Genomic DNA, 55213 nt, shown 5'->3' on the forward strand with positions numbered 1-55213 from the left:
CCACGCCGTAGAGGGTATCGTTGGGCCGCAGCACGTAGACGCCGCCCGAAGGTTCGGGCCTGTTGCGCTCCTGCCTGTCCCGACCGGACGAGCGTTCTTTCCGCGAGGGCTTGTCGTCCGCCGCGGCCACGGCCGAAGGCGACATGGGCACACCACGCGGCAACAGCAGGGTATCCCCGGCGTAGATCTTCTTCTTTTCGGGGTTGGCGGCCTGGATGCGTTCCAGGGGCACGCCGCTGCGCTTGCTGATCCGGGCCAGAGAGTCGGACGAGGTCTGCACCTTGGTGGGACGCCAGTTGGCAAAGGCCGAAGCCGACGACGAACGCAGGAAGGCCTGGGCCTGGGCCTCGTTCTGGACCGGCACATAGACGAAGGTGGAGCGCTCGGTGGACGAGATGGTCCGCTTGTGGTGCAGGTTGTAGTTCTGGAAACTTTCCCAGCTCAAACCACAGGCACGACTCAGGGCGATGAGGTCGGTACCGGGGCGAGCCGTCAGACGACGGACCGGGGCGGGCTTGTCCTGATCCACGGGCGTGAAGCCCAGCTGGGGCAGGTTGCGCATGATCTTGCTCATGGCCAGGAAGCGCGGCACATACTGCACGGTCTCGGGCCGCAGGCGGGCTTTTTCGTCCAGCTTGTGGTTGCGTTCCACCACTTCGTAGAAATTCCGGGCGCCCGTCCCTTCCTTGGCCCGGCTCATCTTGCCCTCACCGGCATTGTAGGCGGCGATGGCCGTGGGCCAGTCGCGGAAGTCCCCGTACAGTTTCTGGAGATAGTCGGCGGCGGCTTCGGTGGCGCGGTAGGGGTCCAGGCGCTCGTCCAGCCACCAGTCCTGGGTCAGGCCGTATTTCATACCGGTATAGGGCATGAACTGCCAGGCGCCCAGCGCCCCCACGCGGGATTCCGCATCGGGACGGTAGCCGCTCTCCACCAGGGCCAGATAGGCCAGTTCCTCAGGCATGCCGCGCGAACGGAAGACCTTGCGGGCATAGCCCAGATAGGGCTCGGCATTGCGGGAAAAGACACTCATGGTCCCGCGCCCCTTGCGCAGGAAGTGCTTGTATTGCAGGACGACGTCCGGCATGGAGGCCTTGTGGATGTCGCGGTCGATGCGGGCCGTGTTCTGGAAGGCGGCCAGTTCCGTGGGGGTCAAAGGCTCGCCGCCCTCGTCGCCGGGGATGATGAGGGACGGCATGGAAAGGGGCTGTCCTTTTTTCTGTTTGCTGCCGCAGCCGCCTGCCAGCAACAGACAGAAGGCCAGAATACAAAGCACCCCCAGACGTGCGCGGCCCCTGCCGGACCAATCAGGAAAGAACATGCTTACTCCCGTGCCCCCGGCTTGCCATGTGCCGGGAAGCTGCGTACACAAAAACGGATCGGGACCTCTTCCCGGTCCCTCCCAGTAACAACGCCCCCAATCATGGAGACGCCATGAATCAAACTTCCGAGACCCCGCTCCTGCCGGGCATGAAGCCCGTGCTGGAACTTTTGCGGACCGACCCGCAACGCATCGACCTCGTCTTTTGCAAAAAAGGCCTGCGTACCCGGGATGCCCAGGACGTGCAGCAGCTGTGCCGCCAGAGCGGCGTGCGCTTCAGTCTGGTGGATCAGGCGGCCCTGGACAGGCTCTGCCGCGAGGCCGCCCAGCAGAACGGCAACGATGCCGCGCCGCTCAACCATCAGGGCGTGGTGGCGCGCCTGACGGCCACGGATTTCCGTGATCTGGCGGACGTGCTGCAGGCCGCGGCCGAAGCGCCCCTGCCGCTGGTGGTGGCCCTGGACCAGGTCCAGGATCCGGGCAATGTAGGCACCCTGTGCCGCACCCTGTATGCCCTGGGCGGCGCGGGCGTGATCCTGCCCCGCCACAACAGCGCCTATCTGGGCCCTGCGGCCCATCGTGCGGCTGCCGGGGCCCTGGAACGCCTGCCCGTGGCCCGGGTGACCAACCTGGCCCATGCGCTGGACGAAGCCGAAGAGGCGGGGTTCAGCATCTACGGCGCGGGCTGCGGCCCTGACGCCGCCGACGCGTTCGAACACGCCATGCAGCTGCCCGCCGTGCTGGTGCTGGGCAATGAAGACAAGGGCCTGCGCCCCGGTGTGGCCAAACGCTGCGGCCGGATGCTGCGCATCCCGCTGGCGCGCAAATTCGATTCGCTCAACGTGGCCCAGGCAGGCGCCATCCTGCTGGGTCTGGCCGCCATGCGCCGCCAGGGATAACAAAAACAAGCCCCTGCGCCGCATGCTGGGGGAAAAATAGCTTGGCCGCCAACATGCGTCAACAGGAAAGGCCGTCGGCAGCGCGGCCGGCAAGGGAGTTCCCCCGGGAGCTCCCTTGTTTTTTGGGCTGCCGCCGGAAGAGCCCCTCTGTCCGCGTATGCCTTGACTTCCCTGCCGACGGCGATATTTTGAAATATATTTCAAATCAAGGATGTCCCATGCGACCGCAAAAATTGCGCCTCATCGCTGCCAAGCCCGCGTGCCGACGCTTCTCCCCTGACACAGGGAACGACGCGCCCGCCATGACGCTGGGCCTGGACATGCTGGAGGCACTGCGCCTGGCTGATGCCGAAGGGCTGTCGCAAGAAGAGGCCGCCCGGCAGATGGAGATCTCTCCGCCCACGTTCTGCCGCCTGCTGGCCGAAGCCCGCCGGCGTGTGGCCCAGGCCCTGACCCGGGGGCTGCCCCTGGTCATGGAGGGCGGTCCCGTACGGCTGCGTTGCCAGCACCACAGCGGAGGAGAGGGCCCTCACGGCGGACACGGACAGCAGCCGGATGGGGCGACGCGGACGCCCGGGACAGCAGATCAGACAGAGGAGCCGTGTCCTCCTGCCCGTCCGCGTGGCGGGCATGGCTTCGGGCATGGCAGGAGAAGCCGGACATCACGCTGATTTCCGGTCCGACGACGCACACCGGCGCAGGCGGCATGATGCCGTACAGGGGCGGCGCAAAGGAGCGACAGACATGCTCTGGACGAAACTCGGCATGGGCCTGCTGGGCATGGCAGGCAAGGGACTGGCCGGCAGCGGCCTTTTGCAGACCCTCAGCCAGGGACTGGGCAGCGGTAAAGGCGGCGGCTCCGGCAAAGGCATGGGATGCGGCAGAGGCGGCTCCCTGCACGGCAGCGGCATGAAGGGGAGCCGCAGCGGCAAAGACGGCAAGGGCTGCCGCCAAACGGACGCCCCGGCCCTTGATGAGCTGCTGACCGGCCTCCTGCAACGCCAGACCACCGTGGGCGAGACCGTACGTACCTTCCTGCCTGCCGCGTCTCCGCACGAGGCCGGAGCGGAGACCATCGACGTGCAGGCCCTGCCCGCAGGCGCCGCAGCATCGACGGCCGTGGACAACACGGATATGGAAGCCGCCATGCGTGCCCTGCTGGGGAGTATCCACCATTTCAGCGACGGGCGTGTCCGCCTGCGTCATCCCCTGTTCCGGGAAAGCAGCACGTTCGGGGCCTTGCACACGCTGCTGTGCGAGGGGACCGGCATCCGGGACGCCACATTCAACACCGTCACCGGCTCCGCGCTGCTGACCTATGACCCCGGCCAGACGAGCCGCAAGGAGTTCCTGCAGCAGGCCCTGCCCCTGGGGGCCTGCCTGCTGGAATGGGAGGCCCGGCACTCCTGATCTTGCCCGGGCCTGCCCCGTCCCGGCGGACAGGCCTGCCCTACGGCCCGATGATGCGGCATGGCGGCAAGGTGACAACGTATGAGGCAACAGCCTGCTCCCTGCCCTCTTCACCGCAAAAGGCTGCAGCTCACCACCTCCCCGCTCCGGCCCAACACCATGAAATCAGAACCACCCGCAAAGCGGGTGGTTTGCTCTGGCCCTGTAAGGGCCTGTTACCGGCTGCGCCTAAAGACGCTGGCTTTCACGCTGTTCAAGCCCAGTGCCCTTGCCGCCTTGGCTACCCCTTAAAGGGGTCTTGATATTCGCGTGATGTCAGCTTGTCTCTCATAATGTCGTGACGTTCCTGATCCTGGATATATTTTTTGATTGTTGCCTCATTAAGCCCCACCGTACTGACATAATATCCTTCGGCCCAAAATTTTCTGTTGCCGAACTTATACTTCAGATTTGCGTGCTTATCGAATATCATCAACGAACTTTTCCCTTTCAGGTAGCCCATGAAATTTGCCACACTGATTTTAGGAGGGATGGACACCAGCATGTGGACATGATCCGGCATCAGATGCCCTTCCAGAATCTCAACCCCTTTATATTTGCAGAGGCATTGCAGAATTTCTTTTATACTTTCACGGAGCTGTGCGAAGATTATTTTTCTTCTATATTTTGGAGTAAAGACGATATGATACTTGCACAACCATTTCGTATGCGCTAGGCTATGAGCCTTGGTTCCCATAACAAAAACACCTTTCCGTTAATATTGCGATGGGCTTGAACAACTTCATCGTAGCGGAAAGGTGTTTTTGTGTGTATAACGTATTGTCTCCACCCGCATAGCGGGTGGTTTTTTGTTTCGCGCCTGTCAGGCGCTCAACAGGCTAAAGCCCATATTGAACACTCCACCGGCTAAAGCCGGTGGATTCACCGTGGCGACTAAAGTCGCGTTCCGGCTAAAGCCGGTATGGCCCCTGCTGAAGCAGGCTGAAGTCATTCCCCCTCAATTCGGAAGGTTTCATCTGCATCTTCCTGTTGCGTGATGTATTGCTTAATGACCTCATCGGTCACATTGCCACTGCTGCAACAGAAATAGCCACGCGCCCACATATGACGTCCCCAGTACTGGCGGCGCAACAATGGAAATTCATTTATCATGGCATGCGCGGTTCGGCCTTTCAGTTGTTGCATCAACTTGCTCACAGCAAGGCTTGGTGAAATCGAAACGAAAAGATGGATATGGTCGGGTGCTATATGTCCTTTGAGAATTTCCACCTGATGCTTTTCACAGATGCCGCGTATCAGCGACCTGGCTCTCTGGGCGATGTCGCCTGACAAAATCTTTTTCCTGTACTTGGTTATCCAGACCAGGTGCAGGTGAATTGAAAAAACACTGTGGGAGCCTTTACGATAATTGCTCATGCCCACAGACTACAAAAGAAACGCTAAAGCCGCCACCTAAAGGTGGGGGTTTTACCCCTCCCTGAGTGGGACAATAAAAAAGGAGCCTGTCAGTGACAGGCTCCTTTCATATCCTCGTGATGATCCGTTACGCGGGGACCTTGGGCGGACGGGGACCGAAGATGTCCGTGCCGATGCGCACCAGGGTGGCCCCTTCGGCCACGGCGGCGGCAAAGTCGCCGGACATGCCCATGGAAAGATGGGGCAGCGGCAGGCCGGTACGCGCCCGCATGTCCTCACGCAGACGGTAAAGGCGGGCAAAGTAGGGCCGGGCGGCCTCGCCCGCGTCGAAGACGGGCGGCAGGCACATGAGCCCCTGCATCTCCAGATGGGGGCAGCGGGCCAGCACATGCTCCTCCAGCTCGGGCAGGGCATCGGCCATGATCCCGGCTTTCTGGGGCTCCTCGCCCACATTGATCTCGCACAGCACGGGCTGGACCACGCCCAGCGCGGCGGCGCGCTTTTCCAGGGCGTCGGCCAGCTTGACGGAATCCAGGGTGTGCACCAAGGCAAAGGCCCCGGCCACCTGGGCGGCCTTGCGGCTCTGCACATGACCGATCATGTGCCAGCGGATGTCACGGCACTGGGGCTGCGCCACCAGATCCTGCCGTTTCTGCAGGGCCTCCTGCACATAGTTCTCGCCAAAATCCACCTGTCCGGCGGCGGCCACACAGGCCACGTCCTCGGCCGGATGCAGTTTGGAAACGGCGATCAGGCGCACCTCTTCCGGCTTGCGACCGGCACGGGCAATGGCCTCGCCCAGCCGATCCAGCACGGAAAGATAGCGCTCACGCAAGGCGGAATCATCCATCATGCATTCCTCTACAGGGATTCGGCCCCCATGCCCAGCTCGCGCAGGAAGGCCGTATCTTCCGTCCAGTTCTCACGGACCTTGACCCACAGTTCCAGGTGCACCTTGCCGCCGATGAGCTCGCGGATGTCCTGACGGGCCTCCATGCCCACCTGCTTCAGCACCGAACCGCCGCGGCCGATGACCATGCCCTTGTGCATGGGACGGGCCACATAGATGACGGCGTGGATGATGGTCTGCTCACGTTCGGGGTCTTCGTCCCAGTTCTCCACTTCCACGGCGATGCCGTAGGGCACTTCCTGACGCAGGTGCAGGAAGAGCTTTTCGCGCACGATCTCGGCGGCCATGAATCGCACCGGCGCGGTGGAGATCTGGTCTTCGGGGAACTGGGCGATGCCCTTGGGCAGCTGCTTCTTGATGAACTTGGCCAGCTCGGGCAGGCCGTCCTTGTTCAAGGCCGACACCGGGAAGATCTCGGCGCGGGGCCACATCTCGTTGAGACGGGTCAGCAGGGGCAGCATGCGGCTCTTGTCGGCGAACAGGTCCACCTTGTTGGCCACCACCACCATGGGGCGCTCGTCACTGGCCAGGGCCTCGGCCACGGGAGCCAGGTCGCGGTCCAGATATTCGGGATGGCGGATGTACAGGTGGGCGTCCAGCACGGGCATGATGACGTCGGCCTGGCCAAGGCTCTGCCACACGGCCTGGATCATGGTCTTGCTCAGACGGCCGCGCACCTGCGACAGGCCGGGCGTATCCATGAAGATGGCCTGGGCATCGTCGTCCGTCAGGATGCCCACGATCTGGTTGCGGGTGGTCTGGGGCTTGGGCGTGACGATGGTCACCTTCTGGCCCATGAGCCCGTTCAGCAGCGTCGATTTGCCGGCATTGGGCGGGCCCATGAGCGCCACCCAGCCGCAACGGTAATTCTGACCGTTCATTGTTTTTCCTCGTATATATGTAATGAAAAAATGAGTGTCTGAGCCCTGTCTCCCATATCCGGCGCGCCTGGTCAAGCGCGGCGAAGGCCCGCCCGGCCATCAGGAGGACAGCCCGCCGCAGGGCGGGACAGCACATGACGGGGCAGCTGCAAGGAGCGGCAAAAGGGAGCGATGCCTCCGGGACCGGGCAGGGAGACGGCCCGGCGACCCGTCATGCCACAAGGGAAAGGACGGACAGGGAACCGGCACAGGAAAAGACAGCCCCGCCGCAAGGGAGAGGCCGCACGCCGCACAGGCACGCCGGACATCCCGGCCCCGCGCGCTGCGGCAGGAGCTAGAGCCGGGGATCGTCCACAGGGACCTTCCGGCCCGTGCGGGCTTCCAGCCAGGCCCGGATGCGGGCATGGGAGGCGGCCCGTACCCGGTTCTTCTCCTCCATCATGCGGGCATCGGCCTGACGCAGCAGCACCTCGGGCGCCACGGAACCGTCATCGGAGCCTGCCAGCCCGAAGGAGAGCTCCAGCGGCAGGCCGCCGGCGGCATTCCACGCCTCCAGGGCCTTGCGGATGGTGGACAGCCGCTCGCGCACCACACTGCCGGGACAGGACAGCACCATCACGCACTCGTCCCCGCCCAGACGGGCCAGGCAGTCTTCCTGCCGGATATGCTTCAAAAGCTGCTGTGCCGCGGTACGCAGCAGTTCGTCTCCGGCGTGGTGTCCAAGATGGTCGTTGATCATCTTCAGGCCGTTGACATCGGCCATGAGGACACTCAGGGGCCCCCTGTCCTTGTGTACCTGCTGGAGCAGCCCGTCCAGATGGTAACGGTTGTACACCCCTGTCAGGGGGTCGAGGCGGATCTTCTTTTCCAGCACGTTGCGGTCGTGCTGGAGGGAGCTGATGTCCGTGTGCATGCCCACGATGCGCAGGGCCCGGCCCTCGCTGTCCCTGCTGGTCACGCAGCCGCGCCCCAGCACCCACAGCCAGGTGCCGTCGGCACGCCGGATGCGGTAGGTACAGGAGAAGGCGTCCCCCTCCGCGGGGAAGCCGCGACCCGCATCTGCATGTTCACGGTCTTCTCGTAATCGTCGGGGTGCACGGCGCGCACCCACGAGTCCAGCTCGGCGGGATAGGTCTCGGACGTATGCCCCAGCATGGACAGGTAGTTCTGGCTGTAATAGACCTTGCCGGTGGTGGCGTCCCAGTCCCAGAGGCCGTCGCTGCAGGCATCCATGGCCAGCAGCAGACGGTCGGCACCGCCCACGGGAGCGGCCTTGCCCGCCAGGAAAGGCGCCAGACTGCCCGATACCACCAGGGCCCGCCCATCCCTGTCACGATGCAGGACCGAGGCCGTCAGCAGCAGGGGGAGCTCCTCGGAGCGGGAAGGCATCAGCAGCAGGCTCTGCCGTCCCGAACACAGGGGGATGTCCAGCCAGCGGCGCAAACGGGCCAGCGACCCCGCCGCCCGGTACAGGCGGCGCAGACGGCGCAAGGCGGCCCTGTCCAGCGGCCCGGACCCGGCCCCCAGCCCCAGCAGACCGGCACAGCGGGCATCCAGCAGCAGGGCCCCTTCCTTGCGGACATAGGTCCAGTAGCCACCGTCTTCCCCTGCCGGCAGGGAACCCTCATGACGCACGTCGAACGTGCCGAGGATCGTCTGCGGCCTGCCGTCGGCATCGCACTGGATGATGCTCAGGTCTTCGCGAACATGCCGCCCGTTGTAGGTATAGGCACAGCTCAGGCAGCCGGGCCCCTGCCCCGCCAGGGCCATCTGGCGCTGGCGCTGCAAAAAGCGGCGCTGCGGTTCCGGCAGCCGGTCCAGAAAATCCGCCATGGTCCGCGGCGCCGTCTCCGGCGTCAGGCCCAGCAGGAGCAGGGCCGGCGCGCAAAAGACGAGGCTGTCCGTCGGCAGATGCCAGGTAAAACAGGGGGTGGAGTGAGTAGGAAAGGACACGATCCCTCACTTGTGTTCGAATGCGAAGAATACCGTCATCCTACCCAAAAGTGATATTAAAAATCAATTTTACTATATTCCCCTGTACTGGCGGACTGTTATCAAAGGCCCCGGCCCTGGGCCGCCTCATCGGGATAGAGGCTTTCCATATGGGCCAGGAAGGACGCATAGCGGTCCTCAAGGATGGCCTGGCGTGCCTGCCTGACCACATTGAGGAAGTAGGTCAGGTTATGCAGGGAGTTGAGGCGGAAGGCCAGCAGCTCCTTGCTGACGTACAGATGCCGCAGATAGGCACGGGAGAACGTCCGGCAGGTGTAGCAGTTGCAGGCCGGATCCAGGGGGCTGTCGTCCTCGGCGTATTCCTTGCGCTTGATGTTGACCTTGCCCAGCGAGGTATAGAGCGTGCCGTTGCGCGCATTGCGGGTGGGCAGCACGCAGTCGAACATGTCGATACCGGCATTGATGCCGTGGGCGATGTCCAGGGGCGTGCCTACACCCATGAGGTAGCGGGGCTTGTCCTTGGGCAGCTGGGGCGCCACTTCGTACATGAAATCGTAGAGCATGTGCTTGCTCTCGCCCACCGAAAGGCCGCCGATGGCGAAGCCGTCGAAATCGTGGCAGCACAGCTCCTCGATGGAGCGCTTGCGCAGATCCTTGAAGAAACCGCCCTGGGTGATGGCGAACAGCAGGTTCTGGCCGCTGCCCTGCGGATAGGCCGCGCGGGCGCGCAGGGCCCAGCGCGTGGTCAGGGCCAGGGACTTTTCCGTATAGGCATAGTCCGCGCCGTAGGGCACGCACTCGTCCAGCACCATCATGATGTCGGAATTGAGGTTGCGCTGGATGCCCACCACGCTCTCGGGCGTGAACAGATGCCTGGAGCCGTCCAGATGGGAACGGAACTCCACGCCTTCCTCCCGGATCTTGCGCAGGGAACTCAGGCTGAAGACCTGGAAGCCGCCGCTGTCGGTGAGGATGGCGCCGGGCCAGGAGGCAAAGCCGTGCAGGCCGCCGTGCCGGGCCACCAGCTCGTCACCGGGACGCAGGTAAAGGTGGTAGGTATTGCCCAGGATGATGGGCGCGCCGATGGCGGCCAGGTCGTCCGGCGCGATGGCCTTGACCGAGCCCACGGTGCCCACGGGCATGAAGATGGGGGTGGGGATGACGCCGTGTGCCGTGCGCACCTGACCGGCGCGGGCCGCATTGTCGCTGTGTTCGAGTGTATAGACGGATTGTGTCATGGCGGGCAGACTAGCCGGATGGGCGCGGAAAGACAAGCCGTCCGGGGCCGGGATTTTTTGCCTGTGAAACCCGGCCGTTGCCGGAATCACGGCAGACTTTCCTTGTGCCTGCCGGGCAATGTTGCTATGCTGCCTCCCTGTTTTTCATCCGAGGAGCCGTCATGAGCTGCACTTTTACCCCTTCCCGCTGTCATATCCGCCTGGGAGCCCTTGTCCGCAACTTCAGCCGCATGGGCCGGCCCGACAGACTCATGCCTGTCATCAAATCCGATGCCTACGGTCACGGCATGACCGAAGTGGCCCACGCCCTGGACGCCGCCGGCGCCCGCCATTTTGCCGTGGGCACCGTGGCAGAGGGCATCTGCCTGCGCCAGGACGGCCTGGCCCAGACCATCCTGCCCCTGCTGGGCTGCCAGAACGACGAAGACTGGCAGCAGGCCAGCGCCTGCGGCCTGACGCCCCTCATCACCGGTTTCGAGGCCCTGGAAAAGGCCGCCGCCCTGAGCAGCCCCGCCGATCCCTGGGGCGTGGCCATCAAGCTGGATACGGGCATGAGCCGCCTGGGCTTCAGCGCGGAAGACATCCCGGCCCTGCTGGAACGCCTGCGCGCCTGCCCCGGCCTCAAGCCCACCCTGGCCGTCTCGCACTTCCCCTGTGCCGACATGCCGGAAAAGGAAAATTTCACCCGCCGCCAGCTGGAAAAGTTCACGGCCATGACCGACAGCCTGCGGGCGGCCTACCCGGCCCTCAAGCGCTCCCTGGCCAACTCGGCCGGGACCATGGGCTGGCCCGAGAGCCGCTTCGAGCTCTGCCGCCCGGGCTTCTCGCTCTACGGCGGCAATCCCTTCCGGGGCACGGCCTGGGAGGAACGCGGCGCGGGTCTGGAACCCGTCATGGAAGTGAGCGCCCCCTTGCTGCAGGTGCGCCACCTCAAGCCCGGCGAAGGCATCTCCTACGGCCAGACCTTCATCGCACCGCGCGAGATGAGCGTGGCCGTGGTGGGCGCGGGCTATGCCACGGGCTATCCCCGCGGCGCCTCCGGCCGCATCCATGTGCTGGTCAACGGCCGCCGTGCGCCCCAGGTGGGCCGCATCTGCATGGGCATGTTCATGATCGACGTCACGGGTCTGTCGGCCCGCGCCGGTGACCTGGCCTGGCTGCTGGGCGGCCCTGCCGCACCGGGCGAGACGCCCGTCAACATCGACGAGCTGGCCGAAGCCTGCGGCGGATTCTCGTACGAGCTGCTTTGCCTGCTGGGCCAGGGCAGCCCGCGCGTGTACCACAAATAAGCCGTGGCGCAGCGCCCGGCATACGGCATCCGTCCCGGATATGCGGGCAAGCCTGCCCCTGCCCGTGAGGGACGGCGCAACGGCCCCGCAGCCGCTCAAAAAAAGATTTTTCCGCCGCTTTTGCGGCCAAAAACTTGACAGACGCGCCGCTTGCGGCTATAGAGCGTCTTCCCTTGCTCGTACCAGAGGGGTACGGGCTGTCAGTCCAAAAGGAGATAACCATGCGGAAATTTGAGACCCTGCTCCTCCTTTCGCCGGAGCTGTCCGCTGAGACCCGTGAGGGCATCCTGACCGCCCTGACCGGCGTGGTGGAACGCGAAAACGGCGTGATGGAAGAAGTGGATCACTGGGGCATGCGCGATCTGGCCTACCCCGTGCGCAAGCAGATGCGCGGCTACTATGTGCGCCTCGTGTACCAGGCTCCCGCCGAACTGGTGGCCGAACTGGAACGCAATGTGCGCATCACCGACGGCATCTTCAAGTTCGTGACCGTCAAACTGGCTGAAGAAGTGGAGGTCGCGTAATGGCTTTCAAGAAGAAGTTTGCCCCCCGTCGCAAGTTCTGCCGCTTCTGCGCGGACAAGGATCTGCCCCTGAACTACAAGCGCCCTGACATCCTGCGCGACTTCATCACCGAACGCGGCAAGATCATCGCCCGCCGCATCACCGGTACCTGCGCGCACCATCAGCGTCTGCTGACCCGCGAAATCAAGCGTGCCCGCCAGATGGCCCTGCTCATCTACACCGCCACGCATGATTCCACCGTCAAGAAAAAGAGCATGATCTAAGGAGGCGCACATGAAACTGATACTCCGCGCCGACGTGGAAAATCTCGGCAACCTTGGCGACGTCGTCACCGTGAAGCCCGGCTACGGCCGTAACTTCCTGCTGCCCCAGGGCCTGGCCATGGTGGCTTCCGAAGCCAACATGAAGGCCTTTGAACTGGAACGCAAGAAGCTCCAGGAACGCATGGATGCCCTGCGCGCTGACGCCCAGGCCCTGTGCGCCAAGCTGGAAGCTCTGGAAGTCGTCATCCCCATGCACGTGGGCGACAACGACAAGCTGTACGGCTCCGTGACCAGCAGCATCATCGGCGATGCCCTGGCCGCTCTGGGCGTGGATGTGGACCGTCGTCGCATCCTCATGGACGCCCCCATCCGTACCCTGGGTGATCATCCCGTGCGCGTGCGCCTGCACGCCAGCATCGTGGCCACCGTGCCGGTGAAGGTCGTTTCCGACCATCCCGTGGTGGAAGAAGAAGCCCAGCCCGAAGCCGAAGCTGAAGCTCCCGCCGCCGAAGCCGAATAAGGCCGGCGTCGGCCTTCCGGCCAATGCTGATCGAAGCCCCGCTCATCGAGCGGGGCTTTTTTCATGCCTGTCGTCTGCATCCCTCGCGTCGCGGCATGGGGCATCACCTTCCGGCCCATGCACGCCCTGTCCCGCGGCAAGGCCCGTGTGCCCGCGTGTGGCCTGCCCCCAGGTTTGCCCGATGGCGCCGTTCCCGCGCTCCGCTCCGCCGGATGAAGGCACGCGACGGCCCCGGCATCCCTGCGCGCCCGTCGCCCGCACGGCCCTGTCCGGCTACGCAGCGGATGCAGGCACGCCCGCCGCACGCCGGAGCGGACAGGCGCGGTGCCCGGCCCTTCCCGGACACGAGCACCGCATTGACAGGCACCAGCGCAACCCGTATGCCTTTCAGGCGACATCACTCATCCCGAACCCGCGAGATCATCATGGCCAGCAACGAACCTTTCGGCTCCGCCTCTTCCCCGTCCCCCCGCCAGTCCGGCGCGCCCCGCACCAGCGAGGGCAACGACCGCGCCCGCACCGCGGAGAACGACCTGCTGCGGCGCGTGCCGCCCCACAGCCCCGAAGCCGAACAGGCCGTGCTGGGCGGCATCCTCATGCGGCCCCAGCTCATGCACGTCATCGTGGACCTCATCGCGGACACGGACTTCTATCTGCCGGCCCATGCCACCATCTTCCGGGCCTTCCTGGACCTGTACCGCAAAAGCGCGCCCATCGACCTCATCTCCACCGCCGAGCAGCTCAAGAGCAACAACGCCCTCGAAGAGGCCGGCGGGGCCGTCTATCTGGCCGACCTGGCCCAGGCCGTGGTCTCCGGCGCCAATGCCGAATATTACGCCACCATCGTGCGCGACAAATCCCTGCAACGCGGCCTCATCAATGCCTGCTCGTCCATCATCAGCAACTGCTACGATGCCTCGCGCGAGGTGGGCAGCCTGCTGGACGAGTCCGAACAGGCCGTGTTCGCCATCTCGCAGCGCACCACGGGCCGCGACTTCACCGGCGCCCGCGAACTGGTGGACAGCGTGTTCGAGAACCTGTCCAAGCTGGCCGACTCCCGCGACGTCATCACCGGCGTCACCACCGGCTACACGCGCCTGGACAAGCTCACCGCCGGTCTCCAGCCCTCGGACCTCATCATCGTGGCCGCCCGTCCCAGTATGGGCAAGACGGCCTTCTCGCTCTGCATGGGCCTCAATGCCGCCATCCGCCAAGGCGTGCCCGTGGCCGTGTTCTCGCTGGAAATGAGCAAGGAACAGCTCATGCAGCGCATGCTGGCCGTGTGGGGCAAGGTGGACATGTCCAAGCTGCGCCGTCCGGCCCTGCTCACCGACGCCGACTGGAGCAACCTCTACGCCGCGGCCGACGTCATCTCGCGCGCGCCCATCTACATCGACGACACCCCGGCCCTGACCACCCTGGAGCTGCGCGCCCGTGCCCGCCGCCTCAAGGCCGAAAAGGGCCTGGGCCTGGTCATCGTGGACTACCTCCAGCTCATGCGCACCAGCCGCCGCACCGACTCGCGCGAACTGGAGATCTCGGACATCTCCCGCTCCCTCAAGGGCCTGGCCAAGGAGATGAACGTGCCCGTGGTGGCCCTTTCGCAGCTCAACCGAAAAGTGGAAGAACGCGGCGACAAGCGCCCCATGCTCTCGGACCTGCGTGAATCGGGCGCCATCGAACAGGACGCCGACGTCATCATGTTCGTCTACCGCGACGACGTGTACAAGTTCACCAAGCCTGCCGACCGGCCGGTGCAGGGCATCGCCGAGATCATCATCGGCAAGCAGCGCAACGGTCCCGTGGGCGTGGCCGAGCTGCTCTATATGTCGCCCTATACGGCCTTCGAAGACCTGGCCCCCGACTGGGCCCCCTCGGAAACGCCGCAATAACCAGTCACGGATCGAGGAGCCCCGCCCGCATCACTGCCGATGCCCGCGGGGCTCCTTTTGTCACCGACGGCGCGGACCGTGCGGAGCGGCCTGGGGAGGGACCCTCGCGGCGTCGCTGCCACCGGCCGCAGGTCCCCTTGCCTCGACGGCAGGAACGACCAGCGGCCCGTTTGAGGAAAGTCCCGTGGGAGCTGTCCCCTTCTCCGTCATGCGCCGTCCGTCGTCGGGGCTGCAGCTGCGGCGCTTTCCGCCATACCGGCCCCAGAGCCGCCTTCCTCCCGCGCCATCCCCGGCAAGATGGTTGGGGCAAAGGCACGGCCACAGGCCCCCCCATCCCCTCCAGGGTCCCGCTATGGCTTCCCTCCCCTGCCTGGGGAGACACGCATCCTTCCTGCCCTGCCCCCTCTCACGGGAGTATCGCTCCCGGCGTCTTCCTGCGCCCCCTGTCGCAAGCGATCCTCCCCCTGTTTTTCCCCTGCCGGACCTCCTTCGCAGCGGTGCGTCCGTCCCGCTCCTTCCAGGCCAGAAGATTGTGCGCTCAACCAGCATTTTTCCAGCCATCCCGGCACCTTTGTGCAAAGAAAAATGATTTTGTGAAAAAAAAACGCGAACACTGGCCTATCCCCCCCTTCTTTGCCTGATAAATCAGCCTGTTCGCCGCCCGAAAGCCCCCCGAAAACAGGGCCAAAAAATCGAAAAAATCAAGAAATAACGGACTTTTTCCGTCAGTCTGCGTTGACAAGCCCTGCAAAGCATGTTTCTATTTTCTCAATTGCCGCAGGTCTTCAAGCTGTTTGGGGGATCACATGCGGTGTGTCTGTCACTTTCGAGAGGGTGTTTTTTCATGTCCAAGTCCATCTATGTTGGGAACCTCCCCTGGGCCGCTACTGAAGAACAGGTGCAGGATCTTTTTGCCGAATACGGCAAAGTTCTGTCGGTGAAACTGGTCAGCGACAGGGAAACCGGCCGTGCCCGTGGCTTCGGCTTCGTGGAAATGGAAGACGGTGAAGCTCAGGCTGCCATTGAAGCTCTGGATAACTACAGCTTTGGTGGTCGCACCCTTCGCGTCAACGAAGCCAAACCCCGCGCCCCGCGTCCTCCCCGCTACTAGGGAATTCCCGCGGACATAAGAAACGCCCCGGGTGCATCGCTTCCGGGGCTTTTTTTATTGGCAAAGGACCATGACGGACACCCCAAAAAACAGCCCATCCTCCCCTCCCGCAGGGCACGGGACAGGCTCCCCCGCCTTGCCGAGCGCGGCAAATTCTGCCATGATGTGAAAGACGTGCCGGGAGTACCGCACGAAGCAATCTTAATGAGGAGGCTTGCATGCTCAATCCCAAACAGTGTGTTCTCTACAGCGGCGGCGCTGCCGGGACCGAACAGTTTTTCGGCGCTCTGGCCGAAGGCTGGGGCATCGAAGAAGTCAACTACAGCTTTGAAGGTCATCAGATCGAGCGCAAGCGCGGCGTGCGCGTGCTTACCTCCGAAGAGCTGGCGCTCAAGGACGTGAGCCTGACCTACGTCTCCAAGCTCATGAACCGCGAGTATACCCGTGCCCCCATCTTCCGCAAAGTGCTGCAGTCCATCTGCTGGCAGGTCAGCAGCGGCAACCAGGTCATCGTCATCGGTGCCATCCAGCCCGACAACACCGTCAAGGGCGGTACCGGCTGGGGCGCCGAATTCGCCAAGATCTGCAACAAGCCCCTGCTGGTGTTCGACCAGCCCAAGAACGGCTGGTTCACCTGGGACAAAGAAGTCTGGACCCCGGTGGAAAAGCCCGTCATCGAGCATGCCCACTTTGCCGCTACGGGCACCCGCTTCCTGGAAGACAACGGCCGCGACGCCATCCAGGACCTCTTCGCCCGCTCCTTCAACCGTTAAGCCGCGAGCAGCCCAGGCTGCCGGGCCTTTTCGGGCGCATCCGCCGCGCTTTCACAGGCGCGGCGTTTTGCGTCCTGTGAGGAATCCATGGCCCAGCAATTCACCGAAACAGAACGTGCCATCCTGCGTATCGTGCAGGCCGACCTGCCCGACTCCCTGACCCCGTATGCCGACATCGCCCGCACCGTGGGCTGCACGGAAGAGGAGGTCCTCGACCTGCTCTCCCGCCTCAAGCAAAGCGGTGCCATCCGCCGCTTCGGGGCCAGCATCAAACACCAGAAGACCGGCTGGAACCACAATGCCATGGTAGGCTGGAAAGTGGCCCCCGAGCTGGTGGAAGAATGCGGCGCCATCGCCGCCCGCCACAGTCACATCTCCCATGTCTACTACCGTCCCAGCGCCGCTCCCGACTGGCCCTACGAGCTGTACACCATGGTGCACGGCCGCAGCGAACAGGAATGCCTCGACGTGGCGCAGGAACTGATCGCCACCACGCCCCTGCGTGAGTACGCCATCCTCAAGAGCTTGAAAGAGCTCAAAAAAATCTCCATGACCTATTTTTAGGAGCCTGACGCCAATGGACGACAAATCCCGCGCGCTTTTTGACAAAGCCTGCCAGCTCATCCCCGGCGGGGTCAACAGCCCCGTGCGCGCCTGCCACAACGTGGACAGCCTGCCCCTCTTCATCGCCGAAGCCCACGGCAGCCACATCATCGACGTGGACGGCCGCGAGTACATCGACTTCATCCTCTCCTGGGGCCCCATGATCCTGGGCCACGATCACCCCGCCGTCACCGCCGCCGTGCGTGAGGCCGCCGGTCGCGGCACCAGCTACGGCGCTCCCTGCCCCGACGAAGTCACCCTGGCCGAAGAAGTGGTGGCCGACATGCCCAGCCTGGAAATGGTGCGCATGGTCAACTCCGGCACCGAAGCCACCATGAGCGCCCTGCGCCTGGCCCGCGGCGTCACCGGCCGCGACAAGGTGCTCAAGTTCGTGGGCTGCTACCACGGCCATGCCGACCCCTTCCTGGCCGCCGCCGGTTCCGGCCTTGCCACCTTCTCCATCCCCGGCACCCCCGGTGTGCCCGCCGCCGTGGTGGCCGACACCCTGCTGGCCCCCTACAACGACCTTGAGGCCGTGCGCGAGATCTTCCGCCGGCATGGCGAAGGCATCGCCGCCATCATCGTCGAACCCGTGGCCGCCAACATGGGCCTCGTCCTGCCCAAGCCCGGCTTCCTCGAAGGCCTGCGCGAGATCACCCGCCAGTACGGCGCCCTGCTCATCTTCGACGAAGTCATCACCGGCTTCCGCGCCTCCTTCGGCGGCGCCCAGGCCCGCTTCGGCATCGATCCCGACCTGACCACCTTCGGCAAGATCATCGGCGGCGGCCTGCCCGTGGGCGCCTTCGGCGGCAAACGCCAGTACATGGAAAACGTGGCTCCGCGCGGCGCCGTCTATCAGGCCGGTACCCTTTCCGGCAACCCGCTGGCCATGGCCGCCGGTCTGGCCACCCTGCGCCAGCTGCGCCAGATGGACTATGATGCTCTCGAACGCCGCGTGTCCGCCTTTGCCGGCGAACTGCGCGCCATCCTCAGCGCCAAGGGCGTGCCCATCCAGATGCCCACCATCGCCTCCATGTTCTGCCCCTACTTCAGCGAGCAGGAAGTGGTGGACTTCGCCACCGCCAAACAGTGCGACCAGCAGCTGTTCACCACCTTCTACAAGCAGATGCGCCAGCAGGGCATCTTCCTGGCGCCCTCGGGCTTCGAGACCGGCATGGTCTCCTTCGCCCACACCGACGACGACTTCAACAAGGCCCTGGACGCCGCCCGCAAGGTCAGCTTCTAGGCTGCCATTGAAGTTTGAAGATTAAGCGAGGGGGGGAGGGAAACCTTTTCGGCGAAAAGGTTCTCCCTCTCCCCCTCGCAGCGTTGCTCTCGATGCCCGTAACTCAGCGGCAGCTATCACATCAAAATCATTGATAAAACAGCAGTAGGCAGCGTCTGTCTCGTTGCCCCCTCCTATCCTTGGCCATAGCTGCCGTGTCGTAACGGGCACGGCCTGCGGCCGCCTTCGGTCGGTCCCCCTCTCCTTTCCAAAACCTTTTCATCAGGTCCCTGACGGCCTGTCCGGCACGCGGGCCTGCTCCCTGATGCCGGTCTCCCGGCTTTTTGGCGGGCTGTTTTTTACGATGGATAGGACAGCAGCCGGTACGCGGCGTCTGTCGGGTTGCCGCCTCCTGTCTTTGCCCGTAGCTGCCCGCGTCGTAACGGATACGGCCTGCCCCGCCTTCGGCCTGTTTCCCCAACGGCTGCTTTTGTGTGTCGCTGCATGGCAGACAAAAGCCCTCTTCTCCCAGTCTTCCATTTTTCTTTGAGGGTCCCCCTCCGGTCCCCGGCACGGTCATCCGTGCCCTGTTGCCTGCCGGGCATCTGCCGCACCGGCGGCGCTCTTTCTCCGCCTGCCTCACCCGCTCCTTTCCCGGTCTGGGGAGATGACAGGCCTTGCGCCCAGCGGCGGGGACGTGCCATACCGACCTGAGTAAAAGTTTTCGGCGGGGATGGGGGAGCGCGAGGGGGAAGGGGGGCCCTTTTCCAAAAGGGCCCCCCTTCCCCCTCGCCCCTCTTCCACCACCAAACCCACCGAAATCCCATGCATTGTATCTGTCATGTCCTGAGCAGCGCGGCCTTGCCGCTGGCCCGACGCCTGCGGGAAGCCATGGCCGCAGCGCCGTGGCGCGGGCCGTCGGGCGAGACGCTGGCGGAATGCCGCCTGTCCGCGCCGCAACGTTTTGCCCCGGAAGACTGCCTGCCGTTTGCCGGGATCATGGATGCAGCCCGACAGGCCGCAGAAGTTCCCCAGATCTTTATAGGCGCAACAGGCATCGCCGTGCGGGCCGTGGCGCCCCTGCTGGAACACAAGAGCACGGACGCGCCTGTCCTGGTCATCTCGCCGGACGGCCGTTTCGTCATCAGCCTGCTGGCCGGGCACTGGGGCGGCGGCAACAGCCTGTGCCGCCATGTGGCCGCCCTGCTGGACGCCGTGCCTGTCATCACCACGGCCACGGACTGCGGCGAGCGCCCTGCGCTGGACCTTTTCCTCCAGGCAGCGGGCCTGCGCATCCTGGACTGGGACCAGCTGCCTCCGGCCCAGGCCTGCTGGCTGGAAGGGCGGCCCCTGCCCTTGTGGGACCCCTGCGGCGCGGTGACGGACGGCGAAGGGGGAGGATTCCTGCGGCAGGAGCATCTGCCGGAACAGGACGGGCCCGCAGTCTGCGTACACTGGCAACGTCTGCCCGCACGACAAGGCCGCCTGCGGGTGGCCCTGCCCTCGCTGGTACTGGGGCTGGGCTGCCGCAAGGGTATCCCTGCGCCGCTGGTGGCCACAGCCGTGGAAGGCCTGCTGCTGCGCCACGGACTCGAACCCCAGGCTCTGGCGGCCCTGGCGACCGTGACGGAAAAGGCCCGGGAACCGGCCTTGCAGGAACTGGCCCGGCGTCTGGGCCTGCCCCTGCTGACCTTCGATGCCGCGGAACTGGCCGCCGTCAGCACACCGCACCCGTCCACGGCGGCAGGGGAACGCTTCGCCTGCGCACCCTTCAGTGTCTGTGAGGCGGCCTGCCTGCTGGCGGCCCGGCGGATGGCCGCAACCGGTACGATGAAGGTGGATGGCGGGGGGGCGTCACCTGTTAGCCGGGCCGAGCTGAAGGACGGCCCGCCGGCGGGAACAGGAAACGGACAGCAAGCAGACGGCACGGACGCTCCGGCCGCCCGTCTGCTGGTGGAAAAAACCAAGGTGGCCGGCCAGCTGACCCTGGCCGTGGCCCTGTCGAACAGCATTTTGCGGAGGGATGATGTCTGAGATCGTCATGAACGAAGGGCGGGACGCGGTCCTGCTGGTGGGCGGCGGCAGCCTGTGCGCCGCGGCCGTACCGCTGTTGCAGGCTGCCGGGCTGGTCCCTGCGGGCGTCATCCACGGTCCGCGTTGTGACTTCGCGGCAGAGGCGGGCGTGCCTCCGCTGGGCCGGGACGCCGACCTGGCCCGCCTGCGGCCGGACTTCTCCCGGGCCGTGGTCACGGCCCCGCACAAGCAGGCTGCCAAACTGCGCCGTCTGCTGCACGACGCCCTGCGGGAACTGGGCTTCACTCTGGTCAGTGCGGTCCATCCTGATGCCCACAGGGAGCGGGATGTCCTCGTCGGCGCCGGGAACCTCATCTTTGCCGATGCCTCGCTGGCAGCGGGCTGCCGTACCGGCACGGGCTGCGTGCTGCGGGCCGGAGCGCGTCTGGAGGCAGGCTGCGGCCTGGAGGACCATGTCCATCTGGGGGAAGGCGCGCACCTGGGTGAGGGCGTCATCGTGGAGGAAGGGGCCCATCTGGGCCGGGAGGTACGCGTGGATGCGGGCCTGCGGCTGGAAAAAAATATTTTTGTGCCGGACAATGTCCACCTGACGCACCGGACCCTGCCGCTGTTCAGTGCGGGCGGGGAACGGGAAGGCAGCGCGTAATCTTTCGATTTTCAAGAAAAATTTTATAAAATCGCGCTACAACTTCACGGCAGGCGGACGTTTTTCCGGCGTTCCCGCCTGCCCGAAGGCCGTGCGGATTTTCCGCCACCCACGTTGACACATTCTGCAACCCGGCGTATTGATTTGTTATCTGTCTGTGACGTCCCGGAGCCGTTCCGCGCGTCCCAAGGTTCGACTAGCCTGTGAGGAGGTTGTCATGAAGTTCGCCCTGTTGTCTGCCGGTGTCCTGGCTCTGGCCCTGTCCGTGCCCGCCATCGCGGCCCAGCCCCCTGTCCCGGCTGACGGTCTCGTCCTGCAAGGTTCCAATCCCAAGAAGCCGGTGACCTTCAACCACTCCACCCACAAGACCGTGGAATGCGTCGTCTGCCACCATCCCGTGGACGGCAAGGAAAGCTATGCCAAGTGCGCCACCGCCGGCTGTCATGACAACCTGAAGGACAAGAAGGGGACCAACAGCCTGTACTATGTGATGCACGCCAAGGAAAAGGCCGATGCCCCCCTGAAGCATCAGAGCTGCCTGTCCTGTCACGTCAAGGTCGTGGCCGAAAAGCCCGACCTGAAGAAGGACCTCACCGGTTGCGCCAAGTCCAAGTGCCATCCGTAGGCCGTCATCCATTTTCGCATTGCAAGCCGCGGGAAACCGCGGCTTTTCTTTTTGGCGGTTTGCCTTTTGGAGCATGAGCTGCTATGCAGGGCAAGCCGTTGAGGAACCGGATCACCAACCATCCTGCATGAGAGGCGCCCATGGCCGCATCTGCCGAGCAAAACGAGATCATCGAACTGACGGACCTTATCGAAAAAGGCCCTGACCTGCCGAAAAACAGCCCCAAAACGCCTGAGCCCCTCCCCTTGCCCGACGAGGCTCCGGCAACGGCCGCCCCGGCTCCTGACGACCTGCTCCTGCTGCCTGTCCAGGATCACGAGCCCGTGCCGTCCCCCGCGCCCGCCGTCGAGGACGTGCCCCCCGCCCGGGACTGGGAGGCCCAGCTGGATGCCTCCGCGGCCGTGATCGGCGATACGGGCCTGCATCTGGCCGCTCTGGCAGCGCAGACCGGCACCGAAAGCCCCCTGCTGCCGGAAAGCCTGGAGCGCATCAGCAGCCTGGAAGAAAGCTGCCGCCAGCTCGACCGTCGCCTGAGCGCCCTGGAAGGCCAGGCCGGGAACGGCCACAGCGACGCCACCCTGCTCATGGAGACCGTGGAGCGTCTCACCCATCTGGAAGAGCAGGTGCAGGCCCTGCCCGCCACGGCAGACACCGCCTCCGGCAGCATGGCCGGAGCGCCCGACAGCGTCCTGCTTATGGAAAGCATGGAGCGCCTTTCCGCGCTGGAGGGCGAACACCAGGAGATGCTGCAGCGTCTCGACAGTCTGGAAAGCCAGACCGGGGGCAGCCACAGTGACGGCACCCTGCTCATGGAGACCGTGGAACGCCTCACCCATCTGGAAGAACAGGTACAGGCCCTGCAGGACGCTCCGGCCGCTTCCGGAGAGGCCCCGGCCACTGCGGACAGCGAACGCGTGGCCCGTCTTGAGGAAGAGCGGCGGATGCTGGCACAGCGGGTGGAAGCCCTGGAGCACCAGCTTGGCGACCTGATGACGGATTTTGACAAATACGTGGAAAAGGCGGCCGCAGCCGCTGCGGCGCGGATCCTGCATGAAGAGATCCGGCGCCTGATGGGGGACCAGGCCTGAGCGGCCTTTTTCCCTGCGCGCACGGCCTTTTCCGCCCCCGCGGGAGCGGGGGCATCGACTTGCCAAGCGCACCGTTAGCGCATATGCTGACGGACGGCCTTTTGCAGGCAACAGCCCTGTACAGGCCCGAATCAAAAACAAAAGGGGCGGGGGCCGCCGTTTCCGTTCCTTTACCCGTCCGGCGTTTTCCCGTTGTGGGTCAAGGCCATTCCCCAGTGGACGGGTTTTTCATTTTGTATGCCACGAGGCCAGGTATGGACAAAGACAGCAAGGAAGCCCTTCAGGTCGCCAAGGAGCTGACCGCCAAATTCATCGAGACGCGCACGGTTTCGCCGGGCAACTTCGCCGAGGTCTTTCCCGCCGTGTACCGCGTGGTCTGCGAAGCCATCCGCCAGGGCAACGCGCCCAGGGAGGCCGGACGTGACTGATCCCCGCCCCCAGCATGACGCTGCCGTCTCCGGCATGTTCGGCCGCATCGCCGGCTTCTACGACCTGCTCAACCATACGCTGAGCCTGGGCATCGACTATTACTGGCGCCATGTGCTGGCCAATAACGTGCGCGTGGGCAGCACCAACCGCGTGCTCGACCTGGCCGCAGGTACCCTGGACGTCTCGCTGGCCATCCGCCGCAAGTACCCGCATGTGCAGGTGCCCGCCATGGACTTTTGCCCGCCCATGCTCCAGCGCGGCCTGCACAAGCTCAAGGGCGACAACGCCCGGGCCATCATGCCCGTGGCCGCTGACGCCAAAAAGCTGCCCCTGCCCGACGCTTCGGTGGACTGCGTGACCATGGCCTTCGGCATCCGCAACATCAAGCCGCGCTCCGAGGCCTTTGCCGAGATGCTGCGCGTGCTCACCCCCGGCGGCCGCGCCTGCATCCTGGAGTTCGGCTCCGGCAGCGAACGCATCTGGGGCGGTCTGTACAATTTTTATCTGGACAGGATCCTGCCGCGTATCGGCAAGATGGTCTCCCGCGACCCGGGCGCCTATGAGTATCTGGCCGAGACCATCCGCAATTTCCCCACGGCCCCGGCCCTGGAAAAGGAAATGACCGATGCCGGTTTCGCGCGGGCCTGGCATATCAAGCTCACGTCGGGCATCGTCTGCCTGCATGTGGGCGAAAAGGCCCGCTAGCGGGCCGGCGCGCTGCGATAGCGCCGGCTTCCCCGCCGCAGGCGGGACGACCCGGCGCCATCCTCCGGCACAAAAAAACGGCGCCCCCAAGGGACGCCGTCATGCATGCGGAAAAAAGCCTCAAGCTCAGGCGCTGCGGGCCAGCCATACAAGAAAGAGGCCCAGAGCCAGCGCCGCCAGCCCGAGGACCCGTATGGAGCTTTTGGGCATCTGCGCGATGAGGATCACTGCCCGTCGCATGGCGTCGGGAGCCAGAGCCCAGACCAGGCCTTCCAGAAGGATGGCCAAACCCAATGCCGCAAGAAATGGTTCCCAGTCAAAAGTCATGTCTTTCACATGGCGGAAACAGGCATTTTTGTAAAGGATAAAACGATGGTGGATTTCGCTGCCCTGCAGAATCGTGAACAGACCCTGGCCGTGGTGGGCCTGGGCTATGTGGGCCTGCCCCTGGCCGTGGCTTTTTCCCGCCACATGAACGTGCTCGGTTTCGACATCAACGCCGGACGCATCGAAGAGCTGCGCAAAGGCCATGACCGCACCAACGAAGTGACCGACGAAGCCCTGGCCGCCGCCACGATCGAGTACACCTGCGACCCTGCCGACCTGGTCCGGGCCGCCGTGATCATCGTGGCCGTGCCCACCCCCATCGACGAACACCGCTCCCCCGACCTCACCCCCGTGGTGGGCGCCAGCCACACCGTGGGCCGCCATATGCCCAAGGGCTGCGTGGTGGTCTATGAATCCACGGTCTACCCCGGCCTCACCGAAGAGATCTGCGTGCCCATCCTGGAGCAGGAATCCGGCCTGACCTACGGCACGGATTTCACCGTGGGCTACTCGCCGGAGCGCATCAACCCCGGTGACAAGGTCCACACCCTGGAGACCATCAAAAAGATCGTCTCCGGTTCCGACCAGGCCACGGCCGACCTGCTGGCCCAGGTCTACGGCTCCGTGGTCAAGGCGGGCATCCACCGCGCTTCCAGCATCAAGGTGGCCGAGGCCGCCAAGGTCATCGAGAACACCCAGCGCGACCTGAACATCGCGCTCATGAACGAGCTGGCCATCATCTTCGAGCGCCTGGGCATCGACACCCTCGAAGTGCTGGAAGCCGCCGGTACCAAATGGAATTTCCTGCCCTTCCGTCCCGGTCTGGTGGGCGGCCACTGCATCGGCGTGGACCCCTACTACCTGACCTTCAAGGCCGAGGAGATGGGCTTCCACCCCGAAGTCATCCTGGCCGGTCGCCGCACCAACGACAACATGGGCAAATATGTGGCCGAATGCCTGGTCAAGCGCCTGATCAAGAACGGCAACGTGGTCAGCGGCGCGCGCGTGGGCATCCTGGGCTTCACCTTCAAGGAGAATGTGCCCGACCTGCGCAACACCCGCGTGGTGGACGTGATCCGCGAACTCAAGGAATATAATGTGGTCCCGCTGGTGCATGACGCCGAGGCCGACCCGGCCGAAGCCATGCGCGAATACGGGCAGGAGCTGGTGGATCTGGACCAGCTGCGCGACCTGGATGCCGTGCTGCTGGCCGTGAGCCACAAGGCCTACGCCGCCCTGACGCCCGAAGACATCAAGGCCCGCTGCAAGGACGGCGACAAGGCCGTGCTCATGGACGTGAAGGGCTTCTTCGACCCGCAGGCCATGCGCGCCGCGGGCATCGACTACTGGAGACTGTAAGCGCCGTGCTGCTGGTCTGTGCCGCCACCGCCCGCGAACTGCTGTCCGCCCTGCCGGAACAGGCCCTGGGGCCCGTTCCCGGAGCGGCATGCGGCCCGGCGGCGCAGACCGGCCTGCCGGAGCAGGAATTGCTGCCCCTGCACCTGGGCCTGCCGGCCCTGGCCTGCATCACCGGCGTGGGGCCCGTCAACGCCGCCCTCGGCATGGGGCTGGCACTGGCCGGGGCCCGACAGGCCGGACATGCGGTCTCGCTGGTGCTCAACGTGGGCGTGGCCGGCAGCATGGACCTGCAACGGGCGCCCCTCCGTTCGCTCTGGCGGGTGGAGGAAGAGATCTGGCCGGAATACGGCCTGCACGACGGGACGGCTGTGGACGGCCCGTCGTTCGGTTTTCCCCAGTGGGAAGGGCCGCACGGGCCGGTCTTCGACCGTCTGCCCCTGGCCGCTCCCGCGCAGCTGCCCGCCTGCCTGCACGGGCTGTGCTCCCTGCCCGCGGCCACGTCCCTGAGCGTGGCGGGCGTCAGCGCTTCCCGGCAGCGTGTGGGACAGCTCCGGCAGGCCCATCCCGGGGCCCTGCTGGAAAATATGGAAGGTTTTGCCGTGGCGCTGGCCTGCGCCCGCCAGGGCATCGCCTGTGTGGAGGTACGCAGCGTTTCCAACCGGGGGGGGCCGCGCGCACCGCATGAAACGGATTTTCCGGGAGCCATGCGCCGTCTGGCGGATATCTGGCGCCCCGCACCATAAACCGAGATGTCGCTATGCTGCTTCTGAAAGCCCGTCTGGCACTGGAACTGCCCCCCATCAACAAGGCTCTTTCCCGGGCCGCCGAGGGCCTGCCCCATCCCGTGCGCCCCATCGCCCGCCACATTTTCGAAGCGGGCGGCAAACGCCTGCGCCCCCTGCTGACCATCCTCATGGCCCGCCTGCTGGGCTATGACAAAAAAGACATCTACGATCTGGCCGTCACCATGGAGATGCTCCATGCCGCCACGCTGCTGCATGACGACGTGCTGGACAATGCCGATACCCGTCGCGGCAAACCCGCCGCGCACACCATTTTCAACGCCACCAGCACCATCCTGGCCGGCGATGCCATGCTGGCCCATGCCAATGCCCTGGTGGCCCAGTGCGGCGACCCGCGCCTGTGCCTCTGCTTCTCCGAGGCCACCAGCCGCACCGCCGCCGGCGAGATCCTGGAGATCGCGGCCCAGCATCAGGTGGAGACCACCGCCGAGGAATACGAGGAGATCATCCGCGGCAAGACGGCCTGGCTGATCCGGGCCTCGTGCCAGCTGGGCGCCCTGCGCGCCGGTGCCGACGATGCCCTGGTGGAAGCCGCCGCCGCGTATGGCGAGAACATCGGCATGGCCTTCCAGATCGTGGACGACGCCCTGGACTTTGCCCCCCAGAGCGTCACGGGCAAACCTTCGGGCGGCGACGTGCGCGAAGGCAAACTGACCCCGCCCCTGCGCATGTACCGCGACAGCCTGGACGATGCCGCCCGCGCGGCCTTCGACCAGGCCTTCAATGACGCTTCCTTCACCGACAGCGACGCCGAGCGCATCGCTGACGGCATCCGTGCGGCCGGTTTCGACCAGGCCACGCGCATGGCTGCCGAAGGCTATCTGGACAAGGCCCGCGCGGCCCTGGCCACCCTGCCCTCGGGACCGGAACAGGACATCCTGCAACAAATGGCCGACTACGTTCGCGACCGCAAAAAATAATCGCCTTATTACGGAGAACCGGCGGGATTCCCGCCGCCAAAGCGAGGACCGTATGCTCTATCGTGTGGAAACCGGGCTTCATGCCAACATTACCGATACCCAGGGCCGCAAGACGGCGCTGCATCTGCTCAAGGCGCTGCAGATCCCCGTTGCCGCCATCCGTCAGATCAAAGTCTACACCGTGGACGGTCTGGATGCCGCCCAGGTGAACCGTCTGGTGGACGAAGGCATCTGGCACGACCCCATCCTGCAGCAGGCCTCGCTGGAGCCGCTGCCCTTCGTGGAACCCGCCCCCCACTGGATCGTGGAAGTGGGCTACCGCCCCGGCGTCACCGACAACGAAGGCCGCACCGCCCGTGACACCGCCGCCATGGTGCTGGGCATCGCCCGTGACAGCCTGCGCGTCTACACCTCGGTGCAGTACCGCATCACCTGCACGCCCGACCGCATGCTCGGCCGTGAAGAGGTGGAGGCCCTGGCCCGCGACCTGCTCTGCAACACCCTGATCCAGCGCTTCCGCGTCAAGAGCGCCGAAGAATGGCAGGCCCAGCCCGGCTTCGAAGCCCAGGCCGCCAAGGTCACCGGCGAAGCCAACGACACCGTGGACGTGGTGCCCCTGTCCAGCATGGACGACGAGGCCCTGCAGAAAGCCAGCCGCGACAACACCTGGGCCCTGACCCTGCGCGAGCTGCACTGCATCCGCGACCAGTTCGCCACCCCTGACGAACAGGCCCGCCGCAAGGCCGCCGGTCTGCCCGCCGACCCCACCGACGTGGAAATGGAAGTGCTGGCCCAGACCTGGTCCGAACACTGCAAGCACAAGATCTTCGCCTCCCGCATCCATTACGAGAACAAGGAGACCGGCCAGCGCGAAGAGGTCAACAACCTGTACAAGACCTGCATCCGTGACGCCACGGCCGCCATCCGCAAGCGCCTAGGCGACGACGACTACTGCAAGTCCGTGTTCAAGGACAACGCCGGCGTCATCGCCTTCATCAACGGCTACGACGCCTGCATCAAGGTGGAGACCCACAACAGCCCCTCCGCCCTGGACCCCTACGGCGGCGCCCTCACCGGTATCGTGGGCGTCAACCGTGACCCCATGGGCACCGGCATGGGCGCGGAACTGGTCTGCAACACCGACGTGTTCTGCTTCGCCTCCCCCTTCTATGACAAGGAACTGCCCCCGCGCCTGCTGCATCCCCGCCGCGTGCTGGAAGGCGTGCGCGAAGGCGTGGAACACGGCGGCAACAAGTCCGGCATCCCCACCGTCAACGGCTCCCTGGTCTTCGATGAACGCTACCTGGGCAAGCCCCTGGTCTACTGCGGCACCGTGGGTGTGATCCCCACCGACGTCAACGGCCGCAAGGGCTGGGAAAAGAAGGCCGAAGTGGGCGACATCATCGTCATGACCGGCGGCCGCATCGGCAAGGACGGCATCCACGGCGCCACCTTCTCCTCCGAGGAACTGCACGAAGGTTCCCCGGCCACGGCCGTGCAGATCGGCGACCCCATCACCCAGCGCAAGATGTACGACTTCATCATGCGCGCCCGTGACCTGGGCCTGTACAACGCCATCACCGACAACGGCGCCGGCGGTCTTTCCTCCTCCGTGGGCGAAATGGCCGAAGACACCGGCGGCTGCGTGCTGGACATCGCCAAGGCCCCCCTCAAGTACGACGGCCTGCGCCCCTGGGAGATCCTGCTCTCCGAGGCCCAGGAACGCATGACCCTGGCCGTGCCGCCCGCCAAGCTGGACGAGTTCATGGAACTGGCCGCCCGCATGGACGTGGAAGCCACCGCCCTGGGCCACTACACCGACAGCGGCTTCTTCGACGTGCGCTACAACGACCGTCCCGTGGCCTCCCTGCCCATGGAATTCATGCATGACGGCGTGCCCCAGCTGGAACTGGAAGCCGTGTGGGAAGCCCCCAAGGTGGAAGACATCCGCGTGGACATGCCCGACAGCGAACAGGGCGCCTTCCTGCGCCGCATGCTGAACCGCCTGAACATCTGCTCCAAGGAATACATCATCCGCCAGTACGACCACGAAGTGCGCGGCGGCAGCGCCATCAAGCCCCTGTGCGGCGTCAAGAACGATGGTCCTTCCGACGCCGGCGTCATCCGCCCGCTGCTGGAATCCGATGCCGGTCTGGTCATCTCCCACGGTATCTGCCCCAAGTTCAGCGACTACGACACCTACTGGATGATGGCCAACGCCATGGACGAAGCCATCCGTAACGCCGTGGCCGTGGGCGGCAACCCCGATGCCCTGGCCGGTGTGGACAACTTCTGCTGGTGCGACCCCGTCCAAAGCGAGAAGACCCCCGACGGCCGCTACAAGCTGGCCCAGCTGGTGCGCGCCTGCAAGGCCCTGCAGCAGTTCTCCCTGGCTTTCGGCGTGCCCTGCATCTCCGGCAAGGACTCCATGAAGAACGACTACACCGGCGGCGGCGAAAAGATCTCCATCCCGCCCACGGTGCTGTTCTCGGTGATGGGCGTCATCAACAACGTCATCGCCACCCAGACCTCGGACTTCAAGGCCGCCGGTCACCACATCTACATGCTGGGCGGTACCTGGCGTGAAATGGCCGGCAGCGAAGCCTGCTCCGAACTGGGCCTCACCGGCGGCCGCGTGCCCAATGTGGACGCCTCCACCGCCATGCCGCGCTACCGCGCCGTGCACGGCCTCATGGGCCAGCGCGCCCTGTCCGCCTGCCATGACTGCTCCGACGGCGGTCTGGCCGTGGCCCTGGCCGAAATGTGCATCGGCGGCCGCCTGGGCGCCAACATCGACCTGGACGCCGTGCCCGCCATGGAAGACATGACCCTGACCGAACTGCTGTACAGCGAATCGGCCAGCCGCCTCATCGTCAGCGTGCGCCCCGACCTGGCCATGATCCTCGACATGCTGGGCAGCTGGCAGATCTGCCGCCGCATCGGTACCGTCACCGACGACAACACCCTGACCATGACCCGTGGCGGCGTCACCGTCCTGCAGGAAAGCGTGGACGACCTGACCACCGCCTTCAAGCGCACCCTGGACTGGTAAGTCCCGGCCCTGCCGCGAACATCAGGGGCGCCCCGCAAGGGGCGCCCTTTTTCATATGGAAATCTGTCAAGTCTAACTTGAGGCTCGCTTGAATAGCCTTAGACTTGCCAATGAAGCTTTTTATAATTACTTATATATATGATTATAGTATGATTTATACCATTTACTTACCGGGGAAACATCATCAACAGCATAGCGAATTTCTCCAGTTTCATTTACAAGGGAAATTGTATTTCGATCATACATTACACACGCAACATTTTTATTAAATACATCTCCTCCCATAAAACTTTTAGGTATAGGCAGCCCAACAATGTTTAATAGTGTACTCGGAAAGTCAATCTGAGATACATAATTATCAGCCACGGACCCATTATCTATATAACATAAGGAACTATTCTTTGTAATAAAAATGAGAGGAATTCTATCTGGTGTTAATGATTTTCGTTTTGTATAATTCTCACCATGAGTAGCACTATGATCAGAAGTTAAAATTATAAGACTTCTTTCATCAAGTACCGGCAAAATTTTATATATAAAATCTCCGATTTCCCTATCTAAATGGCACAAAGAAAGTAAGAACTTGCTATTCTTCACTTTTTCATCCTTAAAACAAAGATCTCCCTCTTTCGGCAGATTCCCATATGGAGGATGGGTATCTATTGTTGAAATAAAAATAAAAACCTTGTTGTTATTTGATATAATATTTTTAGCCTCATCAAAAATAATTTCTGAATCAAGCCCCCACCCTTTTGATTTCAAACTATATTTACGTTCAAAATATTCTGAGAAAAATACATTCTTAGGACCATATCTTAACCGAATATTTTGTTCTCCTTTACCATAATATCCTGATACAGCCGACAAAAAATATGTTTCATAGCCATTTTTATTGAATTCACTAAACAGGTTCGGAACAGGAGCATTATCAAACTCATAATCAAGCCGTGATGCCAAAAGAGCATGCAGTCCTCGATTTGTCGGCTGTGCGGCCGTATAAAAATTACTGAACGAGACATATGAATCAAGTAAGTGGTTAAAATTTTTTGTCACAACTTCCGGGATATCAGGATTATAATAATTCATATAATAAAGATCTATTGACTCCATAGCTACAACAATAATTTTATCAAATACTTTTTTAGGTATGACTTTTTTTTCAGTGATAAGACCTTTTTTTTCAAGAACGCCAATATCTTCTTTATCAATTTTTCCCAACAAAATTTCACTATATTCCTTTTTAGACAAAAATTCTTCTACATCTTTTGCAAAATAGAATATATTAGCGGCAAAAGGACGAATGATCCACTCGCTCCTAAAAAAATTAGTGTAGAAAAATCTACCATTTCCATATATATAAAATAAAGTACAAAAACAACATATAGCAAAAGAAAAAAATAAATATGAATACGATCCAATATTTCTACACTTCGCACCAATAACAAGAACAGTAACTAATACCCCCCCAAGACAAAACAATATATCCATCCTACAGAAGTAAAAAATATAAATAAGGAGTCCACTATCTGGAGCATCAAATCAAAATCAATAATTTTTAATGATGATGACATGACACACAAATTGGCGACATTATAAACTAATGCTAAACATCCATAACTATAAAAAAGTATTTTTAATATTTTATTTCCATATTTTTTCCAGAGAATCGCAATCAATACCATTGGAAGTAAATCTATTAAAGCCCCTATAACTGCAAATATAATCCCCTTTTTTATTCCAAGCTGCTCTGGCAAAAAATAAAATATCCCCAACCTGCAAATAAAAAAAAGAAAGAAAAATATAATAAATGCATTTATTTTTTTCACAATACGCCCTCCTATAAATATAATTTGTTTTATTATAAAATTTATTTTACTATAAATATATATTTATTTTTTATATCTGTCAAACGATATACACCATCTTTCTCAGCTATCATCAGTGTAGTAAAATATTACTAAAATCATTTCTAATTAAAAAATGCAACCTCTGCTCCTCTAAGAGAATGTCCGGCATACATCTTGCTATACCAGTTTTCTCCAAAGGATACAGGCCAAAGCAAGGTAAAGTAGCCCCATAAAATTGACGAGGTAACAACAGTAGCGAGTGCGCAAGCTCCGAAAACCCTTCAACCAGGCGAATGTCCGCTCTACTACCCAACGGCGGGCAGGAGTCCTCCAGCGGTCCCGAACTTCTTCCCCCCGGCTGCGGATATGCTCCTCAAATCCGTTTACGTAGACTTCTTCGCTGACTCGCGGGTAGTCATAGCCCTTGTCCAGACAGAGATGGCGTACGGCAGACCCCAGAAACCAGCCGCCCATTTCCCGGGAGTTCTTCAGCGTCGCTTCTATCAGGCGGCTGTCATGAACATTGGCACCTGTGACTGTCACTCCCAGAGGAATACCCTGACCATCCACATGGAGATGTATCTTGCCGCCGCTTCGGCCCCTGTCCGTCGGGTTGCGTCCAAGGCCCTCAGTCGCTGATTTTTTGAGAGCGCGTCGGGGCTTGCAGCAAGGTGCCGTCCATAGCCTGCCATTGGGCGTCGACGCCGACCTTTTCCCCATATTCAGCAAGAAGGATGCGAAAAATCTCCGCCATGATGCCAGCTTTGTTCCATCGCTGGAAGTGCTCGTGGACAGTGCTTTTTGATCCATAGCAGGCGGGAAGCATGGCCCATTGGCATCCAGTCCGGCATTTGTAGAGGATTCCTGCCAGAACCGTGCGCTGCGCAAGCGGTTTGCTGCCGCCGCTTCTTTTTCGTTTGAACGGGGCAAGGAGAGGCTCGATACGTTCCCACAGCTCATCAGGCACATCACGAAAATCTGTTTGTTTCATGGGACGAGATTACCACACCTTTTAAAATCAAAAAACATGCCGGACATCCTCTAAAGAGCAGGACGAGAACAATGGCACGTTCCGACCAATTCTCTAAGCCCGGGCCTTTCAAAGGAGGTTCCAGACACTACCTGTCAGCGAATCTCCCTACCTGCCGCTTCTCTCCTCTCCATCTCCAGCCCCTTTGGGATGAAAATATGCAATTCAGCCCCCTCTGACAGCCCGTGCAGGGGCCTCTTGCCCCCTTTCACAATATACAGAAGAATTGCAGAAACTTTTAACTCTATATCAACTTTATATCTTCAAAAACTAACTTTATATATCAAAAAATAACAGTCGATATAAAGTTACCGGCTAACTGCATATCAACTGTTAATTACTCATCTTGGACAGGAAATTTTCCAGACTTTCTCTTGCAAAATTTGCCTGGTTTGACACAGAGCTTTTTTTCAGGCATCATGCCTCAATCTTTTTGTTTGGCGTTTCAGGCAAGCCCCGTTGTGCAGCCTTGACGGGGTGGGTCGTCCGACGACCTGCGCCGCGTGGGCAACCACGCCGCGTACCTGCTTCAACCAAGGAGTTTCTATGACCTCACATTCTTCCATGGGGATGCCGGCGCTGCTGCTGGCCTGTCTGCTGCTGGCCTCCCCCATGTCCGCCGCCTATGCCGGCGATGCAAAGACTGCTTCCTCCAGCCGTGATGTCTGGCTCAAACGTGCCCAGAGCAACGCCGATGCCTTCATGACCGGCATGGCCTCCTGGTACGGGGCCGACTTCCACAACAAGAAGACCGCCAGCGGTGAAGGCTATGACATGTACACCTTCACGGCTGCCCACCGCACCCTGCCCATCGGCACCGTGGTGCGCGTCACCGACAAGAGCAACGGCAAGAGCGTCATGGTCTGCGTGACCGACCGCGGCCCCTACGTGCGTGGCCGCATCATCGACCTTTCCTATGCTGCCGCCCAGCAGATCAACATGAACGACCGCGGCGTGGGCAAGGTCGATCTGGAAGTGGTCAGCGACCCCAGCGGCACCCCCCTGCAGAACGGACAGGCCTATTTCGTGCGTTACAAGGATGACCAGGTGGGCCCCTTCTTCGCCTTTGCCGACGCGGCCGCCATGCATGAAGCGCTGCGCCAGGGCCACCCCGAGGCCGAGGTCGTGCTGGACGATGCCGGCAACTAGCGCTCTGCCGCTCCCTTTTTTCCGGGCGCCCCGAGCGCCCTTTTTTTGGGCCTTCGATCAGCCCCAACCCCTTGTATTCCCGTTTTCTTTGGGGCAATGTCGGAAATCGTGAGTCATTTGGAAAACCGCAAATCCCTCGTCATGGAGAGCTGTCATGGGTTTTGTGCTTGCCCTTATTTCCTCCGCCGCTTTCGGTCTCATCCCGCTGTTCAGTCTGCCCCTGCTGCATAGCGGCCTGTCCGCGGACTGTGTCCTTTTTTACCGCTTCCTCTTCGCCTCCATAAGCCTGGGCCTCATCCTCGTCCTGCGCCAGGAACGTCTTGCCGCGCCCGCGCGCGACCTCGGCCTGCTGGCCCTGTTCAGCGTGCTCTACGCCCTGGCCGCCCTGCTCATGATCTGGGGCCTGCTCTACCTGTCGGGCGGCGTCACGGCCACCCTGCAATTCCTGTATCCGCTGATGGTCATGCTCATCATGACCATCTTCTTCCATGAAAAATTTTCCATCATCACGGCCAGTTCCGTGCTGCTGGCCATCCTTGGCGTGGCCCTGCTGGGCAGCGGCGGCGGTGATGACGGCGGCAGCCTTGACCCGCTGGGCGTAGGCCTGCTGCTGGCGTCGGCCCTGTGCAACGCTCTCTACATCTCGGGCCTGCATGTGGCCCGCATCCACAGCATCTCGGGCCTGAGCATCACCTTCTGGGTACTGTTCTTCGGTACCGGCGTGTCCCTCGTCAATGCCCTGATCTCCGGGACCTTCGAGATCATCGGTACCTGGGAACAGCTGGCCCTGAGCCTGCTGCTGGCCATCATCACCGCGGTCATCTCCAACCTGACCCTGATCCTGGCCATCCAGCGCATCGGTTCCACCCTGGCCTCCATCCTGGGCGTGGGCGAACCGCTCACCGCCGTCACCGTGGGCATCCTCGTCTTCGACGAGCCCGCCACCTTCGCCGTCTTCAGCGGCGTGGCCGTCATCTGCGCCGCCGTGGTCCTGGTCATGACCGGGCCGCAGATCCAGGCCTGGCTGCAGAAAAGAAAGCATGGGGAGTAGATACGAGGGGGAGAAGGCCATCTCTTTGGACACCTCTCCCCCTCGCCCCCCTTCTCCCTGCCCAAACGTTTTTTTCAGGAGCAGTGGCGGTCCTCATGGCACGCAAGCCCGTCTCCTGCTGACCGTCTCCGACGGCTCTTCCCGTCGGCCTGCACACCCCCGATCTTTCCCCGCAAACCCCATCCCGGGGCATGGCGTGCCGTATGCGCCTGGCTCACGGACGCACGACGCCTACGGCTGCCCCTGGGCCCCTTCTCGTGCCGCTTCCCTTCCTGCCGTGGCCAGAGGCCTGTTTCCTGCCATCGTCCCTCTCCCATCCCCCCCTTCCCGCCATCGGTCGCTGCCGTGACCAGAGGCCTGGCCTTCCCTTTTGAGGACCGCCGCAGCAACGCTTTCCCCCTTCCCTCAAAAATCAGAACCACCCGCAAAGCGGGTGGTTTGCTCTGGCCCTGTAAGGGCCTGTTACCGGCTGCGCCTAAAGACGCTGGCTTTCACGCTGTTCAAGCCCAGTGCCCTGGCCGCCTTGGCTACCCCTTAAAGGGGTCTTGATATTCGCGTGATGTCAGCTTGTCTCTCATAATGTCGTGACGTTCCTGATCCTGGATATATTTTTTGATCGTTGCCTCATTAAGCCCCACCGTACTGACATAATATCCTTCGGCCCAAAATTTTCTGTTGCCAAACTTATATTTAAGGTTTGCGTGCTTATCGAATATCATCAACGAACTTTTCCCTTTCAGGTAGCCCATGAAATTTGCCACACTGATTTTAGGAGGAATGGACACCAGCATGTGGACATGATCCGGCATCAGATGCCCTTCCAGAATCTCAACCCCTTTATATTTGCAGAGGCATTGCAGAATTTCTTTTATACTTTCACGGAGCTGTGCGAAGATTATTTTTCTTCTATATTTTGGAGTAAAGACGATATGATACTTGCACAACCATTTCGTATGCGCTAGGCTATGAGCCTTGGTTCCCATAACAAAAACACCTTTCCGTTAATGTTGCGATGGGCTTGAACAACTTCATCGTAGCGGAAAGGTGTTTTTGTGTGTATAACGTATTGTCTCCACCCGCATAGCGGGTGGTTTTTTGTTTCGCGCCTGTCAGGCGCTCAACAGGCTAAAGCCCATAACAAAAAGCGGAGCCGCCCCGCAGGGCAGCTCCGCTCCATTCCGGAAAAACAGAACCAGAGACTACAGGCGTTCGGCCACCAGACGGCCCATCTCGGCGCAGCCCACCAGGGTGCAGCCGTCTTCCATGATGTCGCCGGTACGGAAACCGTCACGCAGGGTCTGGCGCACGGCATTCTCCACGGCGTCGGCTTCTTCGGACAGACCGAAGGCCAGACGCAGCATCATGCCGGCGGACAGGATGGTGGCCAGAGGATTGGCCTTGTCCTGACCGGCGATGTCGGGCGCGGAACCGTGGATGGGCTCGAACAGGGCCGGAGCCTGGGCGCCCATGGAGGCGGAAGGCAGCATGCCCAGCGAACCGGTGATGACGGAGGCCTCGTCGGAGAGGATGTCACCAAAGATGTTGCCGGTGAGGATGACGTCGAACTGCGAAGGATCGCGCACCAGCTGCATGGCGGCGTTGTCCACGTACATATGGCTCAGTTCCATGTCGGGGTAGTCGGCGTACACTTCCTGTACCACGGCCTTCCAGAGGCGGGAGGTCTCCAGCACGTTGCTCTTTTCCACGGAGCAGACCTTCTTGCGACGCTGGCGGGCGGTCTCGAAGGCCACCTTGGCGATGCGGCGGATCTCGTTCTCGTCGTAGATCATGGTGTTGTAGCCCACGCGCAGGCCGTTACGTTCTTCGATGGCGCGGGGCTCGCCGAAGTAGATGTCACCGGTCAGCTCGCGCACCACGATGAGGTCCAGACCGCGGGCCGCGATGTCGGAACGCAGCAGGCAGGCGCCGGCCAGTTCGGGCAGCAGCAGGGCGGGACGCAGGTTGGCGAACAGGCCCAGGGCCTTGCGGATGCCCAGCAGGCCCTTTTCAGGACGGCGGGCAGGCTCGATATTGTCCCACTTGGGGCCGCCCACGGCGCCCAGATACACGGCATCGGCCTTCTGGCAGGCTTCCACCGTGGCGGCGGGCAGGGGCTCGCCGGTGGCGTCGATGGCCGCGCCGCCGATGAGGGCGGGCACGAAGTCGAATTCATGGCCGAACTTTTTGGCCACAGCTTCCAGGACGGCCACGCCCTGGGCCACGATCTCGGGACCGATGCCGTCACCCGGCAACAGACAAATGGTCTTTTTCATCTTGATATCCTCATGCAGCGCCGCAGCACTGCGCTTGTGTGCAAAAACTGTCCTTGCTCCCCAGAAAGCCGCGAAGGGCACGCCTTCCGCAGCCTCCGCTCTTGTCCGGCCTCCAGGGCACGCTCTCCCCAAACCACCGGGGGACAGATGTTCAGGGCACGATCACCGTCCTGCCCTGCCCCGTTATCGACCGGAACAAAAGTTTTCGGGAGGAGAGGGGGAGTTTGAGGGGGAGAGGGGCCCCTTTTCCAAAAGGGGCCCCTCTCCCCCTCAGCCAGCAGCTGTCCGCCTAGCCCTTGGCGGCCAGACGTTCCTTCACATAGTTGACCAGGCCGCCCTTGGCCAGGATGGCGGCCATGGAGGCCGGCAGGGGCGGGCACTGGATCTCGGCGCCGTTGGTCAGGTCGCGGATGACACCGGTGGCGGCATCCACTTCCAGCTCGTCGCCGTCATTGATCTTGTCCACGTCGTCGCCCACTTCCATGAGCAGCAGGCCCATGTTGAAGGCGTTGCGGTAGAAGATGCGGGCAAAGCTGTGGCCGATGACCACGGGCATGCCCGCGCCCAGGATGGCGATGGGGGCGTGCTCGCGGGAGGAGCCGCAGCCGAAGTTGCGGCCGGCCACCATGATGTCGCCGGGCTTCACGCGCTTGACCCAGTCAGGTTCCAGACCGGCCATGCAGTTGGCGCCCAGTTCCTTGGCGTCAGAGGTCACCAGGAAGCGGGCCGGGATGATGGCGTCGGTATCGATATGTTCGCCCACCTTGTGGGCCGTACCTTTGTAATTCATGACGTGATCCTTTCTGAAAAAACGGCTTAGAGCTGGTCAGGGCCGGCGATGCAGCCCGCCACGGCACTGGCGGCCGCCACCACGGGGCTGGACAGGTAGACTTCGGAATCCAGGCTGCCCATACGGCCGCGGAAGTTGCGGTTGGTGGTGGCCACGGCGCGTTCGCCGTCGCCCAGGATGCCCATGTGGCCGCCCAGGCAGGGACCGCAGGTGCAGGGGCCCACGATGCAGCCGGCATCCATGAAGACTTCCATCAGGCCTTCCTTGAGGCACTGCTTCCACACGGCGGGGGTGGAGGGCAGGATGATGCAGCGTACGCCCTTGGCCACCTTGCGGCCGCGCAGGATCTCGGCGGCATCGCGCATGTCGCTGATGCGGCCGTTGGTGCAGGAGCCCACCACCACCTGCTGCACGGACAGGTCCTTGAGCTCGGAAACGTTCTTCACGTTGGAGGGCAGGTGCGGACAGGCCACCACGGGTTCCTGGCCGGTCACGTCGATATCCACCACGCGCTCGTACACGGCGCCTTCGTCAGCGGCCAGGCTCATGGTCACGCCGGGACGGCCGTGCTCGGCGCAGTACTGGCGGGTGAGCTCGTCCACGGCGAACAGGCCCACCTTGCCGCCGGCTTCGATGGCCATGTTGGCCATGGTCAGACGGCCTTCCACAGGCAGGGCATCGATGACGGAACCACCGAATTCCAGGGCCTTGTACAGGGCACCGTCCACGCCGATGGTCTTGATGAGCAGCAGCATCAAGTCCTTGCCGCGCAGCCACTTGGGCATCTGGCCGTTGATGTTCACGCGGATGGTCGGGGGCACCTTGATCCAGGTCTCGCCCAGGGCCATGCCGGCGGCGATGTCGGTGGAGCCCATGCCCGTGGCGAAGGCGCCGATGCCGCCGTAGGTGCAGGTGTGGCTGTCCGCGCCGATGACCACGTCACCGGGGCCCACCAGGCCGCGTTCGGGCAGCAGGGTGTGTTCCACGCCGCAGTCGCCGCCTTCGTAGTAGTGGGTGATGCCCTGCTCCTGGGCGAACTGGCGGCTGATCATCACCTGGTTGGCCGAGGCGATGTCCTTCTGGGGCGTGAAGTGGTCCATGACCAGGGCGATCTTGTCCTTGTCGAACACGCGGCTGGCGCCCATGCCCTTGAAGGATTTGATGGCCAGGGGGCCGGTGATGTCATTGGCCAGCACCAGGGACAGGCGGCACTGGACGATCTGTCCGTCGCGCTCGATGACGTCGTCGGTGTGGGCTTGCAGGATCTTTTGCGCAAGCGTCTGAGGCATGATGGTTCTCCTTGATACGGAATGCGATTGCGGGGGGAAGGAACCCCCTTTGACTAGCGCCCCAAGGGGGTTCCTTCCCCCCGGGCCCCCATCCTCCCCCAAATGCGCTTTATTCAGGAGGATGACAGACGGGGCGATGCGCCAGCTTTTCCCTGCTGAAGGTCTCCCGGCACCACCCCGGAAAGATCCGGGAGGTGGGCAGAGCTCCCACAGGGGCGGTCATAAAATATGCAGGGCTCTCCTGCTGGCTGCCTTTTCCTCTCCCCGGCGGGTCATTCCCGGACAGGGACACAGGGCGTACCCACGGGGCCTTGTGGCCCAAGAGCCACCTAGCCCCAACTAAAGCGCGCTGGGGAGGGGGAGGGGAGTTTGAGGGGAGGGGGCACCCCTCTCGCGCTAGGCGAGGGGTGCCCCCTCCCCTCAGGAGCACTCGCTAGCTGTGCTGGCAGTGCAGACGCTCGCCTTCCTTTTCCTTCTTGGCCAGATGGTTGAGGGCGTTCACATAGGCACGCGCCGTGGCCACCAGGATGTCGGGATGGGCGCCGCGGCCCACAGCCGAGAACTCGCCTTCGCGCAGGCGCACGGTCACTTCGCCCAGGGCGTCGGTGCCGCCGGTGACGGCGTTGACCGCATACTGCTCAAGCTGAGGTTCACGGCCCAGCATGTCGTTGATGACATTGAAGATGGCGTCCACGGGGCCCACGCCGAAACCGGCGCCGCTCTTTTCCATGCCGTCCACGTCCATGAGCACGGCCGCCGTGGGCGGCACGCCGCCGGCGTCGGAGCTCTGCACGCTCACATGGCGCAGGCGGTACAGGTCGGGCATGCGGTAGACTTCTTCCTGCACCAGGGCCATGAGGTCATCGTCGTGCAGGGTCTTCTTGCGGTCGGCCAGGGCCTTGACGGCTTCGAAGACGATCTGCAGCTGGTCGTCATCCAGGCTGTAGCCCAGGCTCTCGAACTTGTTGCGCACGGCATTACGGCCGGAATGCTTGCCGATGACGAGGTTGCTCTCGTTGCGGCCCACGGACTGCGGGGTCATGATCTCGTAGGTCTCGCGGTTCTTGAGCATGCCGTCCTGATGGATGCCGGACTCATGGGCAAAGGCGTTGGCGCCCACGATGGCCTTGTTGTTGGGGATGGGCTGACCGATGGTCATGGAGAGCAGACGGCAGGAAGGATAGAGCTGCTCGGTGACGATGCCGTGCTCCAGACCGTAGCAGTCCTTGCGCACGCGCAGGGCCATGGCCAGCTCTTCGAGGGCGGCGTTGCCCGCGCGCTCGCCGATGCCGCTGATGGTCACCTCGGCCTGACGGGCACCCACGCTGAGGGCGGCCAGGGTGTTGGCCACGGCCAGGCCCAGGTCGTTGTGGCAGTGCACGCTGAAGATGGCCTTGTCGCTGTTGGGCGTGTTCTCGATGACGTAGCGGATGAGGTCGGCGAATTCCTGCGGCTGGGCATAGCCCACGGTGTCGGGCAGGTTGATGGTGGTGGCACCGGCCTTGATGGCAGTCTCCACCACGCGGCAGAGGAAGTCACGTTCGGAACGGGAGGCGTCCTCGGCGGAGAACTCCACGTTGTCGGTGTACCCGGCGCAGCGGCGCACCCCGGCTTCGATCATCTGCAGCACCACTTCGGGGTCCTTGCGCAGCTTGTACTTCATGTGCAGGGGCGAAGTGGAAAGGAAGGTATGGATGCGGGGATTCTTGGCGTCCTTCACAGCCTCCCAGCAGCGGTCGATGTCGCTGTCCATGCAGCGGCACAGACCGGCCACCTGGATGGATTTCGCCTGCCGGGCGATACGCTGCACGGACTCGAAATCCCCCTGGCTGGAGGCGGGGAAACCGGCTTCCATAATGTCCACGCCCAGCACTTCGAGCTGGTGGGCAATACGGAGCTTTTCCTGAAGGTTCATGGTCGCGCCCGGCGACTGTTCGCCGTCACGCAGGGTGGTGTCAAAAAAGAACACGCGGTTGGACATGGATCTGACTCCTCTGATCGGACACCCGCGAAGGGTGCTTGTTTGTTATGCTACTGCATAACGGCCGCCCTGCCGGCGGCGATCAGAAGGTTCTCGATCCGCCCCCGCGGGGCGACAAACCGTTACGCAGCTTTCTCCTCGTCCTGCAGATTCAGGGCGCGTAGTAGCTGACGGTTACGACGGGGCAGAATGACAAAAGAGTAGTAGAGGCCGCCACAGATGTAGACGGCGCAGAGCAGGAAGCCGAACAGGCGCGGCTGGGCGTAGACAAGCCCAAAGATGACCATGACGGCCAGCAGATAGCGCACCGGATGGGCACGCAGAAAATCATACTCCTTGAAGGAGAAGTAGCGCACGCGGCTCACCATGAGCACGCCCAGGCCCAGCGCGATGACGATGCTGACATAGGGCAGGGCGGGCAGGAAGAACTCCGGCAGGATACCGGCGAAATACAGGAACGCCACCACCGTACAGCCCGCGGCGGGGATGGGCAGGCCGATGAAGAAGCGTTTGCCGGTCACGGCCGTGCTGATGTTGAAGCGGGCCAGACGCAGGGCGCCGCAGGCGGCAAAGAGGAAGGCCACCACCACGCCGAAGCGGCCCAGGCTCTCCAGCTGCCACTGCCAGAGCAGGAAGGCCGGAGCAAGACCGAAGGCGATGAGGTCGGCCAGGGAGTCATACTGGACACCGAATTCGCTGGCCGTATGGGTCAGGCGAGCCACCTTGCCGTCCATGCCGTCCAGCAGAGCGGACAGCACGATGGCCAGACCCGCTTCTTCAAAACGGGACTGCACAGCCCAGACCATGGACAAAAAGCCCATGAACATGCTCAACGACGTGATGAGGTTGGGCAGGAGGTAGATGCTCTTGTGTACGGGCAGTTTTTTTTCTTGCGGCTGGGTGTCCACAACCATACTCCACTCGACTCGAAATCAGTTTCTGGTGGCAAGCGTGCTCTGGCCTGCAAAGACCTGCTCGCCGATGTTCACAGAGGGAACATAGCCTTCGGGCAGGTAAAGGTCAACACGCGAACCGAAGCGGATCATGCCGTAGCGCTGGCCGCGCTCCAGGGCATCGCCTTCGGACATACGGCAGACGATGCGGCGGGCGATGAGCCCGGCGATCTGCACCATGGTCCAGGCGGCGCCGTCTTCGCCGCGCAGCAGGTAGCCGCAGCGTTCGTTGTCGGTGGCGGCCTTGTCGTAGGCGGCGTTGACGAACTTGCCCGGCCAGTAGCGGATCTGCTCCACCACGCCGGTCACGGGCGAGCGGTTCACATGCACGCTGAACACGTTCATGAAGATGCTGATGCAGGTGCGTTCGTCACCGGTCAGGGGATCGGGCTTGCGCTCGATGCGGATGACGCGGCCATCGGCGGGGCTGACGGCCAGGCCGGGCGCGGTGGGCACCACACGTTCGGGGTCACGGAAAAAGTGGAAGGCGAACCAGCACAGGGCCAGAGCCAGGACAGCGGGGACCGGCCAGCCGAGGCAGGCGAAAACAAGGGCCGTCAGGGCCGTGATGCCGATGGTGGGCCAGCCTTCGGGGGTGATGCCGCAAGAAGCAGGGCGCATGCATTATCTCCTGATGGGATGGAAAACTGAGCTATAGCCTGTCGCCCGCCGCAAGGCAAGCGGACTTTTTCACGAGCTCCCCGGCAAGGTGGACCCCGTTGCGGCCGTGTTCCTTGGCGCTGAGCAGGGCGCTGTCGGCGGTCTCCAGGAGCCGGGGCAGGGTCTCGGGCGTCAGCACCTCGACGGCGGCCACGCCCAGACTGAGGGTCACATGCCCGGCGGGACTGCCGGGATGGGGGATGCCCAGCTGCTCCACGGTCTGGCGCAGGCGCTCGGCCACATGCAGGGCATGCTCCGGCGACACCTCGTCCAGGACCACGGCGAACTCCTCCCCGCCGTAGCGGAAGATCTCGCAGTCGCCGCCGCGCAGGCCGTCGCGCATGGCCTGGGCCACCCGGTGCAGGCAGGCGTCTCCTTCCTGATGTCCCAGCGTATCGTTGTAGATCTTGAACAGGTCCACATCCAGCATGATGAGGCTGGCCGCCTGCCGCAGCTCCGCCAGATCCGCCAGCCGCATGTCCAGGGCGCGCCGGTTGGGGATGCCCGTCAGGCTGTCCATGAGGCTCATGCGGGCGTAGGCGTCCTTCTCCTCTTCCAGACGGCAGCTGCGTTCCCTGAGGGAGCCCAGGTAGCCGCCGATGTCGGGCACGATGTCCACGACCTCCTGCAATTCGGTGATGCGGACAGCGGGGATGGGCTCCGGCTGCATGCCGTCACGCAGGCGGGAGAGGTTCCCCGCGATGCGCACCAGCGGCCGCAGCAGGTCGCGCCGCAGCAGCAGGAGCAGGACAAGCAAAAAGGCCAGCAACCCCAGCGTGAAGAGGAAGATGCTCCAGACGATGTAGTCCGCGGCTTCGGAAAGGGACTCCGTATTTTCCAGGGAGCGCTGCACTTCGCACGAGGAGACCACATTGACCAGACGCAGCAGCTCGTCTTCCAAAGGCCGCCAGAGGGCGCGGGCCTGGGCGTCGATAGCGAGTTTTTCCCGCCAGGTCTCGCCCAGAGCGCGCTTGTGCTTCCCGAACTGGTCGCAGATGTCCCGAAACTCTTCCGATCCTGCGCACATCTGCTCTACCGGAGCCAGCAGGCGCTGCATCTTTTCAAAGGCCATCCGGCCATGACGCGTGCCGTCCCGGCCGGTATGGGAAAAGATCACCTCCCCGGCCATCTTGCGCCCCGTGACCTGTTCCAGACTGTTGAGGGCGAGCATCATCTCCATCTCGTGGCGATGGAGCCGGGAAAGGCCCTTGTCCGCCTCCATGCGGCTCACATAGAGCTGCCGGATGCGCGGCCCCAGCGCCAGGACTTCAGGAGCCACGGGCGAGGGATCATGGGCCATGCCGGCCAGCAGGGCCTGGGCATGCAGACGGGCCCGCCGCCGTTCCAGAGGGGCCTCGGCCAGATAGATGATGACCAGATGCTTGCGCAGCATGCTCAGGTTGGTCCGGGTGCGCTGGGCTTCCAGGATCGCGGGCAGCCGGACGTCCCGCAAGGTCTTCACAGTGGTGCGGAAGTTGGCAAGACAGGGCCAGAGCACAGCCACCGTCAGCAGGAGCATCAGGCACGAGGGCAGCACCAGCAGGACCAGGTAGCGGCGGGCCGGCAAAGGTTTGTTGCGGATAAAGCCGATCATGGCAAAACTTTGGAAAACTCCCCTCCGGGAAAGATATCATGGAGATCCGGCAGCGTACCGCCGCCCGGTGTCAGTAGATGATATACTGGAAATAACTGCGGCTGAGGTTGTGGCGCTCCCCGCTGTAAAGCAGGGCCTTCAGCGCCCTGTTCACGGCATCCAGCAGTTCGGGGCGCCCGGCCCTGACCGCCACACAGCTCCCCGTGGCTCTGGTTTCGGCATCGAAAGGGACATCCAGGCGGTCGAATTCCAGCCCTTCGTCCGTCAGCAAAAAGGCATAACCGGCCAGATCATTGATGAACAGCACATCGATGCTGCCCTGCCGCAGGCGCCTGATGAGCTCCTGCACACTGCCGGTGACGATGTCGGCCTCCGGCCAGAAGCCCCGGGCCCGCTGCACCAGCACGGAGCCCTGATAGACACCGATGCGGGTCCCCGCCTCTTCCGGACCGCGCCCGCCGGGACGCCCGATGCACATGGCCCGGGAGTGGTAGTACGGGGTACTGTAGAGCAGCCCTTCCTGCTTCGGCTCCAGGCGCTGGGCGAAGATCAGGTCAAAACTGCCGTTCCTGAGGCCCTGCACCAGGTCCGCCTGCGTGGTGAACGTCCAGACGCAGGTGCGCCCCAGACGTCGGTACAGGGAATCCGCCAGCTCGTATTCGAATCCCCGCCGCTGCCCGTCCTCGTCGATATACGACAGCGGCGGATACTCATCGCTGAGGCCGACGCGCAGGTCCCTGCCTGACGCAGCGGCAGATGTGGCGGCAAGGCACAGGCATAAACACAGGGCCGAGATAAGAAATTGTTGCATACGTAATTACCAATAATATTTTTTTGCACTCTACACTATTTTACGGTAAAGGCCAGCCCCCTGTGCGGTTGCCAGCCACGCCGCCAGTCCGTATAGTCGGGCCGAGGTGGAATATGAGACATTCGCCCCTTTTCCTGTTGGTCATCTGCGTCCTGGCGGCCCTGCTGGCCGCCTGCGGCCCCAAGGATATCGGCACCGGGACCTCGGAGCCCGACACCGTGCCGGCCGGCGTCAGCGGTGCGGACAGCATGCGCCAGCCCATGACCGGCAACAACAGCACCCAGACCATGCTGTATTATTTCAACCGGCCGGACGTCATGCAGTCCATGCAGCGCAGCCAGTTCAACATGTACATGCGCCACATGGGCCGGGACATCTCGCCCGAAGATCCCGCCTACCGGGCCGTCCCCCGGCAGCGCAGCCCCTTCCGTCAGTAGAGGAACATCATGGATCCTGTCACCCATGCCGCCAGCGGCGCCCTTGCCATGCTGGCCATGCCGCAGCGCCCCGCCACCCGCTGGGCCCTGCCCCTGGCAGCCTTCGCGGCTGCCTCGCCCGATCTGGACATCCTGGCCGCCAGCGGCCCCCTGCAGACCCTGCTGCTGCACCGCGGCATCACCCACGCCCTGGCGGCGGCACCGCTCATGGGCCTGCTGCTGGCCATCCTGGCCCGGCCCCTCTGGCGCTACGATACCCGCAACGTCTGGTCGTTCGGCGGGGTCTGGGCCTTCATGATGCTCATGGTCCTGCTGCATATCTGGCTCGATGCCCTGACCACCTACGGCACGCTGGTCTGGCTGCCCTTCTCCGGGGAGCGCCTGCGCCTCAATGCCGTCTATATCATCGACCTGCTCATGACCCTGCCCCTGCTCTGGGGCATCTGGCACGGCCTGCGGCAGGAGAAGAAGCGTGCCCAGGCCCAGGGGGCCATCCCCTTCCCCTTCCAGGATACGGCCTCGCTCACCGTCTCGGACGGCAAGCCCGGCGTCCGGCTGGCCCTGTTCTGGAGCATCCTCCTCTACCCGGCCCTGGCCCTGGGATGCCAGATCTGGCACACGCAGCAGATGCAGGCCTCCCTGGCCGCCCAGGGACGTGACATCCGCCGGCTGGTGGTGCTGCCCGATGCCTTCGCCCCCCTGTTCTGGCGGGCGCTCTATCTGGAAAAGCTGCCCGCCCGCCCCGCTGACGCCCCGGCCTGGCAGACGCAGCTCGATCCCCTGCTGCCCCCGGCGGACAGGCAGGAAGAGCTGGTGGTCCGCATCCGGGGGCTGGATGCCCTGGGCCGTCCCCATGGTCAGGAAGAGACCCGCGTGGCCGCGCCCTCCGGCCTGATGACCGCCCTGGCCCGTCAGTCCGTGGCCTGCCGGACTTTCGACCAGTTCCTGCTGCTGCCCGTCATCACGCCGCTGCCCGAAGGCCAGCGCACCACGGACATGCCCGGCGCCAGCCAGTGGCTGCTGCATGACGAGCGCTTCGGCTCGCAGCTGGAACTGGTACAGAAGATCATGGCCATGCGCCCCAATGCCGGCATCCCCTTCCAGCTCATGGTGCAGATGGAGCCCGGCAACATGGGCCCGCGCCTGCTGCAGGAGCGCCTCTATTTCTCCGACAGCCGCCGCGATTCCGGCTGGCAGGCCCCCCGCCGTCCGTCCCAGCCCGCCTTCCTGCCCTGGCTGGCCGGCTTGCGTTAGGAGGGCGGATACGCCCTGATGACAAAGGAGCCTGCGGCCCCGGGGCCTGTTCCCATCGCGCTGCGACGAACGGGCACGGCCCTGCGGGGGCCATCCCGGCAGCTCCGTCCTTGCTTTGCACAATGTTTCAATCCACAGTCGCCCCGTCCGCCGACTGACTCCGCAGCCGACGGATAGGGGTCGTGCGGATTGCCCCTCCCTGAAGGGGGAGGTTTCAAACCACAAAGGAATTTTTGATGAACAAAAATGCGCCTCTTCCTTTTGGGATGAGGCGCGTTCCTTTTTTGTCCTGCAACGATTCGGATACGGGATAGCAGCGCCGTCGGACGGCCCGGCATACGAAAACAGCCGGGGCAAGGCTGCTGCCTGCCACCGGCTGTCATCCCTGACCGGCACAAAAACTGCCCGGCCCCAGAAACAGGAAAAGGCTGGTATTTCTACCAGCCTTGCTTTCCATTGGTGCCGAAGGGGAGAGTCGAACTCCCACTCCGTTGCCAGAACTAGACCCTGAACCTAGCGTGTCTACCAATTCCACCACTTCGGCGCGAAAATCTGTCTACAGGATTCGCCCCCCCGCTGGCAAGCTTTTTTTTCGATTTTTCCCATTTTTTTATTTTAACAAACAAAATCGGGATGATAAAAGGCAGCACTCACAGGCTCCCGGAGACTGTTGCCCCTCCTGCAGGCAAAGGATACGCAAAACTCGCCGCCCTGCGGACAGCGGACGAGATGGCTGCCGTCCGCGGAACAGCCCCGCAAGCAGGCACAGGGGGCGTCCGGCCATGTGCCATGACGGGATCTGGTCATCCGGCGGGTGCCGCCTTTTCGGGAGATACGCTGGAAGCGCGGGATGGAGGCGGACAAGAACGGATGGCACCTGCCCTCCCCTTGCGCAGGCAGCCGATTTTTCGCAGACTGGCGGCCCGGCCAAGGCCGGAAAAACGCAAGGAACCCACATGCGCAGCACTGCCCCCCAGCCTTCCCGGCCCACGTTTTATCTTGTCCCTGCCCTCCGGCACGGGGAAAACGGCATCTCTTTCCGCCCCCAGCCCCGGAAGCAGCCGCTGTCCGGCTGTAGCCCTTCCCGCGCCGCTGCTGCGCTGGCGACGCTCTCCCTTATCTCGCCGGCAGCGGCCACGGGGACATCAGGAGCATGGCGATGAGCGCACTGGCCGCCTTCCTTCTCCTGCCCGCCGCCCTGCTGCTGGACCGACTGCTGGGGGAACCCCCGGCCCGTGTCCATCCCGTCTGCGGCATGGGGGCCCTGGCCGCCATCATGGAACGAGTCTTCCGCCGCGGTCCCAACGGGCCACGCATGACACTGGCCGGTCTGGCGGCCTGTCTGGCCGTGGTCCTGCCGGTGGGCCTGCTGGCGGCACTGCCTGTCCGGCTTGCCGGAGAGATGCTCGGCGGCGCGGCCGCCTGGATCGTCTGTGTAGTCGTGGTCTCCCTCTGTCTGGCGCCCCGCTGCCTGGGCGAACACGCCCGCCGTGTGGCCCTGCCGCTGGAGCAGGACGATCTGGAGACGGCCCGCCGGGCCGTGTCCATGCTGGTGGGGCGCGACCCGCAACAGCTGGATGCCCACGGCGTGGCCCGGGCCTGCGTGGAGAGCGTGGGCGAGAACCTGACCGACGGCATCCTTTCCACCCTGTTCTGGGCGGCGGCGGGCCTGCTGCTGGCCGGACTGCCCGGGGCCGCTGCCCTGGCCGCCTGCCATCGTGCCGCCAACGTGCTGGATGCCATGTGGGGCAAGCTCAACGAGACCTATCGCTGTTTCGGCACAGCCGCCGCCCGCCTGGACGACGTGCTCAACTGGTGCCCGGCGCGGCTGGCCCTGCCCTGCATCGTGCTGGCCGCGGCCCTGCTGCCCGGCCTCGATGCCCGAGCCTGCCGCCGGGTGGGCTGGCGCGACCGCCATGCCCACGAGAGCCCCAATTCCGCCTGGAGCGAAGCTGCCTTTGCCGGGGCCCTGGGCCTGCGGCTGGGCGGCCCGGCCTGGTACGGCCCCCTGTACCGCGATCATCCCTGGCTGGGCGACGGCACCCCGCTGGCCACGGCCCGGCATATCCGGCAGGCCGTGCGCCTTATGTGGGGCTCCCTGCTGGTCTTCGCGACGCTGGCTTCCCTGCTGCCGGCGGCAGTGGCCTGCATCTGAGGACGACGACTTTTTTCCTTCAACCTCCAGCAAGGCGATAGCGCATGTCCATCATCACCTCATTCCGCGCCGGTCTGGCCTTTTTTACCCGTATCCCCGTAGGCTCCGCCCCTCTGCCCCCCACGCTCTCCGGTGTGGTGGCCTGGCTGCCCGCCGTGGGCCTGCTGGTGGGCGCTCTGGCCGCTCTGGCCCTGCTGCTGGCGGCCCGGCTGGGCCTGCCCGCCGCGCTCTGCGGCATCGGGGCCGCTCTTGTCTGGACCGTCATCACCGGCGGGCTGCATCTGGACGGGGTCGCCGACTGCGGCGACGGCCTGCTGGTGGAGACCTCGCCCGAACGCCGTCTGACCATCATGAAGGATTCCCGCCTGGGCAGCTTCGGCGCCCTGGCCCTGTTCTTCGTCCTTTCCACCAAGGTCGCGGCGCTGGCGGCACTGGCCGGGACGACGCCCCTGCACGCGCTGGGGGCCTGCTGCCTGGCCGGTCTGCTGGGCCGCTGCCAGGTCTTCGTGGGCATGCGTCTGCCCTCGGCCCGGCCCGGCGGTCTGGGCTCCATGATGCACGACGGCATGAAGCCCCGCTACGCCTATACGGCCCTCGGGCTCTGCCTTGCGGCCTGTCTCGTGATGGGACGGCATGGCCTCTACGGCCTGCTGGCGGCCGGACTGGTGGCCTTCCGGCTGTTGTCCGCGGCCCGCAAGCGCATCGGCGGCGTCACGGGCGACGTTTTCGGGGCCCTCATCGAGACCACGGAATGCGCCGTGCTGGCGGTCTGCTGCCTGCCGTAAGGACATGACGACCGCCCCCTGAAGGAGGAAGCCCTATGGAAGATATTGACCTGACCCTGTTCCTGGGCGGGACCCGCAGCGGCAAGAGCGCGCTGGCCGAGGCCCTGGTCTCGGCAAAGGCCCGGGGGCCTGTCTGGTATCTGGCCACGGCCCGGCCCCTGGGAAACGATCCTGCCATGGCCGAACGCATCCGGCGCCACCGCAGCCGCCGCCCCGCCCACTGGCACACGCTGGAATGCCCCCGGCATCCGGGCCGGGAGCTGGCGCTCCTGCTGGCCGCACAGGCCGCGGATGCCCCCGTGCCCACCATCTTGCTGGACTGCGTGACCCTCTGGATGAGCAACATCCTGTTCGCGCTGGACGATCCGCAGGATGCGGCGGCCTTCGAGACCAGCCTCACGGAAGAAGTGGACGAATTGCTGCACACCATGCGGGCCTTCCCCTGCCGCTGGGTGCTGGTCTCCGGCGAGACCGGCCTCGGCGGCATACGGGCGGAACGTCTGGCCCGTGTTTTCGACGATGGCCTGGGTCTGGCCAACCAGCTGCTGGCCGCACAGGCACGGGAGGCCTTCCTTGTGGTGGCCGGGCGCTGTCTGCGGCTGGAAAAGCTGGAATTTTGAGCCCCGCCCTTCCGGGAGCCTGCAGCCGTCGTGCACAGTGACGCTCCCGCTCCGTACGCCAAAATCAGAACCACCCGCAAAGCGGGTGGTTTGCTCTGGCCCTGTAAGGGCCTGTTACCGGCTGCGCCTAAAGACGCTGGCTTTCACGCTGTTCAAGCCCAGTGCCCTGGCCGCCTTGGCTACCCCTTAAAGGGGTCTTGATATTCGCGTGATGTCAGCTTGTCTCTCATAATGTCGTGACGTTCCTGATCCTGGATATATTTTTTGATCGTTGCCTCATTAAGCCCCACCGTACTGACATAATATCCTTCGGCCCAAAATTTTCTGTTGCCAAACTTATATTTAAGGTTTGCGTGCTTATCGAATATCATCAACGAACTTTTCCCTTTCAGGTAGCCCATGAAATTTGCCACACTGATTTTAGGAGGAATGGACACCAGCATGTGGACATGATCCGGCATCAGATGCCCTTCCAGAATCTCAACCCCTTTATATTTGCAGAGGCATTGCAGAATTTCTTTTATACTTTCACGGAGCTGTGCGAAGATTATTTTTCTTCTATATTTTGGAGTAAAGACGATATGATACTTGCACAACCATTTCGTATGCGCTAGGCTATGAGCCTTGGTTCCCATAACAAAAACACCTTTCCGTTAATGTTGCGATGGGCTTGAACAACTTCATCGTAGCGGAAAGGTGTTTTTGTGTGTATAACGTATTGTCTCCACCCGCATAGCGGGTGGTTTTTTGTTTCGCGCCTGTCAGGCGCTCAACAGGCTAAAGCCCATAACAGAAGACGCGCCCTTCCCTCCACGGGAAGAGCGCGTCTTTTTGTTTCCATGCTGCCGGCAACAGGCAAGCACGCCGTCTTCTGTTTCCAAGGAACACAGGGGGCATAAAAAAAGCCGGGGCAAGGCTGCTGCCTGCCACCGGCTGTCATCCCTGACCGGCAAAAAACTGCCCGGCCCCAGAAACAGGAAAAGGCTGGTATTTCTACCAGCCTTGCTTTCCATTGGTGCCGAAGGGGAGAGTCGAACTCCCACTCCGTTGCCAGAACTAGACCCTGAACCTAGCGTGTCTACCAATTCCACCACTTCGGCGCGGAAATGTATGTAGCGGATTTGCCCCTGCCTGGCAAGTGTTTTTTGCAAAAAAATTTCCGGCCCGCCATTTTCCGCTCCCGGCCTGCCCGGCAGGCCCCGGCCGCCTTGCCTTGCGCCTGTCCATGCGCTACACAGCAAGGCACACTCTTAATGCAAGGATACGCCTCATGCAGGACAATTTTTCCCATCTGGACAAGGACGGCAACATCACCATGGTGGACGTGGGCGCCAAGCCCGACACCCAGCGTGTGGCCATTGCCGAAGCCATCGTGGAGCTTTCGCCCAATACCCTGAAACTGCTCAAGGAATGCGCCCTGCCCAAGGGCGACGTGCTGACCTGCGCCAAGGTGGGCGGCATCATGGCCGCCAAGCGCACCTCGGAACTGATCCCGCTCTGCCATCCCCTGAACCTGAACCTCGTGGACGTGCGCTTTGAAGTGCGCGACACCCCGCCCAGCGTGCGCATCGAGGCCGAGACCCGCACCACCGGCCCCACGGGCGTGGAGATGGAAGCCATCATCGCCGCCCAGACCGCCGCTGCCGTCATCTATGACATGTGCAAGGCCGTGCAGCGCGATATCGTCATCAGCCGCGTCCGTCTGCTGTTCAAGGACGGCGGCCGCAGCGGCGCCTTCCACGCCAAGCCCCTGGACTAAGACGGATGCAGTTCCCTGCCATCGATCCCGTGGCCTTCAGCATCGGCTCCCTGCAGCTGCGCTGGTACGGCCTCATGTATTTGCTGGCCTTTTTCGTGGGCTGGGGCCTGGCCCGCTGGCGGGCCTCCCGTCCCGGTTCCGGCTGGAAGACCGTGGATGTGGACGACCTGCTGACCTTCGTCATGCTGGGCGTCATCCTGGGCGCGCGCCTGGGCTATGTGCTCTTCTACGATCTGCCCGCCTACATCGACGACCCCGGCGAGATCCTGCGCATCTGGAACGGCGGCATGTCCTTCCACGGCGGCCTGCTGGGCGTGCTCTGCGCCTTCTGGTATTTCGCGCGCACCCGCAAGAAGTCCTTCCTCGATGTCTCGGACTTCATCGCGCCGCTGGTGCCGCAGGGCCTGTTCTGGGGCCGCATGGGCAACTTCATCAACGGCGAGCTCTGGGGCAAGGTCAGCGACGTGCCCTGGGCCATGGTCTTCCCCACCGGCGGGCCCTGGCCGCGCCACCCCTCGCAGCTCTATGAAGGCCTGCTGGAAGGGCTGGTGCTGTTCGTGGTGCTCTGGATCTTCTCCGCCCGGCCGCGCAAGGCGGGCGCCGTCTCCGGTCTTTTCGCCCTGCTCTACGCCGTGTTCCGCTTTGGCGTGGAATTCGTGCGCGTGCCCGATGCCCAGCTGGGCTACCTGGCCTTCGGCTGGCTGACCATGGGCCAGCTGCTCTGCCTGCCGCTCATGGCCGCGGGCCTGTGGCTGCTGTGCCGCACGCCGCGGGAACGGGCCGCCGTGGAGCCCGCGACGGCTCCCCGCAAGGGCAAGAGCGCACGAAAGCGTTGACAGACCTTGTCTCTTCTGTGTAGATATTCGCCGCTTATCTGAATTTTTCTGGAGGAAATATGGCTAAAGAAGGTTCCATTGAAGTTGACGGCGTGGTGCAGGAAGCCCTGCCCAATGCCATGTTCCGTGTGGAGCTGGAAAACGGCCACGAAGTGCTGGCGCACATTTCCGGCAAGATGCGCAAGTTCTACATCCGCATCCTGCCCGGCGACCGCGTGAAGGTGGAGCTCTCTCCCTACGATCTGACCCGCGGCCGCATCACCTACCGCATGAAGTAGCCCGCACCCGCCCCGCCTTTTCAGCGCACCCCTGACTGTACTGACAGAGGTGCGCTTTTGTTGCGTCCTGTGGATGGCGAAAACATATGGGAGAGACCACATGAGAAAAAGTTATATTCTGTCAGCCCTGCAGCAAGGTGCCGCGACAGCCGTCAAAGAATATGAATACTGGTCCGATGGTATTCTCCTTCACGAATGTGCTGGCGAAAGCTTTATGGTCCATCACATGGCGACAGCTACCATAAAGACTATAAAAAAGTATTCCCTCGACTATTCCATACGCCTTGAATATCTTGGTCGGCAGATCATGGATGACCAGAAAGAACGTCCCCGGGGACGTCCCCCCAAGTTTTTCTGCAGTTCTCAGCGTCTCGATATGGCGATTCTTGATACCGAATATCAATTAAAATTTGCCATAGAAGTTAAATGCAGCCCCCAATGGACAACAAAATATGATGCCGATTTAGACAGGCTTGCAGAAATATATTTCAAAAGCAATCCGCAGCGCAGATGCCAGTGCATTTTCATGGCATATGTCTACGGCTATGGAAATACGCTCGCTGACGCTGAGGAAAAACTCAAAAAAAAGATAACTTCTTATAAAGAAAAGACTGATTCTTTCTTTAAAGAAAGCAAGTATTCCCTATCGTATCGATTCTCAGAGGACATGCATAAAAAATATTACCATTACACAGATGAGATTGATTTATTTTATAAAACCGCCTCTCTCTGCTGTATCATCGGTTAGCCACTAGTGGTTCCTGTCTTGCAGGGACAGCCTCCCCCTATCCGGCCTGAGACGGGCCTGCCTTTTTCCTCTCACCCTCCCGCATCAACCGCGCGGAGTGACAGGAAGGCACAAAGGGAAGGGGCTTTTTTTCGCGCTGCCCGGCCGCTGAAAGCAGTTTCTCCGGACCGATACCCGTCGCGCCGAAGACAGCCGCGGGCATCGGCGGCAGCGTGCGAGGATGTTCTCTCCCCTCTTGCTAGACCCAGCCCAGGGCCCGCAGCACCAGCATGCAGCACATGGCCATAAGACCGGCCAAGATATCGTCCAGCATGATGCCCCAGCCTGCGGGCAGCCAGTTTTCCGAGGCGTGCACGGGCCAGGGCTTCCAGATATCGAACAGGCGGAACAGGGCAAAGGCCCAGACCAGACCGGGCCACGACCACTGGCCCGCGCCCAGGGGCAGCAGGGCGATCCAGACGCCCACGAGCTCGTCGATGACCACTTCCCCGGGGTCGGTGCGCCCCAGCAGGATCTCGGCCCGGGTGGCGGCCAGACCGCCGGTCACGACGATCACGGCCAGAAAAAGCAGACGGCCCCAGAGCGGCAGGGGCAGAAAAAGCAACGGCGCCAGCAGGGCGGCCAGAGCCGAACCGGCCGTGCCCGGAGCCTTGGGCGAAAGCCCGGCGATGCCCAGACGGCAATAGGCCAGGATGCAGGT

The 55213-nt window shown here is 62.8% G+C and carries 57 protein-coding genes and 2 tRNA genes (2 of these 59 cut by a window edge); 33 read left to right on the forward strand and 26 right to left on the reverse strand.

All coding sequences use genetic code 11. The annotated features are described in order from the left end of the window. Nucleotides 1-1318: the 5' portion of a LysM peptidoglycan-binding domain-containing protein gene (locus Q4I12_RS02620; protein ID WP_168936152.1), read on the reverse strand. It extends 326 nt beyond the left edge of the window; the window shows 1318 of its 1644 coding nt (coding positions 1-1318); its start codon is at nucleotides 1316-1318; its stop codon lies beyond the left edge, outside the window. Between the two features lie 113 nt (nucleotides 1319-1431). Between Q4I12_RS02620 and Q4I12_RS02625 the strand changes: the two genes are divergently transcribed. The 3 genes from Q4I12_RS02625 to Q4I12_RS02635 all read left to right on the forward strand — a co-directional run bounded on the left by Q4I12_RS02625 (nucleotide 1432) and on the right by Q4I12_RS02635 (nucleotide 3627). Continuing rightward, on the forward strand, nucleotides 1432-2217 hold the full coding sequence (locus Q4I12_RS02625; protein ID WP_168936153.1) for a TrmH family RNA methyltransferase: 786 nt from the start codon (nucleotides 1432-1434) through the stop codon (nucleotides 2215-2217). A gap of 218 nt (nucleotides 2218-2435) precedes the next feature. Continuing rightward, a complete protein-coding gene (locus Q4I12_RS02630) occupies nucleotides 2436-2888 on the forward strand; it encodes a DUF134 domain-containing protein (RefSeq protein ID WP_302260445.1) in 453 nt (150 codons plus the stop codon). A gap of 73 nt (nucleotides 2889-2961) precedes the next feature. Then, complete coding sequence (locus Q4I12_RS02635; RefSeq protein WP_302260446.1) at nucleotides 2962-3627, forward strand: hypothetical protein; 666 nt, start codon at nucleotides 2962-2964, stop codon at nucleotides 3625-3627. A gap of 280 nt (nucleotides 3628-3907) precedes the next feature. On the opposite strand, the gene tnpA (Q4I12_RS02640) is transcribed toward Q4I12_RS02635, so the two are convergent. The 7 genes from tnpA (Q4I12_RS02640) to tgt form a co-directional block, all read right to left on the reverse strand. Further along, nucleotides 3908-4363 carry an IS200/IS605 family transposase gene (gene tnpA / locus Q4I12_RS02640; RefSeq protein ID WP_072333439.1) on the reverse strand — a complete coding sequence of 152 codons (456 nt, stop codon included), beginning with the start codon at nucleotides 4361-4363 and terminating at the stop codon, nucleotides 3908-3910. A gap of 251 nt (nucleotides 4364-4614) precedes the next feature. After that, nucleotides 4615-5043 carry an IS200/IS605 family transposase gene (gene tnpA, locus Q4I12_RS02645; protein WP_302260190.1) on the reverse strand — a complete coding sequence of 143 codons (429 nt, stop codon included), beginning with the start codon at nucleotides 5041-5043 and terminating at the stop codon, nucleotides 4615-4617. A gap of 127 nt (nucleotides 5044-5170) precedes the next feature. After that, the gene (locus tag Q4I12_RS02650) at nucleotides 5171-5896 is read right to left on the reverse strand and encodes a YggS family pyridoxal phosphate-dependent enzyme (protein WP_168936156.1); all 726 of its coding nucleotides are present in this window, start codon (nucleotides 5894-5896) and stop codon (nucleotides 5171-5173) included. 8 nt (nucleotides 5897-5904) lie between these two features. After that, nucleotides 5905-6834 (reverse strand): GTPase Era, encoded by a 930-nt coding sequence (gene era / locus Q4I12_RS02655; protein WP_302260448.1) that lies wholly within the window; start codon nucleotides 6832-6834, stop codon nucleotides 5905-5907. 334 nt (nucleotides 6835-7168) lie between these two features. Next, a complete protein-coding gene (locus tag Q4I12_RS02660) occupies nucleotides 7169-7840 on the reverse strand; it encodes a GGDEF domain-containing protein (RefSeq protein ID WP_302262086.1) in 672 nt (223 codons plus the stop codon). Further along, complete coding sequence (locus Q4I12_RS02665; protein ID WP_302260449.1) at nucleotides 7789-8787, reverse strand: PAS domain-containing protein; 999 nt, start codon at nucleotides 8785-8787, stop codon at nucleotides 7789-7791. Before Q4I12_RS02665 ends, Q4I12_RS02660 begins: the two co-directional genes overlap by 52 nt. 101 nt (nucleotides 8788-8888) lie before the next feature. Next, the gene (gene tgt, locus Q4I12_RS02670; RefSeq protein WP_168936158.1) at nucleotides 8889-10025 is read right to left on the reverse strand and encodes a tRNA guanosine(34) transglycosylase Tgt; all 1137 of its coding nucleotides are present in this window, start codon (nucleotides 10023-10025) and stop codon (nucleotides 8889-8891) included. Between the two features lie 161 nt (nucleotides 10026-10186). Here tgt and alr point away from each other — a divergent pair, with 161 nt between their 5' ends. The 15 genes from alr to Q4I12_RS02745 all read left to right on the forward strand — a co-directional run bounded on the left by alr (nucleotide 10187) and on the right by Q4I12_RS02745 (nucleotide 23752). Further along, complete coding sequence (gene alr, locus Q4I12_RS02675; protein ID WP_302260450.1) at nucleotides 10187-11314, forward strand: alanine racemase; 1128 nt, start codon at nucleotides 10187-10189, stop codon at nucleotides 11312-11314. Between the two features lie 221 nt (nucleotides 11315-11535). After that, the gene (gene rpsF / locus Q4I12_RS02680) at nucleotides 11536-11838 is read left to right on the forward strand and encodes a 30S ribosomal protein S6 (RefSeq protein WP_040370053.1); all 303 of its coding nucleotides are present in this window, start codon (nucleotides 11536-11538) and stop codon (nucleotides 11836-11838) included. Next, the gene (gene rpsR / locus Q4I12_RS02685; protein ID WP_006008972.1) at nucleotides 11838-12101 is read left to right on the forward strand and encodes a 30S ribosomal protein S18; all 264 of its coding nucleotides are present in this window, start codon (nucleotides 11838-11840) and stop codon (nucleotides 12099-12101) included. Before rpsF ends, rpsR begins: the two co-directional genes overlap by 1 nt. 10 nt (nucleotides 12102-12111) lie before the next feature. Next, on the forward strand, nucleotides 12112-12621 hold the full coding sequence (rplI, locus tag Q4I12_RS02690) for a 50S ribosomal protein L9 (protein ID WP_006008970.1): 510 nt from the start codon (nucleotides 12112-12114) through the stop codon (nucleotides 12619-12621). 425 nt (nucleotides 12622-13046) lie between these two features. Next, nucleotides 13047-14513, forward strand: coding sequence for a replicative DNA helicase (dnaB, locus tag Q4I12_RS02695; RefSeq protein WP_239465104.1), 1467 nt, complete (start codon nucleotides 13047-13049; stop codon nucleotides 14511-14513). A gap of 844 nt (nucleotides 14514-15357) precedes the next feature. Continuing rightward, a complete protein-coding gene (gene rbp, locus Q4I12_RS02700) occupies nucleotides 15358-15624 on the forward strand; it encodes an RNA-binding regulator (RefSeq protein ID WP_006008963.1) in 267 nt (88 codons plus the stop codon). A gap of 218 nt (nucleotides 15625-15842) precedes the next feature. After that, nucleotides 15843-16397 carry a hypothetical protein gene (locus Q4I12_RS02705; protein ID WP_006008959.1) on the forward strand — a complete coding sequence of 185 codons (555 nt, stop codon included), beginning with the start codon at nucleotides 15843-15845 and terminating at the stop codon, nucleotides 16395-16397. A gap of 87 nt (nucleotides 16398-16484) precedes the next feature. Continuing rightward, on the forward strand, nucleotides 16485-16961 hold the full coding sequence (gene ahbB, locus Q4I12_RS02710; protein WP_006008957.1) for a siroheme decarboxylase subunit beta: 477 nt from the start codon (nucleotides 16485-16487) through the stop codon (nucleotides 16959-16961). Nucleotides 16962-16974: 13 nt separating this feature from the next. Then, on the forward strand, nucleotides 16975-18246 hold the full coding sequence (gene hemL, locus Q4I12_RS02715; RefSeq protein ID WP_302260453.1) for a glutamate-1-semialdehyde 2,1-aminomutase: 1272 nt from the start codon (nucleotides 16975-16977) through the stop codon (nucleotides 18244-18246). Nucleotides 18247-19050: 804 nt separating this feature from the next. Then, nucleotides 19051-20259, forward strand: coding sequence for a cobalt-precorrin 5A hydrolase (locus tag Q4I12_RS02720; protein WP_297159887.1), 1209 nt, complete (start codon nucleotides 19051-19053; stop codon nucleotides 20257-20259). Next, nucleotides 20252-20905, forward strand: coding sequence for an LbetaH domain-containing protein (locus tag Q4I12_RS02725; protein WP_302260454.1), 654 nt, complete (start codon nucleotides 20252-20254; stop codon nucleotides 20903-20905). The genes Q4I12_RS02720 and Q4I12_RS02725 overlap by 8 nt, the downstream gene beginning before the upstream one ends. A 217-nt stretch (nucleotides 20906-21122) precedes the next feature. Continuing rightward, complete coding sequence (locus Q4I12_RS02730; protein ID WP_168935871.1) at nucleotides 21123-21530, forward strand: cytochrome c3 family protein; 408 nt, start codon at nucleotides 21123-21125, stop codon at nucleotides 21528-21530. Between the two features lie 140 nt (nucleotides 21531-21670). Further along, nucleotides 21671-22618, forward strand: a complete 948-nt coding sequence (locus Q4I12_RS02735; protein WP_302260456.1) for a hypothetical protein — start codon at nucleotides 21671-21673, stop codon at nucleotides 22616-22618. Between the two features lie 254 nt (nucleotides 22619-22872). Next, complete coding sequence (locus Q4I12_RS02740; RefSeq protein WP_006008942.1) at nucleotides 22873-23046, forward strand: hypothetical protein; 174 nt, start codon at nucleotides 22873-22875, stop codon at nucleotides 23044-23046. Nucleotides 23047-23080: 34 nt separating this feature from the next. After that, complete coding sequence (locus tag Q4I12_RS02745; RefSeq protein WP_302262087.1) at nucleotides 23081-23752, forward strand: ubiquinone/menaquinone biosynthesis methyltransferase; 672 nt, start codon at nucleotides 23081-23083, stop codon at nucleotides 23750-23752. A gap of 126 nt (nucleotides 23753-23878) precedes the next feature. Here Q4I12_RS02745 and Q4I12_RS02750 read toward each other — a convergent pair whose 3' ends face one another. Next, nucleotides 23879-24040: a DUF2065 family protein gene (locus Q4I12_RS02750; protein WP_246118333.1), complete on the reverse strand. Its 162-nt coding sequence runs from the start codon at nucleotides 24038-24040 to the stop codon at nucleotides 23879-23881. An 84-nt stretch (nucleotides 24041-24124) separates the two neighbouring features. Here Q4I12_RS02750 and Q4I12_RS02755 point away from each other — a divergent pair, with 84 nt between their 5' ends. From Q4I12_RS02755 to Q4I12_RS02770, 4 genes are read left to right on the forward strand one after another with little or no spacing between them, the layout of a single operon-like run. After that, nucleotides 24125-25438: a nucleotide sugar dehydrogenase gene (locus Q4I12_RS02755; protein WP_302260460.1), complete on the forward strand. Its 1314-nt coding sequence runs from the start codon at nucleotides 24125-24127 to the stop codon at nucleotides 25436-25438. Nucleotides 25439-25443: 5 nt separating this feature from the next. Next, on the forward strand, nucleotides 25444-26181 hold the full coding sequence (locus Q4I12_RS02760) for a phosphorylase family protein (RefSeq protein ID WP_302260461.1): 738 nt from the start codon (nucleotides 25444-25446) through the stop codon (nucleotides 26179-26181). Nucleotides 26182-26195: 14 nt separating this feature from the next. Then, nucleotides 26196-27161: a polyprenyl synthetase family protein gene (locus Q4I12_RS02765; protein WP_204675024.1), complete on the forward strand. Its 966-nt coding sequence runs from the start codon at nucleotides 26196-26198 to the stop codon at nucleotides 27159-27161. Between the two features lie 52 nt (nucleotides 27162-27213). Further along, complete coding sequence (locus Q4I12_RS02770; protein WP_168935866.1) at nucleotides 27214-30213, forward strand: phosphoribosylformylglycinamidine synthase subunit PurS; 3000 nt, start codon at nucleotides 27214-27216, stop codon at nucleotides 30211-30213. 126 nt (nucleotides 30214-30339) lie between these two features. Here the strand turns inward: Q4I12_RS02770 and Q4I12_RS02775 are convergent, their stop codons facing one another. From Q4I12_RS02775 to Q4I12_RS02785, 4 genes are all read right to left on the reverse strand, one after another. Next, a complete protein-coding gene (locus Q4I12_RS02775) occupies nucleotides 30340-31701 on the reverse strand; it encodes an LTA synthase family protein (RefSeq protein ID WP_302260463.1) in 1362 nt (453 codons plus the stop codon). Then, nucleotides 31668-32039, reverse strand: coding sequence for a hypothetical protein (locus tag Q4I12_RS02780; protein WP_302260465.1), 372 nt, complete (start codon nucleotides 32037-32039; stop codon nucleotides 31668-31670). Before Q4I12_RS02780 ends, Q4I12_RS02775 begins: the two co-directional genes overlap by 34 nt. A 198-nt stretch (nucleotides 32040-32237) precedes the next feature. Further along, a complete protein-coding gene (locus Q4I12_RS13925; protein ID WP_367891464.1) occupies nucleotides 32238-32780 on the reverse strand; it encodes an IS5 family transposase in 543 nt (180 codons plus the stop codon). Then, nucleotides 32689-33051 (reverse strand): transposase, encoded by a 363-nt coding sequence (locus Q4I12_RS02785; RefSeq protein WP_302259935.1) that lies wholly within the window; start codon nucleotides 33049-33051, stop codon nucleotides 32689-32691. The genes Q4I12_RS13925 and Q4I12_RS02785 overlap by 92 nt, the downstream gene beginning before the upstream one ends. Nucleotides 33052-33636: 585 nt before the next feature. Here Q4I12_RS02785 and Q4I12_RS02790 point away from each other — a divergent pair. Both Q4I12_RS02790 and Q4I12_RS02795 read left to right on the forward strand, forming a co-directional pair. Then, complete coding sequence (locus Q4I12_RS02790; protein WP_297137809.1) at nucleotides 33637-34239, forward strand: septal ring lytic transglycosylase RlpA family protein; 603 nt, start codon at nucleotides 33637-33639, stop codon at nucleotides 34237-34239. A 154-nt stretch (nucleotides 34240-34393) separates the two neighbouring features. Beyond that, complete coding sequence (locus Q4I12_RS02795; RefSeq protein ID WP_302260467.1) at nucleotides 34394-35290, forward strand: DMT family transporter; 897 nt, start codon at nucleotides 34394-34396, stop codon at nucleotides 35288-35290. A gap of 527 nt (nucleotides 35291-35817) precedes the next feature. Here Q4I12_RS02795 and tnpA (Q4I12_RS02800) read toward each other — a convergent pair. The 9 genes from tnpA (Q4I12_RS02800) to Q4I12_RS02840 all read right to left on the reverse strand — a co-directional run bounded on the left by tnpA (Q4I12_RS02800) (nucleotide 35818) and on the right by Q4I12_RS02840 (nucleotide 45641). Continuing rightward, nucleotides 35818-36273 (reverse strand): IS200/IS605 family transposase, encoded by a 456-nt coding sequence (gene tnpA / locus Q4I12_RS02800; protein ID WP_072333439.1) that lies wholly within the window; start codon nucleotides 36271-36273, stop codon nucleotides 35818-35820. A 216-nt stretch (nucleotides 36274-36489) separates the two neighbouring features. Beyond that, nucleotides 36490-37563 carry a 3-isopropylmalate dehydrogenase gene (leuB, locus tag Q4I12_RS02805; protein WP_302260469.1) on the reverse strand — a complete coding sequence of 358 codons (1074 nt, stop codon included), beginning with the start codon at nucleotides 37561-37563 and terminating at the stop codon, nucleotides 36490-36492. 289 nt (nucleotides 37564-37852) lie between these two features. Beyond that, nucleotides 37853-38353, reverse strand: coding sequence for a 3-isopropylmalate dehydratase small subunit (locus Q4I12_RS02810; RefSeq protein ID WP_006008919.1), 501 nt, complete (start codon nucleotides 38351-38353; stop codon nucleotides 37853-37855). 26 nt (nucleotides 38354-38379) lie between these two features. Continuing rightward, nucleotides 38380-39642, reverse strand: coding sequence for a 3-isopropylmalate dehydratase large subunit (locus tag Q4I12_RS02815; RefSeq protein ID WP_168935863.1), 1263 nt, complete (start codon nucleotides 39640-39642; stop codon nucleotides 38380-38382). A 433-nt stretch (nucleotides 39643-40075) separates the two neighbouring features. Then, nucleotides 40076-41623, reverse strand: coding sequence for a 2-isopropylmalate synthase (locus tag Q4I12_RS02820; RefSeq protein ID WP_204626356.1), 1548 nt, complete (start codon nucleotides 41621-41623; stop codon nucleotides 40076-40078). Nucleotides 41624-41745: 122 nt separating this feature from the next. Further along, nucleotides 41746-42537, reverse strand: a complete 792-nt coding sequence (pssA, locus tag Q4I12_RS02825) for a CDP-diacylglycerol--serine O-phosphatidyltransferase (RefSeq protein WP_168935862.1) — start codon at nucleotides 42535-42537, stop codon at nucleotides 41746-41748. 18 nt (nucleotides 42538-42555) lie between these two features. Next, a complete protein-coding gene (locus Q4I12_RS02830; RefSeq protein ID WP_297137812.1) occupies nucleotides 42556-43197 on the reverse strand; it encodes a phosphatidylserine decarboxylase family protein in 642 nt (213 codons plus the stop codon). Between the two features lie 31 nt (nucleotides 43198-43228). Next, nucleotides 43229-44830 carry a GGDEF domain-containing protein gene (locus Q4I12_RS02835; protein WP_302260473.1) on the reverse strand — a complete coding sequence of 534 codons (1602 nt, stop codon included), beginning with the start codon at nucleotides 44828-44830 and terminating at the stop codon, nucleotides 43229-43231. A 70-nt stretch (nucleotides 44831-44900) separates the two neighbouring features. Further along, nucleotides 44901-45641 (reverse strand): substrate-binding periplasmic protein, encoded by a 741-nt coding sequence (locus Q4I12_RS02840; RefSeq protein ID WP_302260475.1) that lies wholly within the window; start codon nucleotides 45639-45641, stop codon nucleotides 44901-44903. 113 nt (nucleotides 45642-45754) lie between these two features. On the opposite strand from Q4I12_RS02840, the gene Q4I12_RS02845 reads away from it, so the two are divergent. Both Q4I12_RS02845 and Q4I12_RS02850 read left to right on the forward strand, forming a co-directional pair. After that, entirely contained in the window at nucleotides 45755-46078 is a 324-nt protein-coding gene (locus Q4I12_RS02845; RefSeq protein ID WP_204626353.1) for a chemotaxis protein, read from the forward strand. A gap of 9 nt (nucleotides 46079-46087) precedes the next feature. Next, a complete protein-coding gene (locus Q4I12_RS02850; RefSeq protein ID WP_302260478.1) occupies nucleotides 46088-47332 on the forward strand; it encodes a metal-dependent hydrolase in 1245 nt (414 codons plus the stop codon). A gap of 457 nt (nucleotides 47333-47789) precedes the next feature. On the opposite strand, the gene Q4I12_RS02855 is transcribed toward Q4I12_RS02850, so the two are convergent. Beyond that, nucleotides 47790-47876 (reverse strand) — tRNA-Leu (locus tag Q4I12_RS02855). A 615-nt stretch (nucleotides 47877-48491) separates the two neighbouring features. On the opposite strand from Q4I12_RS02855, the gene cbiB reads away from it, so the two are divergent. From cbiB to Q4I12_RS02870, 3 genes are read left to right on the forward strand one after another with little or no spacing between them, the layout of a single operon-like run. Then, complete coding sequence (gene cbiB / locus Q4I12_RS02860; RefSeq protein WP_302260480.1) at nucleotides 48492-49487, forward strand: adenosylcobinamide-phosphate synthase CbiB; 996 nt, start codon at nucleotides 48492-48494, stop codon at nucleotides 49485-49487. A gap of 44 nt (nucleotides 49488-49531) precedes the next feature. Further along, nucleotides 49532-50272 carry an adenosylcobinamide-GDP ribazoletransferase gene (gene cobS / locus Q4I12_RS02865; RefSeq protein WP_302260481.1) on the forward strand — a complete coding sequence of 247 codons (741 nt, stop codon included), beginning with the start codon at nucleotides 49532-49534 and terminating at the stop codon, nucleotides 50270-50272. 35 nt (nucleotides 50273-50307) lie between these two features. Further along, on the forward strand, nucleotides 50308-50892 hold the full coding sequence (locus Q4I12_RS02870; protein ID WP_302260483.1) for a bifunctional adenosylcobinamide kinase/adenosylcobinamide-phosphate guanylyltransferase: 585 nt from the start codon (nucleotides 50308-50310) through the stop codon (nucleotides 50890-50892). 179 nt (nucleotides 50893-51071) lie between these two features. Here Q4I12_RS02870 and tnpA (Q4I12_RS02875) read toward each other — a convergent pair whose 3' ends face one another. Both tnpA (Q4I12_RS02875) and Q4I12_RS02880 read right to left on the reverse strand, forming a co-directional pair. Next, a complete protein-coding gene (gene tnpA, locus Q4I12_RS02875; RefSeq protein WP_072333439.1) occupies nucleotides 51072-51527 on the reverse strand; it encodes an IS200/IS605 family transposase in 456 nt (151 codons plus the stop codon). A gap of 378 nt (nucleotides 51528-51905) precedes the next feature. Then, a tRNA-Leu gene (locus Q4I12_RS02880) sits at nucleotides 51906-51992 on the reverse strand. 170 nt (nucleotides 51993-52162) lie between these two features. Between Q4I12_RS02880 and moaC the strand changes: the two genes are divergently transcribed. The 4 genes from moaC (at nucleotide 52163) to Q4I12_RS02900 (ending at nucleotide 54513) form a co-directional block, all read left to right on the forward strand. After that, the gene (gene moaC, locus Q4I12_RS02885) at nucleotides 52163-52651 is read left to right on the forward strand and encodes a cyclic pyranopterin monophosphate synthase MoaC (protein ID WP_168935853.1); all 489 of its coding nucleotides are present in this window, start codon (nucleotides 52163-52165) and stop codon (nucleotides 52649-52651) included. A gap of 5 nt (nucleotides 52652-52656) precedes the next feature. Beyond that, nucleotides 52657-53487 carry a prolipoprotein diacylglyceryl transferase gene (lgt, locus tag Q4I12_RS02890; RefSeq protein WP_302260486.1) on the forward strand — a complete coding sequence of 277 codons (831 nt, stop codon included), beginning with the start codon at nucleotides 52657-52659 and terminating at the stop codon, nucleotides 53485-53487. Nucleotides 53488-53546: 59 nt separating this feature from the next. Beyond that, the gene (infA, locus tag Q4I12_RS02895) at nucleotides 53547-53765 is read left to right on the forward strand and encodes a translation initiation factor IF-1 (RefSeq protein ID WP_006008898.1); all 219 of its coding nucleotides are present in this window, start codon (nucleotides 53547-53549) and stop codon (nucleotides 53763-53765) included. Nucleotides 53766-53865: 100 nt separating this feature from the next. Next, nucleotides 53866-54513, forward strand: a complete 648-nt coding sequence (locus Q4I12_RS02900; RefSeq protein WP_302260489.1) for a hypothetical protein — start codon at nucleotides 53866-53868, stop codon at nucleotides 54511-54513. Nucleotides 54514-54751: 238 nt separating this feature from the next. Here Q4I12_RS02900 and Q4I12_RS02905 read toward each other — a convergent pair whose 3' ends face one another. Next, nucleotides 54752-55213, reverse strand: the 3' portion of a protein-coding gene (locus Q4I12_RS02905; RefSeq protein WP_168935851.1) for a phosphatidylglycerophosphatase A family protein. The gene runs 15 nt beyond the window's last position; 462 of the gene's 477 nt are visible here — the last part of the coding sequence; its start codon lies beyond the right edge, outside the window — the gene reads right to left on this strand; its stop codon occupies nucleotides 54752-54754.

Origin of the sequence: Desulfovibrio piger (assembly GCF_951793255.1) — a bacterium.
In the GTDB taxonomy this organism is placed as follows: domain Bacteria; phylum Desulfobacterota; class Desulfovibrionia; order Desulfovibrionales; family Desulfovibrionaceae; genus Desulfovibrio.

Coding starts and splice junctions, on each gene's coding strand:
- Q4I12_RS02730 (WP_168935871.1), top strand. CDS start 21,123: ATGAAGTTCGCCCTGTTGTCTGCCGGTGTCCTGGCTCTGGCCCTGTCC.
- infA (WP_006008898.1), top strand. CDS start 53,547: ATGGCTAAAGAAGGTTCCATTGAAGTTGACGGCGTGGTGCAGGAAGCC.
- Q4I12_RS02630 (WP_302260445.1), top strand. CDS start 2,436: ATGCGACCGCAAAAATTGCGCCTCATCGCTGCCAAGCCCGCGTGCCGA.
- era (WP_302260448.1), bottom strand. CDS start 6,834: ATGAACGGTCAGAATTACCGTTGCGGCTGGGTGGCGCTCATGGGCCCG.
- Q4I12_RS02720 (WP_297159887.1), top strand. CDS start 19,051: ATGCATTGTATCTGTCATGTCCTGAGCAGCGCGGCCTTGCCGCTGGCC.
- Q4I12_RS02795 (WP_302260467.1), top strand. CDS start 34,394: ATGGGTTTTGTGCTTGCCCTTATTTCCTCCGCCGCTTTCGGTCTCATC.
- Q4I12_RS02725 (WP_302260454.1), top strand. CDS start 20,252: ATGTCTGAGATCGTCATGAACGAAGGGCGGGACGCGGTCCTGCTGGTG.
- Q4I12_RS02770 (WP_168935866.1), top strand. CDS start 27,214: ATGCTCTATCGTGTGGAAACCGGGCTTCATGCCAACATTACCGATACC.
- Q4I12_RS02900 (WP_302260489.1), top strand. CDS start 53,866: ATGAGAAAAAGTTATATTCTGTCAGCCCTGCAGCAAGGTGCCGCGACA.
- Q4I12_RS02820 (WP_204626356.1), bottom strand. CDS start 41,623: ATGTCCAACCGCGTGTTCTTTTTTGACACCACCCTGCGTGACGGCGAA.
- lgt (WP_302260486.1), top strand. CDS start 52,657: ATGCAGTTCCCTGCCATCGATCCCGTGGCCTTCAGCATCGGCTCCCTG.
- leuB (WP_302260469.1), bottom strand. CDS start 37,563: ATGAAAAAGACCATTTGTCTGTTGCCGGGTGACGGCATCGGTCCCGAG.
- Q4I12_RS02735 (WP_302260456.1), top strand. CDS start 21,671: ATGGCCGCATCTGCCGAGCAAAACGAGATCATCGAACTGACGGACCTT.
- tnpA (WP_072333439.1), bottom strand. CDS start 4,363: ATGGGAACCAAGGCTCATAGCCTAGCGCATACGAAATGGTTGTGCAAG.
- Q4I12_RS02870 (WP_302260483.1), top strand. CDS start 50,308: ATGGAAGATATTGACCTGACCCTGTTCCTGGGCGGGACCCGCAGCGGC.
- tnpA (WP_072333439.1), bottom strand. CDS start 36,273: ATGGGAACCAAGGCTCATAGCCTAGCGCATACGAAATGGTTGTGCAAG.
- Q4I12_RS02775 (WP_302260463.1), bottom strand. CDS start 31,701: ATGGATATATTGTTTTGTCTTGGGGGGGTATTAGTTACTGTTCTTGTT.
- tnpA (WP_072333439.1), bottom strand. CDS start 51,527: ATGGGAACCAAGGCTCATAGCCTAGCGCATACGAAATGGTTGTGCAAG.
- rpsR (WP_006008972.1), top strand. CDS start 11,838: ATGGCTTTCAAGAAGAAGTTTGCCCCCCGTCGCAAGTTCTGCCGCTTC.
- cbiB (WP_302260480.1), top strand. CDS start 48,492: ATGAGCGCACTGGCCGCCTTCCTTCTCCTGCCCGCCGCCCTGCTGCTG.
- Q4I12_RS02840 (WP_302260475.1), bottom strand. CDS start 45,641: ATGCAACAATTTCTTATCTCGGCCCTGTGTTTATGCCTGTGCCTTGCC.
- Q4I12_RS02845 (WP_204626353.1), top strand. CDS start 45,755: ATGAGACATTCGCCCCTTTTCCTGTTGGTCATCTGCGTCCTGGCGGCC.
- Q4I12_RS02765 (WP_204675024.1), top strand. CDS start 26,196: ATGCTGCTTCTGAAAGCCCGTCTGGCACTGGAACTGCCCCCCATCAAC.
- dnaB (WP_239465104.1), top strand. CDS start 13,047: ATGGCCAGCAACGAACCTTTCGGCTCCGCCTCTTCCCCGTCCCCCCGC.
- Q4I12_RS02635 (WP_302260446.1), top strand. CDS start 2,962: ATGCTCTGGACGAAACTCGGCATGGGCCTGCTGGGCATGGCAGGCAAG.
- Q4I12_RS02835 (WP_302260473.1), bottom strand. CDS start 44,830: ATGATCGGCTTTATCCGCAACAAACCTTTGCCGGCCCGCCGCTACCTG.
- Q4I12_RS02625 (WP_168936153.1), top strand. CDS start 1,432: ATGAATCAAACTTCCGAGACCCCGCTCCTGCCGGGCATGAAGCCCGTG.
- Q4I12_RS02650 (WP_168936156.1), bottom strand. CDS start 5,896: ATGATGGATGATTCCGCCTTGCGTGAGCGCTATCTTTCCGTGCTGGAT.
- Q4I12_RS13925 (WP_367891464.1), bottom strand. CDS start 32,780: ATGGGGAAAAGGTCGGCGTCGACGCCCAATGGCAGGCTATGGACGGCA.
- rpsF (WP_040370053.1), top strand. CDS start 11,536: ATGCGGAAATTTGAGACCCTGCTCCTCCTTTCGCCGGAGCTGTCCGCT.
- Q4I12_RS02755 (WP_302260460.1), top strand. CDS start 24,125: ATGGTGGATTTCGCTGCCCTGCAGAATCGTGAACAGACCCTGGCCGTG.
- hemL (WP_302260453.1), top strand. CDS start 16,975: ATGGACGACAAATCCCGCGCGCTTTTTGACAAAGCCTGCCAGCTCATC.
- moaC (WP_168935853.1), top strand. CDS start 52,163: ATGCAGGACAATTTTTCCCATCTGGACAAGGACGGCAACATCACCATG.
- Q4I12_RS02830 (WP_297137812.1), bottom strand. CDS start 43,197: ATGCGCCCTGCTTCTTGCGGCATCACCCCCGAAGGCTGGCCCACCATC.
- tnpA (WP_302260190.1), bottom strand. CDS start 5,043: ATGAGCAATTATCGTAAAGGCTCCCACAGTGTTTTTTCAATTCACCTG.
- rbp (WP_006008963.1), top strand. CDS start 15,358: ATGTCCAAGTCCATCTATGTTGGGAACCTCCCCTGGGCCGCTACTGAA.
- Q4I12_RS02790 (WP_297137809.1), top strand. CDS start 33,637: ATGACCTCACATTCTTCCATGGGGATGCCGGCGCTGCTGCTGGCCTGT.
- alr (WP_302260450.1), top strand. CDS start 10,187: ATGAGCTGCACTTTTACCCCTTCCCGCTGTCATATCCGCCTGGGAGCC.
- Q4I12_RS02740 (WP_006008942.1), top strand. CDS start 22,873: ATGGACAAAGACAGCAAGGAAGCCCTTCAGGTCGCCAAGGAGCTGACC.
- cobS (WP_302260481.1), top strand. CDS start 49,532: ATGTCCATCATCACCTCATTCCGCGCCGGTCTGGCCTTTTTTACCCGT.
- Q4I12_RS02745 (WP_302262087.1), top strand. CDS start 23,081: ATGTTCGGCCGCATCGCCGGCTTCTACGACCTGCTCAACCATACGCTG.
- tgt (WP_168936158.1), bottom strand. CDS start 10,025: ATGACACAATCCGTCTATACACTCGAACACAGCGACAATGCGGCCCGC.
- Q4I12_RS02815 (WP_168935863.1), bottom strand. CDS start 39,642: ATGCCTCAGACGCTTGCGCAAAAGATCCTGCAAGCCCACACCGACGAC.
- Q4I12_RS02785 (WP_302259935.1), bottom strand. CDS start 33,051: ATGAAACAAACAGATTTTCGTGATGTGCCTGATGAGCTGTGGGAACGT.
- ahbB (WP_006008957.1), top strand. CDS start 16,485: ATGGCCCAGCAATTCACCGAAACAGAACGTGCCATCCTGCGTATCGTG.
- rplI (WP_006008970.1), top strand. CDS start 12,112: ATGAAACTGATACTCCGCGCCGACGTGGAAAATCTCGGCAACCTTGGC.
- Q4I12_RS02810 (WP_006008919.1), bottom strand. CDS start 38,353: ATGAATTACAAAGGTACGGCCCACAAGGTGGGCGAACATATCGATACC.
- pssA (WP_168935862.1), bottom strand. CDS start 42,537: ATGGTTGTGGACACCCAGCCGCAAGAAAAAAAACTGCCCGTACACAAG.
- Q4I12_RS02850 (WP_302260478.1), top strand. CDS start 46,088: ATGGATCCTGTCACCCATGCCGCCAGCGGCGCCCTTGCCATGCTGGCC.
- Q4I12_RS02705 (WP_006008959.1), top strand. CDS start 15,843: ATGCTCAATCCCAAACAGTGTGTTCTCTACAGCGGCGGCGCTGCCGGG.